47 protein-coding genes and 9 tRNA genes (1 of these 56 only partly in view) are annotated in these 46,064 nt (G+C 30.8%); 43 read left to right on the top strand and 13 right to left on the bottom strand.

The window, feature by feature from the left end; all coding sequences use genetic code 11:
• Positions 1-405: 405 nt before the first annotated feature.
• From gyrA to dnaA, 7 genes are all read right to left on the bottom strand, one after another.
• Positions 406-2,883 carry a DNA gyrase subunit A gene (gyrA, locus tag N4T77_RS13570; RefSeq protein ID WP_261672341.1) on the bottom strand — a complete coding sequence of 826 codons (2,478 nt, stop codon included), beginning with the start codon at positions 2,881-2,883 and terminating at the stop codon, positions 406-408.
• Positions 2,884-2,899: 16 nt separating this feature from the next.
• Positions 2,900-4,813: a DNA topoisomerase (ATP-hydrolyzing) subunit B gene (gene gyrB / locus N4T77_RS13565; RefSeq protein WP_261672340.1), complete on the bottom strand. Its 1,914-nt coding sequence runs from the start codon at positions 4,811-4,813 to the stop codon at positions 2,900-2,902.
• A 15-nt stretch (positions 4,814-4,828) separates the two neighbouring features.
• Positions 4,829-5,092: an extracellular matrix regulator RemB gene (remB, locus tag N4T77_RS13560; RefSeq protein WP_261672339.1), complete on the bottom strand. Its 264-nt coding sequence runs from the start codon at positions 5,090-5,092 to the stop codon at positions 4,829-4,831.
• 21 nt (positions 5,093-5,113) lie between these two features.
• Positions 5,114-6,205 carry a DNA replication/repair protein RecF gene (recF, locus tag N4T77_RS13555; RefSeq protein ID WP_261672338.1) on the bottom strand — a complete coding sequence of 364 codons (1,092 nt, stop codon included), beginning with the start codon at positions 6,203-6,205 and terminating at the stop codon, positions 5,114-5,116.
• 71 nt (positions 6,206-6,276) lie between these two features.
• Positions 6,277-6,483, bottom strand: a complete 207-nt coding sequence (yaaA, locus tag N4T77_RS13550; protein ID WP_261672337.1) for a S4 domain-containing protein YaaA — start codon at positions 6,481-6,483, stop codon at positions 6,277-6,279.
• Positions 6,484-6,507: 24 nt separating this feature from the next.
• Complete coding sequence (dnaN, locus tag N4T77_RS13545; protein WP_261672336.1) at positions 6,508-7,611, bottom strand: DNA polymerase III subunit beta; 1,104 nt, start codon at positions 7,609-7,611, stop codon at positions 6,508-6,510.
• Positions 7,612-7,871: 260 nt separating this feature from the next.
• Positions 7,872-9,221, bottom strand: a complete 1,350-nt coding sequence (dnaA, locus tag N4T77_RS13540) for a chromosomal replication initiator protein DnaA (RefSeq protein ID WP_261672335.1) — start codon at positions 9,219-9,221, stop codon at positions 7,872-7,874.
• Positions 9,222-9,817: 596 nt separating this feature from the next.
• Between dnaA and rpmH the strand changes: the two genes are divergently transcribed.
• The 13 genes from rpmH to N4T77_RS13475 all read left to right on the top strand — a co-directional run bounded on the left by rpmH (position 9,818) and on the right by N4T77_RS13475 (position 19,608).
• Positions 9,818-9,952, top strand: a complete 135-nt coding sequence (gene rpmH, locus N4T77_RS13535) for a 50S ribosomal protein L34 (protein ID WP_261672334.1) — start codon at positions 9,818-9,820, stop codon at positions 9,950-9,952.
• Between the two features lie 54 nt (positions 9,953-10,006).
• The gene (gene rnpA, locus N4T77_RS13530; protein ID WP_261672333.1) at positions 10,007-10,339 is read left to right on the top strand and encodes a ribonuclease P protein component; all 333 of its coding nucleotides are present in this window, start codon (positions 10,007-10,009) and stop codon (positions 10,337-10,339) included.
• On the top strand, positions 10,340-10,549 hold the full coding sequence (gene yidD, locus N4T77_RS13525) for a membrane protein insertion efficiency factor YidD (RefSeq protein WP_261672332.1): 210 nt from the start codon (positions 10,340-10,342) through the stop codon (positions 10,547-10,549).
• A 20-nt stretch (positions 10,550-10,569) separates the two neighbouring features.
• Complete coding sequence (gene yidC / locus N4T77_RS13520; protein ID WP_261672331.1) at positions 10,570-11,229, top strand: membrane protein insertase YidC; 660 nt, start codon at positions 10,570-10,572, stop codon at positions 11,227-11,229.
• 11 nt (positions 11,230-11,240) lie between these two features.
• Entirely contained in the window at positions 11,241-11,867 is a 627-nt protein-coding gene (gene jag / locus N4T77_RS13515) for an RNA-binding cell elongation regulator Jag/EloR (protein ID WP_261672330.1), read from the top strand.
• Between the two features lie 68 nt (positions 11,868-11,935).
• Positions 11,936-13,315 carry a tRNA uridine-5-carboxymethylaminomethyl(34) synthesis GTPase MnmE gene (mnmE, locus tag N4T77_RS13510; RefSeq protein WP_261672329.1) on the top strand — a complete coding sequence of 460 codons (1,380 nt, stop codon included), beginning with the start codon at positions 11,936-11,938 and terminating at the stop codon, positions 13,313-13,315.
• Positions 13,316-13,324: 9 nt separating this feature from the next.
• Complete coding sequence (mnmG, locus tag N4T77_RS13505) at positions 13,325-15,205, top strand: tRNA uridine-5-carboxymethylaminomethyl(34) synthesis enzyme MnmG (protein ID WP_261672328.1); 1,881 nt, start codon at positions 13,325-13,327, stop codon at positions 15,203-15,205.
• Between the two features lie 26 nt (positions 15,206-15,231).
• Positions 15,232-15,951, top strand: a complete 720-nt coding sequence (rsmG, locus tag N4T77_RS13500; RefSeq protein ID WP_261672327.1) for a 16S rRNA (guanine(527)-N(7))-methyltransferase RsmG — start codon at positions 15,232-15,234, stop codon at positions 15,949-15,951.
• Positions 15,952-16,075: 124 nt separating this feature from the next.
• Positions 16,076-16,852 carry a nucleoid occlusion protein gene (noc, locus tag N4T77_RS13495; RefSeq protein WP_261672326.1) on the top strand — a complete coding sequence of 259 codons (777 nt, stop codon included), beginning with the start codon at positions 16,076-16,078 and terminating at the stop codon, positions 16,850-16,852.
• Positions 16,853-17,077: 225 nt separating this feature from the next.
• A complete protein-coding gene (locus N4T77_RS13490) occupies positions 17,078-17,845 on the top strand; it encodes a ParA family protein (protein ID WP_261672325.1) in 768 nt (255 codons plus the stop codon).
• Positions 17,846-17,853: 8 nt separating this feature from the next.
• On the top strand, positions 17,854-18,714 hold the full coding sequence (locus N4T77_RS13485; protein ID WP_261672324.1) for a ParB/RepB/Spo0J family partition protein: 861 nt from the start codon (positions 17,854-17,856) through the stop codon (positions 18,712-18,714).
• Between the two features lie 69 nt (positions 18,715-18,783).
• Positions 18,784-19,290: a DUF4446 family protein gene (locus N4T77_RS13480; protein WP_261672323.1), complete on the top strand. Its 507-nt coding sequence runs from the start codon at positions 18,784-18,786 to the stop codon at positions 19,288-19,290.
• 63 nt (positions 19,291-19,353) lie between these two features.
• Positions 19,354-19,608 (top strand): YkuS family protein, encoded by a 255-nt coding sequence (locus N4T77_RS13475; RefSeq protein WP_261672322.1) that lies wholly within the window; start codon positions 19,354-19,356, stop codon positions 19,606-19,608.
• Between the two features lie 32 nt (positions 19,609-19,640).
• On the opposite strand, the gene yyaC is transcribed toward N4T77_RS13475, so the two are convergent.
• The 3 genes from yyaC to N4T77_RS13460 form a co-directional block, all read right to left on the bottom strand.
• Positions 19,641-20,243, bottom strand: a complete 603-nt coding sequence (gene yyaC, locus N4T77_RS13470) for a spore protease YyaC (protein WP_261672321.1) — start codon at positions 20,241-20,243, stop codon at positions 19,641-19,643.
• 153 nt (positions 20,244-20,396) lie between these two features.
• Positions 20,397-21,452: a sporulation integral membrane protein YtvI gene (gene ytvI, locus N4T77_RS13465; protein WP_261672320.1), complete on the bottom strand. Its 1,056-nt coding sequence runs from the start codon at positions 21,450-21,452 to the stop codon at positions 20,397-20,399.
• Positions 21,453-21,461: 9 nt separating this feature from the next.
• Complete coding sequence (locus tag N4T77_RS13460; protein ID WP_261672319.1) at positions 21,462-22,616, bottom strand: aminotransferase class V-fold PLP-dependent enzyme; 1,155 nt, start codon at positions 22,614-22,616, stop codon at positions 21,462-21,464.
• 324 nt (positions 22,617-22,940) lie between these two features.
• Here N4T77_RS13460 and N4T77_RS13455 point away from each other — a divergent pair, with 324 nt between their 5' ends.
• The 18 genes from N4T77_RS13455 (at position 22,941) to N4T77_RS13370 (ending at position 39,150) form a co-directional block, all read left to right on the top strand.
• Positions 22,941-23,192: a DUF3343 domain-containing protein gene (locus tag N4T77_RS13455; RefSeq protein WP_261672318.1), complete on the top strand. Its 252-nt coding sequence runs from the start codon at positions 22,941-22,943 to the stop codon at positions 23,190-23,192.
• 129 nt (positions 23,193-23,321) lie between these two features.
• Positions 23,322-24,194 carry a mechanosensitive ion channel family protein gene (locus N4T77_RS13450; protein ID WP_261672317.1) on the top strand — a complete coding sequence of 291 codons (873 nt, stop codon included), beginning with the start codon at positions 23,322-23,324 and terminating at the stop codon, positions 24,192-24,194.
• Between the two features lie 6 nt (positions 24,195-24,200).
• Positions 24,201-24,398 (top strand): DUF951 domain-containing protein, encoded by a 198-nt coding sequence (locus N4T77_RS13445; RefSeq protein WP_261672316.1) that lies wholly within the window; start codon positions 24,201-24,203, stop codon positions 24,396-24,398.
• Between the two features lie 97 nt (positions 24,399-24,495).
• Positions 24,496-24,783 carry a 30S ribosomal protein S6 gene (rpsF, locus tag N4T77_RS13440; protein WP_261672315.1) on the top strand — a complete coding sequence of 96 codons (288 nt, stop codon included), beginning with the start codon at positions 24,496-24,498 and terminating at the stop codon, positions 24,781-24,783.
• 12 nt (positions 24,784-24,795) lie between these two features.
• The gene (locus tag N4T77_RS13435; protein ID WP_261672314.1) at positions 24,796-25,242 is read left to right on the top strand and encodes a single-stranded DNA-binding protein; all 447 of its coding nucleotides are present in this window, start codon (positions 24,796-24,798) and stop codon (positions 25,240-25,242) included.
• 20 nt (positions 25,243-25,262) lie between these two features.
• Positions 25,263-25,517 (top strand): 30S ribosomal protein S18, encoded by a 255-nt coding sequence (gene rpsR, locus N4T77_RS13430; protein ID WP_261672313.1) that lies wholly within the window; start codon positions 25,263-25,265, stop codon positions 25,515-25,517.
• Between the two features lie 380 nt (positions 25,518-25,897).
• Positions 25,898-26,215 carry a MazG-like family protein gene (locus N4T77_RS13425; RefSeq protein ID WP_261672312.1) on the top strand — a complete coding sequence of 106 codons (318 nt, stop codon included), beginning with the start codon at positions 25,898-25,900 and terminating at the stop codon, positions 26,213-26,215.
• Between the two features lie 11 nt (positions 26,216-26,226).
• Positions 26,227-27,219 carry a YybS family protein gene (locus N4T77_RS13420; protein WP_261672311.1) on the top strand — a complete coding sequence of 331 codons (993 nt, stop codon included), beginning with the start codon at positions 26,227-26,229 and terminating at the stop codon, positions 27,217-27,219.
• A 15-nt stretch (positions 27,220-27,234) separates the two neighbouring features.
• Complete coding sequence (locus N4T77_RS13415; protein WP_261672310.1) at positions 27,235-29,220, top strand: DHH family phosphoesterase; 1,986 nt, start codon at positions 27,235-27,237, stop codon at positions 29,218-29,220.
• Positions 29,221-29,664: a 50S ribosomal protein L9 gene (rplI, locus tag N4T77_RS13410; RefSeq protein WP_261672309.1), complete on the top strand. Its 444-nt coding sequence runs from the start codon at positions 29,221-29,223 to the stop codon at positions 29,662-29,664.
• A 51-nt stretch (positions 29,665-29,715) separates the two neighbouring features.
• A complete protein-coding gene (gene lonC, locus N4T77_RS13405; protein ID WP_396125129.1) occupies positions 29,716-31,572 on the top strand; it encodes a Lon family ATP-dependent protease in 1,857 nt (618 codons plus the stop codon).
• Positions 31,573-31,599: 27 nt separating this feature from the next.
• Positions 31,600-32,934, top strand: a complete 1,335-nt coding sequence (locus N4T77_RS13400; protein ID WP_261672307.1) for a replicative DNA helicase — start codon at positions 31,600-31,602, stop codon at positions 32,932-32,934.
• A gap of 46 nt (positions 32,935-32,980) precedes the next feature.
• Positions 32,981-33,053 (top strand) — tRNA-Thr (locus tag N4T77_RS13395).
• Positions 33,054-33,293: 240 nt separating this feature from the next.
• The gene (locus N4T77_RS13390; protein ID WP_261672306.1) at positions 33,294-34,922 is read left to right on the top strand and encodes a response regulator; all 1,629 of its coding nucleotides are present in this window, start codon (positions 33,294-33,296) and stop codon (positions 34,920-34,922) included.
• A 51-nt stretch (positions 34,923-34,973) separates the two neighbouring features.
• The gene (locus N4T77_RS13385; protein ID WP_261672305.1) at positions 34,974-35,183 is read left to right on the top strand and encodes a DUF3006 domain-containing protein; all 210 of its coding nucleotides are present in this window, start codon (positions 34,974-34,976) and stop codon (positions 35,181-35,183) included.
• A gap of 297 nt (positions 35,184-35,480) precedes the next feature.
• Positions 35,481-36,848, top strand: a complete 1,368-nt coding sequence (locus tag N4T77_RS13380; RefSeq protein WP_261672304.1) for an NAD(P)/FAD-dependent oxidoreductase — start codon at positions 35,481-35,483, stop codon at positions 36,846-36,848.
• Between the two features lie 123 nt (positions 36,849-36,971).
• Positions 36,972-38,258 carry an adenylosuccinate synthase gene (locus N4T77_RS13375; RefSeq protein WP_261672303.1) on the top strand — a complete coding sequence of 429 codons (1,287 nt, stop codon included), beginning with the start codon at positions 36,972-36,974 and terminating at the stop codon, positions 38,256-38,258.
• A gap of 139 nt (positions 38,259-38,397) precedes the next feature.
• Positions 38,398-39,150, top strand: coding sequence for an acyl-[acyl-carrier-protein] thioesterase (locus N4T77_RS13370; protein WP_261672302.1), 753 nt, complete (start codon positions 38,398-38,400; stop codon positions 39,148-39,150).
• An 11-nt stretch (positions 39,151-39,161) separates the two neighbouring features.
• Here N4T77_RS13370 and N4T77_RS13365 read toward each other — a convergent pair whose 3' ends face one another.
• The gene (locus N4T77_RS13365) at positions 39,162-40,394 is read right to left on the bottom strand and encodes an NAD(P)/FAD-dependent oxidoreductase (RefSeq protein ID WP_261672301.1); all 1,233 of its coding nucleotides are present in this window, start codon (positions 40,392-40,394) and stop codon (positions 39,162-39,164) included.
• 236 nt (positions 40,395-40,630) lie between these two features.
• Here N4T77_RS13365 and N4T77_RS13360 point away from each other — a divergent pair, with 236 nt between their 5' ends.
• The 11 genes from N4T77_RS13360 to N4T77_RS13310 all read left to right on the top strand — a co-directional run bounded on the left by N4T77_RS13360 (position 40,631) and on the right by N4T77_RS13310 (position 43,471).
• Entirely contained in the window at positions 40,631-41,215 is a 585-nt protein-coding gene (locus N4T77_RS13360; protein ID WP_261672300.1) for a hypothetical protein, read from the top strand.
• 106 nt (positions 41,216-41,321) lie between these two features.
• Positions 41,322-41,702 (top strand): CoA-binding protein, encoded by a 381-nt coding sequence (locus tag N4T77_RS13355; protein WP_261672299.1) that lies wholly within the window; start codon positions 41,322-41,324, stop codon positions 41,700-41,702.
• Positions 41,703-41,772: 70 nt separating this feature from the next.
• A complete protein-coding gene (locus N4T77_RS13350) occupies positions 41,773-42,588 on the top strand; it encodes a pyruvate, water dikinase regulatory protein (protein WP_261672298.1) in 816 nt (271 codons plus the stop codon).
• A gap of 190 nt (positions 42,589-42,778) precedes the next feature.
• A tRNA-Glu gene (locus N4T77_RS13345) sits at positions 42,779-42,853 on the top strand.
• Between the two features lie 10 nt (positions 42,854-42,863).
• Positions 42,864-42,939: transfer RNA gene (locus N4T77_RS13340), tRNA-Val, on the top strand.
• A gap of 16 nt (positions 42,940-42,955) precedes the next feature.
• Positions 42,956-43,032, top strand: a tRNA-Asp gene (locus N4T77_RS13335).
• Positions 43,033-43,041: 9 nt separating this feature from the next.
• A tRNA-Thr gene (locus tag N4T77_RS13330) sits at positions 43,042-43,117 on the top strand.
• 14 nt (positions 43,118-43,131) lie between these two features.
• Positions 43,132-43,206 (top strand) — tRNA-Glu (locus N4T77_RS13325).
• A gap of 11 nt (positions 43,207-43,217) precedes the next feature.
• A tRNA-Val gene (locus N4T77_RS13320) sits at positions 43,218-43,293 on the top strand.
• 16 nt (positions 43,294-43,309) lie between these two features.
• Positions 43,310-43,386, top strand: a tRNA-Asp gene (locus tag N4T77_RS13315).
• 9 nt (positions 43,387-43,395) lie between these two features.
• Positions 43,396-43,471 (top strand) — tRNA-Thr (locus N4T77_RS13310).
• Between the two features lie 162 nt (positions 43,472-43,633).
• Here the strand turns inward: N4T77_RS13310 and N4T77_RS13305 are convergent.
• A complete protein-coding gene (locus tag N4T77_RS13305; RefSeq protein WP_261672297.1) occupies positions 43,634-44,623 on the bottom strand; it encodes an ATP-binding protein in 990 nt (329 codons plus the stop codon).
• Positions 44,616-45,620 carry a DnaD domain protein gene (locus N4T77_RS13300; RefSeq protein WP_261672296.1) on the bottom strand — a complete coding sequence of 335 codons (1,005 nt, stop codon included), beginning with the start codon at positions 45,618-45,620 and terminating at the stop codon, positions 44,616-44,618. Before N4T77_RS13300 ends, N4T77_RS13305 begins: the two co-directional genes overlap by 8 nt.
• A 233-nt stretch (positions 45,621-45,853) precedes the next feature.
• Between N4T77_RS13300 and N4T77_RS13295 the strand changes: the two genes are divergently transcribed.
• Positions 45,854-46,064: the 5' end (the start) of a M23 family metallopeptidase gene (locus tag N4T77_RS13295; RefSeq protein WP_261672295.1), read on the top strand. 731 nt of this gene lie beyond the right edge of the window; the window shows 211 of its 942 coding nt (coding positions 1-211); it begins with the start codon at positions 45,854-45,856; the stop codon falls past the right edge of the window.

The raw sequence follows: 46,064 nt of genomic DNA, 5'->3' as shown, positions 1-46,064 counted from the left end.
GAACTTTTTTAATATTACCATACAAGTTATTACTTGTCAATAATATTTTTTGGTTTAATCATCGTTTTTGATGACTTTTACATCTTAAAACTTAATTTTAATCTTGTCAATAATTTTCTAAGTAAAATTAAGTCTTTGTCCTGTTTGCTAAGGACAAGACATATTTTATCAAAAAATAAAATATATATATTAAGTTCAAACTTATTTTATATAACTTATCATTATATTTCTATTTGTATCTAAGCTTTACTCCATTTTTTATATATTGATACACCAGGAATAGTTTTACTTGTTATCAGCTATATCAATCCTTTTATTATAAAAAATAATAATTCCCTGTCTTTAGAAGAGACTTATTTGTCTTAATCAGACTTTAAGTCTTATCCTACAAACAGGGAATTATTATTATAGTTTATTTATATCATTTTCAACATCGCTATCTAATATTTCTTCAACTTCAACTGCATCTTCACAGTTAATTTTTGCGGTAGCTACAACTTTTTCATCCTCTTCTGTTTTCATCAACGTAACACCCATAGCGTTTCTGCTTGTTGTTGATATATCAGATACATTAAGTCTTATAGCAACATTACTACTGTTGATGAGCATCATCTCGTCTCCGTCTTTTACAACCCTTGCACCAACAATAGAACCTGTTTTTTCTGTTATCTTATAAGTTATTATTCCTTTTCCACCTCTTCTATGGGCAGTATATTCTGTTACTGGTGTTCTTTTTCCGAATCCATTTTCACTTATAACTAGAACATCATGATCCTCTTCCACGATATCCATAGTAACAGCTATGTCCCCTTCTCTTAGGGTTATACCTCTTACCCCAGTGGCGGTTCTTCCCATAGGCCTTACGTCTGTTTCATTAAATCTTATAGCGTAGCCATTTCTAGTGAATATAATTATTTCACTTTCTCCTGTGGTCATTCTAACACCTATAAGTTCATCTCCATCTTTTAGGTTTATTGCATTTATACCATTCTTTCTTGCTGAAGAATATTGGCTTACCTGAGTCTTCTTTACTAATCCTTCTTTTGTTCCCATTATGAAATAATTATTTTTATCCACTTCTTTAAAGGTTATAACTGCTTGTATTCGTTCCTCAGCTTCCATAGGTATTAAATTTATAAGATTGGTTCCCTTTGCAGTTCTTCCTGCCTCTGGTATTTCATATCCTTTTAACTTATAGACTCTTCCTTTGTTGGTAAAGAATAAAATAATGTTATGAGTAGAAGTAATAAACATGTGCTCTACAAAATCATCTTCTTTTGTAGCCATTGCCTGTATTCCCTTTCCCCCTCTTTTTTGAGCTGAATAGGTATCTGCAGCTATTCTCTTTATGTAGCCAGCATGAGTAAGGGTTATAACTACTTCTTGTTCTTGTATTAAATCCTCTATATTAATCTCATTGTCATTTTTCTGTATCTCTGTTTTTCTTTCGTCACCATATTTGATCTTTATTTCCATTAATTCTTCTTTTATTATTTTTAATACTAGCTCTTCTTTTTCTAGAACTTCTCTAAAATAAGTAACACTCTTCATCAATTCATTGTATTCATCTTCAATTTTTTCTCTTTCTAATCCCGTAAGTCTTTGTAATCTCATATCAAGTATGGCCTGAGCTTGTTTTTCAGATAAGTTAAACTTACTTATAAGTCCATTTCTAGCTTCTTCAGTATTTCTTGATGCTCTTATTAGGTTTATAACTTCGTCTATATGATCAAGTGCAATTCTTAACCCTTCTAAGATATGAGCACGAGCAAGGGCCTTATCTAGATCAAACTTAGTTCTTCTTCTTATAACTTCCTTTTGAAAATCTAAATAGTGAACAAGAACTTGTTTTAAATTTAAAACTTGAGGTTCATTATTTACTAAAGCAAGCATAATGATACCAAACGTATCTTGCATCTTAGTATGCTTATAAAGTTGATTTAGTACTATATTAGGATTTGCATCCCTTTTTAGTTCTATTACTATTCTCATACCATCTCTGTCTGATTCATCTCTTAAGTCTGATATACCTTCTATTCTTTTGTCTTTAACTAAGTCTGCTATATTTTCTATTAATCTTGCTTTATTAACCTGATAAGGTATCTCAGTTACGATAATTCTATGTCTTCCCTTTTCTTCTTCTATCTCAGCTCTTGCTCTTACAACAACTTTTCCTCTTCCAGTTTCATAAGCAGATCTAATTCCTGAAGTACCATGTATTATTCCTGAAGTTGGAAAGTCTGGTCCCTTAATTTCAGACATTAGATCTAAAATAGAACACTCTGGGTTATCAATTAGAATATTTATTCCATTTATAACTTCTGTTAAGTTATGTGGCGGTATATTAGTAGCCATACCTACTGCAATTCCCGCTGAACCATTAACAAGTAAGTTAGGAAATCTTGAAGGTACTACAGAAGGCTCTTGTTCTTCTCCATCAAAATTTGGAACAAAATCTACTGTATTTTTATTAATATCTCTTAACATTTCCAGTGTTATTTTATTCATTTTAGCCTCTGTATATCTCATTGCAGCGGCACTATCACCATCAACAGATCCAAAGTTTCCATGACCATTAATAAGTGTATATCTAATAGAGAAATCCTGTGCTAATCTAACTAATGCATCATAAACTGCTGTGTCTCCATGAGGATGATATTTACCCAACACGTCTCCAACAATTCTTGCGCACTTTCTAAATCCCTTTTCTGGAGTTAATCCAAGTTGATACATTGAATAAAGAATTCTTCTATGTACAGGCTTTAAACCATCTCTTACATCTGGTAATGCACGACCTACGATAACACTCATGGCATAGTCTATATAGCTTTTTTTCATTTCATGGCTTATCTCTATCGGTAAAACCTTTCCTTCATTAAACATCAATTACACCTCTTTATTATATATCTAGGTTTATAACTTTTTTCGCATTTTCTTGTATGAACTCTCTACGAGGCTCTACCTTGTCACCCATAAGTATAGTGAAAATTTCATCAGCTGCCATAGCATCATCTACTGTTACTTGAAGTAGAACTCTTTCTTCTGGATTCATAGTAGTATCCCAAAGCTGTGTGGCATCCATTTCTCCAAGACCTTTGTATCTTTGAATATTTGTATTATTATCTTTTCCGCCTACATCTTGAAGTAATTGCTCTAATTCTTTATCACTATATGCATAGTAATCTTTTTTATTTTTAGTAAGCTTATAAAGTGGTGGTTGAGCTACATATACATGTCCTTGGTCCACTAGTTCCTTCATATACCTATAAAAAAATGTAAGTAACAATGTTCTTATATGTGCACCATCTACATCTGCATCTGTCATTATAATTATTCTATCGTATCTTATTTTTTCTATATCAAAGTCTTTACCTATTCCTCCACCGAATGCTGTTATCATAGATCTTATTTCTTCATAGCCTAAAATCTTATCTAATCTTTGTTTTTCAACATTCATTATTTTACCACGAAGAGGTAATATAGCTTGAAATCTTCTATTTCTTCCCTGTTTAGCTGAACCACCTGCAGAATCTCCCTCTACCAAGTAGATTTCACATTCCTTAGGGTCCTTAGAAGAACAGTCTGCTAGCTTACCAGGTAAGGAGGTACTTTCTAATACAGATTTACGTCTTGTAAGCTCTCTTGCTTTTCTAGCTGCTTCTCTTGCTCTTGCTGCCATTAATCCTTTTTCAAGTATTGATTTAGCTATTTGAGGATTCTCTTCTAAGAAAGAACTTACTCCTTCACCAACTATGTTGTCAACTATTCCACGAACTTCGCTATTTCCAAGTTTAGTTTTAGTTTGACCTTCAAATTGAGGATCAATAAGTTTAACTGATACAACTGCAGTTAAACCTTCTCTAATATCTTCTCCAGATAAGTTTTTGTCACTTTCTTTTAATATTCCAAACTTTTTTGCGTAATCATTAAGAACCCGAGTTAGAGCCGATTTAAATCCGGATAGATGTGTTCCACCTTCTGCAGTGTCTATATTATTAGCAAAAGAGAATATATTTTCAATATATCCATCATTATACTGAATAGCAACCTCTACGCTGTAATCATCTTTCTTACCTTCTACATATATTGGTTCTTTTTGAATGGTTTCCTTGTTTCTATTTAGATACTCTACAAATGATTTTATGCCGCCCTCATAGTAAAAAACTTCTTTCTTGTCATTTCGTTCATCTGATAAAGTTATACTTATTCCTTTATTTAGAAAGGCAAGTTCTCTAAGCCTTTGAGCTAAAGTATCATAGTCATACTCTGTTTCCTCAAATATCTGAGTATCTGGCTTGAAATGAGTTTTTGTTCCATGTTCTTCAGTATTACCAACAGAATCTAGGTCTGTTACAGCTTTACCTCTATTGTAAACTTGTTTCCATATGTGTCCTTCTCTTTTAACTTCAACTTCACAAAGCTCAGACAAAGCATTTACAACTGAAGCTCCAACACCATGAAGTCCACCAGATACTTTATATCCTCCACCACCAAATTTTCCTCCAGCATGAAGTACTGTCATTATAACTTCTACAGTAGGCTTTTGCATCTTAGGATGTATTCCAACAGGCATTCCCCTTCCATCATCAACTACAGTTATGGAGTTATCTTCATGTATGTAAACATCTATATTTTCGCAAAAACCCGCCAATGCCTCATCTATACTGTTATCAACTATTTCGTATACTAAGTGATGAAGCCCTCTTGCATTTGTACTACCTATATACATTCCTGGCCTTTTTCTTACTGCTTCTAACCCTTCTAATACCTGTATCTGACTTTCATCATAAACTTCATTTTTATTTTCAGACATATTCATCCTCCTATCTTAAAGTTCGTAGTATAAAGTTTCTGATCTTTTGTTTAACGTGGATGAAGATATAGGCGATAAATAAATCTTACTCTTCTTATCAACTTCGGCGATAATAAAAGATTTAGGTTTATCTTTCGTAATTCTTTGAACAAATCCGTCCTCTTCTGCCATTCTTAAAAATTGAATAGTATCAGAACTATACATTGAAGTTTCAACATCAAATATACCGATTATATCTTTTATTGGTACAACTATATTTTCTCCTAAATGTAGGAACATAAAATAATCTCCTTTCAAACTCTAAACTTTGCTCACTATTCCATTTTTAACCATAAATAATTGTGCCTCGTCCTTTAAATAACTTTTTATATCTCCAATACCTGTACATGTTATAAAAGTTTGCACGTTCTTAATAGAACTTAATATATATTTTTGCCTATTCATATCAAGTTCAGATAATACATCATCAAGTAAAAGTACAGGATATTCCCCTGTAACATCTTTTATTATTTCCAAAGAGGCAAACTTAATAGTTAAAACAGATGTTCTTTGTTGCCCTTGTGAACCAAAGCTTCTTGTATCTACTCCATTTATACTTATATCAAAGTCATCTCTATGAGGTCCTAAAGAAGTAACTCTTTTTTCAATATCTTTTTTCCTATTTGCTGCAAAAAACTCTAATAGTTCTTCTTCTGCCTTATCCATGTTTTTTATGGACGTAACATACTTAAACTCTATATTCTCAGCACCGGTAGTTATATCACTATGTATTATTCTACCCTTTTCGCTTAGCTTTTTTACATATTGTTCTCTTAATTTGATAATAACTGCTCCATACTTAGAGAGTTGTTCATCATAGACCTGAAGCATATTTCCGCTATGTTCGTTCCATCTTTTTAATATAGCATTTCTCTCATTTAATGCCTTATTATATTGGACTAAGTTGAAATAATACTTTTTACTTAATTTGCACAACTCTATATCTAGAAATTTCCTCCTGTATAATGGAGATTCTTTAACTATTTTTAAGTCCTCTGGCGAAAACATTACCACATTAAAAACACCAATTAATTCCGAAATTTTATTCAACTTAATGGAATTTACATTAATGCCTTTTTTTCCTTCTTTAAATATTTTTATCTCTATTTTTTTATCAAGTCTTTCCTTTGCCACATATACTTTTATGTAAGCCTCTTTTCCATTCCAATTTATAAGTTCCTTATCCTTAGTTGTTCTAGGCGACTTTCCAATACTGCAATAATATATACTTTCTAGAATGTTTGTTTTTCCTTGGGCGTTATCGCCTATAAAAACATTTATACTTTTATTTAAATCGACACTTAACTCTTTGTAATTTCTAAAATTAGCAAGTTGTAAATACTTAATATACATAAAAACACCCAAATATAATTATATCACAATATATTTAATTAACAATTAACAATAAATCTTTACTCAGCAAACTACAAGATACTGTATATTTCTCCATCAAAATCAATAGTGTCACCACTCTTAAGTTTTTTACCTCTTCTAGTTTCAATTTCTCCATTTACTTTAACATGACCTTCTTGAATTAGCATTTTAGCCTCAGATCCTAATGATACAGCTCCAACCCATTTTAAGAATGAGTCTAATTTTATAAAATCTGTATTTATTTTTATTTCTTTCATCTTTCTATCTCCATTTATTTATATTTAACTATTTAATAGTCTTACAGGTAATACCAAATAAGTACAATTATTTATTTCTTTGTTTCTAATAACGCAAGGGCTTACACTACTAGAGAATTCCATAACAATCTCTTCTTCTTCCATAATTTTTAAAACATCTATAAGATATTTAGAATTAAATGCAATTTGAAGAGACTGACCTTGCAAAATTATATTTAATTCTTCTCTTACCATTCCCAATTGAGAATTAGATGTTATAATCATATTTTCTTCTTCCATGCTTAATTTAATAAGGTTTGTGTTACCATCCTTAGCCATTAATGATGCTCTTTCTATGCAATGTAATAAATCGCCTCTTTTTGCTATAACCTTAAGATTATATTCTTCAGGAATTATAGAATTATATCTTATAAACTCACCTTCTAAAAGTCTGGATATTATTTTAGTGTAACCTAGATTAAACAATATGTGGTTAGGTGTAAATGTTATATTTACATTTTCATCATCTTCTTCTAGTATCTTAGATACTTCACTTAAAGTTTTTCCTGGAATTACTGCACTTATGACATTATCCGTACTTAAATTTTCAGATCTTACAGCCAATCTATAACCATCAAGTGCTACTAAATTTAAATTATTATTATTGATTTCAAATAAAACGCCAGTAAGTATTGGCCTTGTTTCATCCTGTGCTGTTGCAAATATCGTACTTTTTATCATATTTCTCAGTATTCTTTGAGGTACAGAGAATATCATATTTTCATTAATACTTGGAAGTAACGGAAAGTCTTCTCCATTCATATGTATGAGAGTAAATCTAGACTTTTGGCATAATATTTCTATAGAATTATTCTCTATTGTGTTTATGCTGACTACATCATTAGGTAACTTTCTAATTATTTCACCAAATAATCTTGCATCAATAACTATATTTCCTTCTTCTATTATTTCAGCTTTTATTTTTGTTTCTATACTTAAATCTATATCTGAACCAATTAAAGTTATTTCATTATTCTTAGCTTTTATTAAAATTCCATTTAAAATAGGCATTGTAGATTTTCCTGTAACAGCTTTTTGGGCTGTGGATATACCTTCTTGTAATATTGATTTTTCACATGTGAACTTCATTATTTGTAGCCTCCTTATTCACAATAAATTTGATATAGTATTAGATTAGATAATTATTAACTATTAGTAGTAATAGTAGTAGGGCCTGTGATTATGTGGATAACCCATAAAGCTGTTGATACACTTAAATTTTGAGAAAAAATAATTGTGGATAAGTAAATCATAAAAAATTGACTTTATCCACATAAGTAAAAACAAAATAGATTATATTTCGTTATCCACAATGTATTATATAACTAATATAAACACATGTTAATAATTTATTTTTGGTTTATTCTTTTAGTAAGATCACTTACAGAATTTTGTAGACCTTCATCTACCTTTAGATTTTCAGATATTTTTTCGTAGGCATGTATTACTGTAGTGTGATCTCTTCCGCCAAACTCCTCTCCGATCTTAGGAAGAGACATATCTGTGAGTTTTCTGCATAGGTACATAGCTATTTGTCTTGGGAATGCTATATTTCTAGTTCTTCTTGAAGACTTTAAGTCATCTACTTTAAGACTAAAGTAATTTGCAACTACATCTTGAATTAAATCAATAGTTACTTGTTTAGATTGTTTACTAGATATTATGTCTTTTAGTGCCTCTGAAGCTAGATCTACACTTATTTCTTTATTAGTTAAAGAAGAAAATGCTACAATTCTTATTAAAGCACCTTCAAGTTCTCTAATATTGGCTTTAATCTTTGTAGCTATATAAACCATAACCTCATTCGGTATATTTAGGTTTTCTACGTCTGCTTTTTTCTTAAGGATAGCCATCCTGGTTTCAAAATCTGGTGGTTGAATATCTGCTATAAGTCCCCATTCAAATCTAGATCGCAATCTATCTTCAAGAGTAGGGATTTCTTTTGGTGGTCTATCGCTTGAAAGAATTATTTGTTTGTTAGCTTCGTGTAATGCATTAAAAGTATGGAAAAATTCTTCCTGAGTTCTTTCTTTACCACCAATAAATTGAACATCATCGATTAATAGAACATCTATGTTTCTATATTTATTTCTAAATTGCTCATTTTTATCATCCTTAATCGAATTTATCAGCTCATTTGTAAATTTCTCAGAGGAAACATACATAACTTTTGAGCTTGGGTTATTTTCTAGTATGTAATGCCCTATAGCATGCATTAAGTGGGTTTTTCCAAGACCAACTCCACCATATATGAATAGGGGATTATAAGCCTTTGCAGGGGCTTCTGCTACTGCTAAAGACGCTGCATGGGCAAATCTATTGCTATTGCCAATGACAAAAGAGTTAAAAGTATATTTCGGATTCAACATAGTAGACATTTCATCATTAACTATAATATTAGATTTTCTTTCTTTTTTTTGTTTCGGTTCATCGGATTCAACATCTTCTTCAGAAAGTATAGTAAATTGTACATTATACTTCTTTGATGTTATAAGTTTTAATGCATTAACTATTAAATCTTTGTATCTGCTATTAAGTATTCCACGAGTAAAATCATTTGGAACACCTAATTTTACGGTGTCATTTTCTATTGATATAGGATCTATACTTTTAATCCATGTGTTAAAACTTACTTCTGTAAGTTCACCTTTTATTATGTTTAGAGTCTTTTCCCATATTTCTTTTGGATGGGCATTCATCTTATATCCTCCAGTCTAGAATGATAAAAAATAAAAATTAACAGTATATAAACAAAATTATAAACACCATTATATTTTTTTGACAAATGTTCATTAAAATATTCACATGTTAATAAATTTGTTTACAATTTAAAATAAAAAAAGTTATCAACAAATTTGAAAAATAAAGTATTAACATCATAAATAGTGAATAGTCTCAGAAAATCAGTCAATAATATGAATAAAATACTAGTTTCAAGAGTAAATTGAACAAGTTATACACAAAGTTATCAACAGTTGTGGATAAGTAGTTAAAAATAAAAGTTATTCACAACTCTCTATTAATAATATCAAAACCTGACAACCTATTCAAGAAGTTATCCACAAAAAAAGTAATAAAAAATATTAACAGGTAAATTTTTATACCTTTTAGTTGTTACAGAATTTATATTGACATTGGAACTTCATGAATATATAATTTAATAGTAAAACCTTAAAAAGCCGGTATATGGCTTAAATACTTTAAATTAAGGAAGCTTAGTTTTCAGTAATTGTCCTCATAAACTTAAGTAATGTGGAGAGGTAAATATAACTTACTTAAAAGGGGGTGTAGCGACATGTGGATGACTTATCAACCAAAAAAGAAACAAAGAAAGAAAGAGCATGGATTCAGAAAGAGAATGAGTACTGCATCTGGAAGAAATGTTCTTAAGAGAAGAAGACAAAAAGGTAGAAAAAGATTAACAGCATAAGGGCCGCTTTTGTGGCCTTTTTCTGCAACTGCAGAAAAAAGGAGCAAAGTATAAATGAAAGAAACTAAAATAAGAAAGAATGCAGAATTTAGAGCTGTATATAGAAGGGGAAAGTCTTTTTCAAATAACCTATTAGTTCTATATATATATAAGAATAAAAAATCTATAAATAGAGTAGGAATATCAGTAAGTAAAAAAGTTGGTAAGAGCGTTGTAAGAAGTCGTGTTAAAAGGTTAATAAAAGAATGTTATAGGTTAAATAATAGCAATTTAAAATTAGGTTATGATTTGGTTTTTATAGCTAGGACAGCCGCAAGTGATAAAAGTTATAGTGAAATAGATAACGCTATTAAAAATATTTTTAAGAAGGCAGGCCTATATGGTTAAATGAAAGAATTTTTAGTTTTTTTGATTAGATTATATAGAAAATACATATCTCCTTTAAAAAGACCATGTTGTAGGTTTTATCCTACTTGTTCTCAATATGCTTTAGATTGTTTAGAAAAATATGGTGTTTTAAAAGGTGGATTTATGGCTATAAATAGAATATTAAGATGTAATCCTTTTAGTAAAGGTGGATATGATCCAGTTAAATAAATCGTCAGGAGGTTTATAATTTGCAGTATTTAAATAATGCATTTGTACAATTCTTTGAGTTCGTACACCAAGGTGTTTTTTCCTTATTTCCTAGTAAAAATGTTTCTTATGGTATAGCAATAATTTTAATGACACTTATAATTAGGCTTATACTACTTCCTTTAAATATAAAGCAAATGAAGTCTTCATTAGTTATGAACGAGCTGCAGCCAGAAACTAAAAAAATACAGGACAAATATAAAAGTGACCCGCAAAAAGCTCAGCAAGAAATTATGAAGATGTATAAAGAAAGAGGTGCAAATCCACTAAGTGGATGTTTGCCAATGCTTATACAATGGCCTATTTTCATAGCGCTTTATTATGTGTTTAACAATTTACATGGAATAAGTGGTGTTCATTTTCTATGGATAAAAGATTTAGCTAGCAGAGATATACTTCTGGCTATACTTTCAGGGGCTACTACATATTTCTCAGGAAAATTAATGATGCCTTCAGGCAACAGTGCTCAGGCAAAGCAATCAGCTACTATGAATATAAGTATGTCTATATTTATGATATTTATTAGTTGGAGCCTAAAATCAGCATTAGTATTGTACTGGGTAGTAAACAATTTAATACAGATAGCACAGACACTAGTTATGAAAAAAGTTGATATAAATAAAGGCTCTAGTAAAGCCTAGGGGGTGGTTTTATGAAGGTTATTGAAATGACCGGAAGAACTGTTGAAGAAGCCTTGAAAAATGCTCTCAATGAATTAAAGATTACAGAAGATAAAGTTGAAGTAGAGGTTTTAGATGCAGGAAATAAGGGATTTTTAAGCTTAATAGGGGCAAGACCAGCAAAAATAAGGGTAAAAGTTAAAAGAGACTATATATATGAAGCTAAGAACTTCATAAGAGATGTCTTAAATTCTATGGAAATTAAAGCTGAGATAAAAATAGAAGAGGAAGATAACATCATAAAAATATTTTTAACAGGTCCTGACATGGGAATACTTATAGGATATAGAGGAGAGACTTTAGATTCACTTCAATACCTCATAAGTCTTGTAATAAACAAGGGACATGATGGAGAATATAAAAGAGTAGTTTTGGACACTGAGAATTATAGGATAAAGAGAGAAGAAACACTAAAAAGATTGGCAAGAAGAATAGCTGATAAGGTTAGGAGAACTGGAAAATCTGTTAAGTTGGAGCCGATGAATCCTTATGAAAGAAGAGTAATTCATTCTGCCCTTCAAAATGATTTTTATGTAAAAACCTACAGTGAGGGCGACGAGCCTTTTAGAAGAGTCGTAGTGGATTTAAAGAAAGCCTAGTATTATGGCTTTCTTTTTGCTTTATTGTAAATAATATACGATATTAGATAGATAGAAGGAGTGGGAAAATGAAAGAATTTGATACAATAACGGCTATTGCTACTGTTTTAGGTGAAGGTGGTATATCAATTATAAGGGTTTCTGGACACAAGTCTTTAGAGATAGTAAATAATATGTTCAGAGGTAAAAATGGAGATACATTAATGGGTATAAAGCCATATACAATGAAATATGGCTTTATATTGGATACTGAAAGTGGAGATGTATTAGATGAGGTACTAGTAAGTTTTATGAAGGGACCTAGAAGTTTCACTGCAGAAGATACTGTTGAAATAAATTGTCATGGAGGAGTTGTTGCTACTAAAAGAATACTTGAGGAAGTAATTAGAAATGGAGCAAGACTTGCGGAACCAGGTGAGTTTACTAAAAGAGCCTTTTTAAATGGAAGAATTGATTTAAGTCAAGCAGAGGCAGTTATAGATATAATAAGAGCTAAAACTGAACTATCAATGAAATCAGCAGTGCAGCAATCAGGTGGTAGAGTTTCTAAAGAAATAAATGGTGTTAGGGGAAAACTATTAGAAATTATAGCACATATAGAGGCTACGGTAGATTATCCAGAAGATGATCTAGAAGAGATGACTTCAGAGAAGGTTTCTATACAATTAGATAATATATTACAGCAAATAAATAATATATTAAGTACAGCTGATGAAGGAAAAATAATTAGAGAAGGACTCAATACAGTTATAGTAGGTAAGCCTAATGTAGGAAAATCTTCTCTTTTGAACTCACTTCTTATGGAACAAAGGGCAATTGTCACTGACGTTCCAGGGACAACTAGAGATGTTATTGAAGAATATATAAATATAGAAGGAGTTCCTATAAAAATTATAGATACAGCAGGTATAAGAGAAACCAAGGATTTGGTAGAGAAGATAGGAGTAGAAAAATCTAAGGAAAAAATAAATGAAGCAGATTTAATTATACTTATGTTAGATTTAAGTAGAGAATTAGATGAAGAAGATAGAGAAATTATAGACAATATAAAAGATAAAAAGTATATTGTGTTATTAAATAAATCTGATTTAAATGGTAAAATAGATAAAGATGATCTTAAAGGGTTAAATTCACAATACGTAATACAAACTTCTGCTAAAACTGGTGAAGGGCTAGAAATGTTAAAAGATTGCATAAAGGAACTTTTCTTTAGGGGAGAAGTTAAGTCTAATGAAGTTATTATAACAAATACTAGACATAAAGAAGCATTAATTAAAGCAAGAGAGCATTGTATTCAAGGCTTAGAAGCATTGAGGAATACTTCAGCAATAGACCTAGCATCTATCGATATAAGAAATGCTTGGAGTAGCCTTGGTGAGATTACCGGTGAGACTTTAGAAGAAGATATAATAGATAAGATATTTTCAGAATTTTGTTTAGGAAAGTAGGTATATTTTATGGAGTATTTCGGTGGAGAATTTGATGTAATTGTAGTTGGTGCAGGGCATGCTGGTTGTGAAGCTGCCCTTGCTTCAGCAAGAATTGGGTGTAAGACTTTGTTTTGTACAATGAATTTAGACAGTATTGCCTTTATGCCATGTAATCCAAGTATAGGAGGAACTGCCAAAGGTCACTTGGTTCGAGAAATAGATGCTCTAGGTGGAGAAATGGGAATAAATATAGATAACACTTTCATTCAATCTAGGATGCTTAATACCTCAAAAGGTCCTGCAGTATATTCGCTAAGGGCACAAGCTGATAAAAATAAGTATTCAGCAAGAATGAAGAAGGTAGTTGAAAGTGAACCTAACCTATATTTAAGACAGTTAGAGGTAATTGACATTAGAACAGAAGGTGGCAAAGTCGTTGGTGTACTAACAAAGAATGGGGCTTACTTTAAGACTAAAAATGTAGTACTTGCAACAGGAACTTATCTAAAAGGAAAAGTAATTATAGGAGATGTGAGCTATAACTGTGGACCAAATGGATTTATGCCTTCTAATGATTTGTCACAGAGTTTGATAAATCTTGGTATTGAACTTAGAAGGTTTAAAACAGGAACTCCTGCGAGGGTTCATAGAAGAAGTGTAGATTTTTCAAAGATGATAGAGCAAAAAGGCGATGAAAAAATAGTTCCGTTTTCATTTATGAGTGAAAACATAGATAGGGAACAAATATCTTGTTATTTAACATATTCTACAGATGAAACCCTTAAAGTTATACAGGATAACATTCATAGATCGCCACTATATAATGGATCAATTAAATCAGTTGGACCAAGATATTGTCCTTCTATTGAAGATAAAGTAGTTAGATTTCCAGATAAAGAAAAACATCAGATATTTATTGAACCAGAAGGTGAGAATACAGAAGAACTTTATGTTGGAGGTGCATCTAGCTCTTTGCCAGAGGATGTTCAGCTTGAAATGTACAGAACAATAATTGGTCTTGAAAATGTAGAAATTGTAAGAACTGCCTATGCAATAGAATATGATAGTATAAATCCTCTTCAATTAAAGCCATCATTAGAGTTTAAACATATAGAAGGCTTATTTGGAGCTGGACAGTTAAATGGAACATCAGGATATGAAGAAGCAGCAGCTCAAGGAATCATTGCGGGAATAAATGCTGCTCTTAGGGTTAAAGAACAAGATCCGTTGGTTCTAAAAAGATCTGATGGATATATAGGAGTATTAATTGATGACTTGGTAACTAAAGGAACTGAGGAACCTTATAGAATGATGACATCACGCTCAGAGTACAGATTATTGCTAAGGCAAGATAATGCAGACTTAAGATTAACGGAAATGGGATATAAAGTTGGAAGCGTCAGCAAGGAAAGATATAAGAGATTTTTAGATAGAAAAAGCGCTATAGAACAAGAAATTGAAAGAATCAAAAATTTAAATATTACACCTAAAAAAGATGTGTTAGAGTTTTTAGCTACATTAGACTCATCAGAATTAAAAAAAGTGACCAGTTTTTATGAGCTTATTAAAAGACCAGAACTTGACTATTTTAATTTAGAACCACTAGATAAAGATAGACCAGAACTTACCTTTGATGTGAAAGAGCAGGTAAACATTATAGCAAAATATGAAGGGTATATAAACAAACAGCTTGAACAAATTGAACAGTTTAAAAAGTTTGAAACAAAACTAATACCACAGAGTATTGACTATAATGAGGTAAAGGGACTTAGAATAGAGGCTATTCAAAAATTAGGTAAAATAAGACCTATTAGCGTAGGGCAGGCTTCTAGAATTTCAGGTGTTTCACCTGCTGATATATCAGTATTGTTAATCTATCTTGAACGTGAGTATAGAGAAAAAAAGTAAAATATAAATAGAATGGAGAATAGACTATGGATTATTTCCAAATTATGAATTCTGCATGTTTAGATGTACAGTTAGACTTTAATGAGGATATGTATAATAAGTTTATGCAGTACAAAGATATGATTAAGGAATGGAATGAAAAGATAAATCTTACCGCTATAACAGAAGATGAACAAATGGTAAAAAAGCATTTTATTGATTCTATAAAAATTTTTAAATTTTCTCCTTTAAGAGAGGCTAAAAGTATAATTGATATAGGTACAGGAGCTGGTTTTCCTGGTATACCTATTAAGCTAGTAAAACCAGATGTAGATATGACACTTTTAGATTCATTAAATAAAAGAATTATTTTCTTAAATGAAGTTATAAATAAGTTAGAGTTGAAGGAAATAAAAACAATTCATGGAAGAGCTGAAGATTTTTCAAGAAAAATAGAATACAGGCAGTCTATTGATGTCGTCGTATCTAGAGCTGTTGCTAATCTTGCTGTTCTAAGTGAACTGTGTATACCTTATGTAAAGATTGGTGGATATTTTGTAGCTATGAAAGGACCATCAGTAGAAGAAGAAATTAAAGAAGGAAAATCAGCTGTCTCTATACTTGGTGGTAAAATAGAAGATATAATAGAAATAGAGATAGAAGACAGTAACTTAAATCACAACCTAGTGGTAATAAGAAAAGTAAAAGAAACTCCTAAAGCTTACCCTAGAAAAGCAGGGACAGCCACAAAAAAGCCGCTAAAGTAGATTAATATTTAATAATAAAGGCAATTGTAGTAATTTGTCGTACAAAAATTATAAAAAATAGAAGGATTTTATAAAAGAATAGAGAAATGTTAATAATAGGAAAGCACAAGAGGGATGGTTAAGTATGCAAAAGAATATTAGTTATGTGTCTGTAGATTTAATTTTGCCTAATGTATATCAACCTAGAAAGTATTTTGATGAAGAGGCATTGGAAGAGTTATCCCAATCAATAAATACATATGGTATAATTCAACCTTTATCTGTTAGGAGATTAGGTGAAAATAGATATGAATTAGTGGCAGGTGAGAGAAGACTTAGGGCTGCCAAAAAGGCAGGTTTAGAAGAAGTACCAGTTATTGTAGTTGATATTACGGACAGTGAATCTGCAGCAATAGCACTTCTAGAAAACCTACAAAGAGAGAACTTGAACTTTCTAGAGGAGGCTGAGGCTTATTATAATTTAATAAGGGATCATTCCTATACTCAAGAAAAATTAGCACAGCTTATAGGAAAAAAACAATCTACTATTGCAAATAAGATAAGATTGTTAAAGCTAGAACACAAAATTAGGATAATGCTATTAGAAAGCAATTTAACGGAACGACATGCTAGAGCATTACTTAAGTTACCTGATGAAAAACTGCAGGAAAAAGTTCTGAAGGTTGTGATCAAGAGAAATCTAAATGTAAAAGCAACTGAGGATCTTATAGAAAAAGAGTTAAGTAAAATAGAAAAACAAAAAGGCATTGTAACTAAAAAGAAAATTAAAGGAATATTTTCACCAAAAGTTTATATAAATACTGTTAAACAGGTTTTTGACAAATATGGACTTAATGCAGAATATAAATCAAAGGACCTGGATGATAAAATTGAAATCACTATAACTATACCAAAAAAATAGAATGTTTCACGTGAAACATTTTATCCCATAATTACTTTCAAATATTTTATTTTATTAATTTATCTCATTTTTATTTAGTTCTTAGGCAAATGCTTAAGAACTTTTTTTATAAATTAAAACTATCAGCAGAATTTTAAGAAAATCCGTATTTAGGGACTTTTAATATTTTTAATAAGAATATATAATTAAAATTAGATACCGAATTTTTGAAGGGTGGTGAATTTTATGAAGGTAATATCAATATTTAACCAAAAAGGAGGAGTAGGAAAAACTACTACCAGCATAAATCTAGGTTCTTATTTAGCTATGCAAGGGTATAAGGTATTAAATATAGATATAGATCCTCAGGGCAATACAACAAGTGGTCTTGGTTTTGATAAAAAAAGTATCAATTTATCTGTATATGATTTATTAACTTCAGATATAAGTATAGAGGAAGTTATTAAAAAATCTGAGCTAGTTGATAACTTTTTTATAGTTCCATCTACAATGGAACTAGCAGGTGCAGAAGTTGAACTTATAGGTAAGTCTAATAGGGAGAACATACTAAAAAGTAAAATAAGTAAGATTCAAGAAAAATTTGATTTTATATTTTTGGATTGTCCTCCTTCATTAGGGTTACTTACAATTAATGCACTTACATCATCGGATAGCGTATTGATACCAATTCAATGTGAATTTTATGCTCTAGAAGGTGTAGGACAACTTATGAACACTATTCAACTTGTTAAAAAGTCATTAAACAAAGAACTTCAAATTGAAGGTGTAATAATGAGCATGTATGATGGAAGAACTAAGTTGTCAAATGAAGTTGTTTCAGAAGTTAAAAAGTATTTTAAGGATAGTGTATATAATACAACAATTCCTAGAAATATAAGATTAGCAGAGTCTCCAAGTTTTGGATTACCAATAATGCTCTATGATGATAAGTGCAAAGGGGCAGAAGCATATGAAAATTTAGCACAGGAGTTTCTAGAAAGACAGAAGGAGTGAAAGTTACATTGAATAAAAGATTTGGACTAGGAAAAGGTCTGGGAGCTTTAATACCTGATGAAAGACTAGAGGAAAATGCAGTTGATGAAAATAGCGGAGTAAGTGTTATTAATATAAATTTAATAAAGGCAAATGGAGACCAGCCCAGAAAAAGTTTCGATGAAGAAAAAATACTTCAGCTGTCTGAATCAATAAAAGAACATGGGATAATACAACCTATTATCTTGAAAAAAGGAAGTAACACTTACACTATAGTTGCTGGAGAAAGAAGATGGAGAGCTGCTAAAATTGCAGGAATTAAAGAAGTTCCAGCAATAATAATGGATCTATCAGATAAAGAAATACTTGAAATATCATTAATTGAAAATATCCAAAGGCAAGATTTGAATCCAATTGAAGAAGCAATTGCTTTTAGAAAACTAATTGAAGATTTTAACTTAACACAGGAGCAATTAAGTAATAGAATTGGTAAGTCAAGAACAGCAATAACTAACTGTTTAAGATTACTTAATTTGGATAACAGAGTCCAGGATTATTTAATAGATGGGGTAATAACAGAAGGTCATGGAAGAACTCTTTTAGCTATAGAAGATCAAGAAAAGCAGTATAAATTAGCTCAAACTATTATAGATGAAGGGTTAAGTGTACGAGAAACAGAAAGGCTTATAAAGAGTATAAACTCAGATAAAGAGAAGAAAAAAACAAAAACTAAGGAAGAAAACCCATATTATTTAGATATAAGGGATAGGTTGGAGAGTTTATTTGGAACAAAAGTAAAATTAGAAGATAAAAAAAGCAAGGGAAGAATTGAGATAGAATATTATTCAGAAGAAGACCTTCAAAGAATATTGGATATTTTACATATATAAAATTTAAGGTTTAATTATTTATATTGCAGTTTTTGTTTCACGTGAAACATTAATGGAAGGAGAAAACTTATGGAAATCATCATGAAGGTACTAGAAAATTTTGAAGGTTATATTATACTTGGGTTAACTATAAGCATAATAATATTGCTGATTATTCTTATCACTACATTAAAGTCTTTGAATAGACTTGAAAACAAATATAGAAAATTTATGAGAGGCGTAGATAATAAAAACCTAGAGGAATTAGTTACTGGATATCTAGATAAGATTGATAAGTCAGGAGAGGAAGTTGAACATATAAGAAAATTATATGAAAGCTTAAATTCAAGATTAAAGTCTTGTTTGCAAAAAGTTTCAGTAGTAAGATATAGAGCATTCGAAGATGTAGGCAGCGATTTGAGTTTCTCAATTGCTTTACTTGATGAAAATAATGATGGAGTTATTATTACGGGGATATATGGAAGAAATGAAAGTACAACTTATGCTAAACCTGTAGATAGGGGAATATCTAGATATGACTTATCTGAAGAAGAGAAGCAAGTTTTACAAGATTGTGTGACTAGAGTTTTAAGTTAATTAGATATGTAAGAATAAAAAACCTCCTTTGTGGGAATATTATCCCACAAAGGAGGTTTTTTTATGAAAATATATGTTTCCGATGATTTATGCTATATAAAAGAGCAATTAAAAAATAGAGGATATAGTGTTACTAATGAAAGTAGCAATATTATATGTGATGCAATAATATGCAACCTAAAAAGTGGCGGATTAACAAATATAAATATTAACAATAGTATAAAAAGAGAAGGAACCTTGATTATTGACTCTGGAAGTAAGAGTGTTGAAGAAATAGAGTACATACTTAATAATAGGACTTATAGCAATTTGTTATGATATCTAACTTTACTTTATGTAATTCATCTTTATTAGGCTTCAATATTTTCTGCTAATTTATTTTCGATAATACTAGTAGATTTTCTGCCTCCTATAGTTTTAATGATAGAATGATACAAGCCTTTAGCAATCGTTTCAGCTAGTTCCATTACTGTAAATAATCTTGTGTTTTGGAGAACCATAAATTCCATAGCACCAGATATGTTTACAATACCAGTTATACTTAAATCTCCAACCTTAGGTAAATCCTTATTCATAGCAGAGCCAGGAGATAGGGGTTTTCCTTCAACAATAATTTTTCCTACATTTTGCAGACTACCTAAACAGGCATCAATTGCTATAATAAATGGATTAATATGTTTTGTTTTAATTTCATCTAGGACTTGGGAGAGGTTCTTAGCGTGAACAGGATTTTCTAGATTACCATATAAGTAAATCTTATCTCTTATTAGAAATTTTAGTTTATCACCTACTAATGGACCTAAACTATCACCGGTAGATCTATCAGTGCCAATACACAGTACTATAATAGGTCGTCCGGATTTTATAATAGGACATATTTCATTGCTCAGTGTATCTCTTAGTAAAAAAATTGATTTTTTAGATGATGGATCTATTATTAATTTATTCAACATAAAACATAACCTCCTATATTATGAATTTTAACCATATAGAGGCTATTTATACACTAATTATAAGGGTGTAAATAAAAAATATAAACATGTAGGATAGATTTAAAAAGCACCATAGCGCTTCTTTTGTATATTTGAAGCGTTATAGTGCTTTAATTATAGTATATCTACTTTCTTTAATATGTTATAGAATACAACTAGAAACATACAGAAAAATATACCTGACAGACCATTAGCTTTAAGACCTATAAACAGGGCAGCTAAAGCAGCAACTGGATGAATTCCTAGTGAAGATGATACAATTTTTGGTTCTATTACTTGTCTTATAACTGATACTAGTATGTAGGAAATTATAATTCCAAATGCAGTAACATAACTTTTAATGAAGAAAAAGTAAATAACTGCAAGAGGTATATAAACAGCACCTATTCCGAGTATAGGCAAGATATCAGCAATAGCACAAATAATACTTAGTATAACTGCATATTTCACTTTAAAAATGGAAAATACAATTAAAGTTTCTATAAAGGTAATTCCTATTATGAGAAGGTAAGACAAAAGATAGTTACCGAGCATTCTTTTCGTTTCTGAATAAATATAAGGTATTTTACTAGATTTATTATTTTTTACTATGTCTAAAAGTTTATTTTCAGAAGAAGTCATATCCTTTGTAAAAAAGTATGTTGTAAGCAGTGTAAATAGTATAACCATTAGTATATATGGAATCGCAGCCAAGATACCTATTAATGTAGTTACAATTTTACCAGTTACTTGTACTGTAATATTGGATAATCTGGTAATGGAGCTAGAAAAAGTTTTTTCTATAGTACTAACAATGTATGGATCAAGGTTTATAAAATATTTTCTAACCTTATCTAAGTATCCGTATATATCATTAGAATTTTTTGAAACATACAACTGAGTATTTTTACCCAGTTGTATAGCTTCTTGAGTTATTGTTGTTATTCCTAAAGATAAAAGTAATATTATAATTGTAAAGAAGGTAAAGGTTGTTATAAGCGAAGCAATAGAGGGCTTAACCTTGAATCTTTTACAAATAAATTCAGTAGGCTTTTTTATAATTAAGGCACATATTAAAGCTAGTACAAAAGGAAGAGTATAATTCAATGTGCTAAAGAAACCTAAAAAGACTAATGTGTATACTAAAAAGAACAAAAATAATCTATCAATTTTATCTATAAGGCAGTGCATTAAACGTAATCACATCCTTTTTAGAATAGAGTTAACTGCATATAAAGCATAGTCTATATCCTTTTTATCATTAAATGGACCTATACTAAATCTCAATGTTCCAACAGGGAAAGTTCCAATAGTCTGATGTGCTAAAGGGGAACAGTGGAGACCAGTTCTTGCCATTATTCCGAACTCCCTATCTAGAATAAATCCTAATTCAGCATTATTAATTTTGCTTGAATTAATAGAAATTGTAGGTGTCCTTAAGGATGCATCTCTAAATCCATAAATTTCAACAGAATCTATACTAGAAAGTCCATCAATAAATTGTTGGCAAAGTTCCATTTCTCTCTCTTTTATGGCAGACACACCTTCATTCATTATATATTTAATTCCAGCAAGTAGACCAGAAATTCCAGGAGCATTTAATGTGCCGCTTTCAAATTTATCAGGAAGGAAATCTGGTTGAATAGTGCTTTGAGAAATACTACCAGTGCCTCCTTCGATGAATGGAGAAGCTTCTTTATTTAGGTCATCATCTATTAGGAAACCACCTATCCCCTGTGGACCTAGAAGACTTTTATGACCTGTAAAAGCTAGAGCATTGCAATTAAGTTTTGAAAAATCTACAGGGATAGCACCAGCACTTTGGGCTGAGTCTATTACAAAATATATATTGTGAGCTTTGCATATTTTTCCTATCTCTTCTAGAGGTTGAATTGTACCTATTACATTTGAAGCGTGATTTAATACTACTAATTTTGTATTTGGTTTTATAGCTTTTTTAAATTCATCAACATTTATTAGACCATCCTTTGAACACTGAAGTATGTCAACTTCTATATTCTTTGTTTCCTTAAGTGAAAAAAGAGGTCGTATAACTGAATTATGTTCTACAGATGAAGTAATTATATGCCATCCATCTTTCACTATACTCTTTAATATTATATTTAAAGATTGAGTTATATTAGATGTAAAAATTACATTTTCTAGAGAATTAAAATTAAATAAACTCATTAAAGCTTCTCTGCAATTGAATATAATTCTGTCTCCTTCCAATGCATTAGCATAGCCACCTCTGCCAGGGTTTGCACCTATATTCTTCATGTAGTTGTAAACAGAGGTGTAAACTTCCTCTGGCTTTGGATAAGTAGTAGCAGAGTTATCTAAATAAACCTTCATAATTATTCCTCCTTAGTCAGTAATATATACTTAAGTAAAACCATGATAAATAGTTTACATAATATCAAGGTTTTAATTTTTTATTAAGTATTTAATGCAAGTAGCTTTATTAATATTATTTCTGTTATAATATAATATAATTATTCACATATAACAGTACACTTTTATTAATGTAATATATTGTTATAAATTTATATGCTATTAATTCAGCATATAATGTGTAAATATATATATAATTATAAACTAAACAGTCATAGTTGTACATGAACAAAAGGTAAATTTTAGGAAGGGGGAAGGTTCGGATACCCGAGCCTAGTTAAGATTATGGAGAATTACTACATTTTAACATTCCAAAACACTCTTGGTGCTATTAATGGAGAAAGCATTTTAAAAGAAAGAAACATAAAAATTGAGATTATGCCTACGCCAACGTCAATTACAAAGAGTTGTGGTATAAGTATAAAAGTTGGCACTGATTATATAGATCAGATTAAGGAATTAATCAAAGGAAGTAAGATAAATATAAAAAATATTTACCTTAAGGATAGTGGTGAATACAAGGTAATAGAACTATAGCAATTAAACTAAAGAAAATAAATATACATTAAAGATATTATATAAATTGCAATGATGCCTTATAGGTTTCATATTGTAGTAATCATATAACATTTTTCATGTTTAAATAAGATATTATGGAGGAATAGCATGATCAGCCTAGCTTCTTTGTTTAATTTTAATGTGGACAGTGACAGTATACAGGTTGGTAGTTATATCATAGAAAGACGAGATGTATACAATTCCTTATCCACTATAATTAAAATATTAATTATTTTAATTATTATGTATTCAGCTATTAAAATTGGAAATAAGCTCATAGAGAGATATGTTTCAAAACAGCAAAATTTTAGATTTTCTTTAGATGAGAAAAAGGCTAAAACCATTGGTGCTATTTTAAAAAGTGTACTAAGATATTCTGTTTACTTTATTGGTGTTTTAAGTGTAATTGAAACAGGATTTGGTAGAATTGGGCTAACCTTTGCTGGAATTGGTGGTGTAGCAATTGGTTTCGGTTCACAAAGTCTTGTAAAGGACATAATTAACGGTTTTTTTATATTATTCGAAGATCAATTTGCAGTAGGTGATTATATTCATATAGATGATAAAGGTGGAATAGTTGAGAGTTTAGAACTTAGGGTAACTAAAATAAGAGATTTTAATGGGGATTTACACATAATTCCTAATGGTTTGATAACAAAGGTGACAAATCATTCTAGAGGTAATATAAGAATACAGGTAGATATAGACATATCCTATGATGAGGATGTAGATAAAGCTATAGAGATTATTTCAAAGCTTTGCGATAGATTTAAGAATGAAAATGAAAATGTTGAGGAAGGACCGTCAGTTTTAGGAGTACAAGGTTTTAAAGAAGGCGGGGTTACCATTAGAATTGCTGGTAAGGCAAAACCAATGACTCAATGGGATACAGAAATGAAACTTAGAAAAGAGATTAGAGAGACTTTAAAAAGTGAGAATATAAATATACATTATCCAAAGGTGAAATTCGTAAAGGAGTGATGGGTCGTGTTAAATACCTTTTATCTCGGAGATGTAGTTGAGATGAAAAAGGAACATCCCTGTGGAAGTAAAAATTGGGAAATTATAAGACTTGGTGCAGATATAAAGATAAAGTGCTGTGGCTGCAATAGAATAGTTATGTTACCGAGAAGTAAATTCCAAAAAGACGTAAAAAAAATCGTGAAACAAAATATTCCTCAATAAAAATATTGATTTCTTTTCCAAAAAGTGATAAAATACAGAGATGTAGTCCCTGCTGTGTAAAACACAGCCGTTAGTCCAAGGGGAGGAGGTGAATCTAATGAGAAAATATGAAACTATATTCATATTACACCCATCATTAGACGAGGAGGCTTTTAAAGCTAACGTTGAAAAGTTTAAGGGCGTAATAGAAAATGGTGGAGGAGTAATAGAAAACGTTGATGTTTGGGGTAAGAGAAAGCTTGCTTACGAAATAAACAAAATCAATGAAGGTTATTACACTCTAGTAAATTTCTCTGCTAATCCTGAATTACCAAAAGAGTTAGACAGAGTATTCAGAATATCAGATGCTGTTGTAAGACACATAATAGTTAAGAATGAACAATAGGTGGTGTTTTAATTGAATAAGGTTGTTTTAATTGGAAGATTAACCAAGGATCCTGAGTTAAAATTTACTCCAGGAACTGGAGCAGCTGTTGCCACCTTTACTATTGCCGTTGATAGAAGATTCTCTAAAGACGGACAAAGAGAAGCCGACTTTATTCCTATAGTAGTATGGGGAAAGCAGGCAGAATCTACAGCTAATTATATGAGTAAAGGAAAGCTTATAGGTATTAGTGGTAGAATTCAAACAAGAAGTTATGATGCCAAAGACGGTACTAAAAGATACGTTACTGAAGTTATTGCAGAGGAGGTCCAATTCCTTGAATGGGGAAATGGAAATAGACCTGCAGGATCATCTTTTAACGTAAATAATTCTGATGAATTTGGAAGAACTCAAGGTTTTAACGAAGAAGCATATGGACAGGATATAACTCCGGTAGATGATGGAGATATCCCATTCTAATAAGGTAAGGAGGGAAAAGCATGGCAAATAGAGAAGGCGGAAGAAGAAACTCAGCAAAAATGAGAAGAGCAAAAAGAAAAGTTTGTGCTTTCTGTATGGATAAAGCTGAATTTATAGATTATAAAGATATAAATAAATTAAGAAAATATGTTACTGAAAAAGGAAAGATACTTCCAAGAAGAATTTCTGGTAACTGTGCTAAGCATCAAAGATCACTTACTGATGCAATAAAAAGAGCTAGAAACATAGCTTTACTACCATTCACAACAGAGTAAATTATAAGTACTGTAGATTTAATGTATTCTACAGTACTTTTTTTCTATGCTATTATATATTTAATTTTCATAGTTTGTGTAGTGATAGTTTAACAGCTATTTAAATTTATAAATATGACAATAAAGAATTAAAATTATGTTTGAAAAGAATAGATTAATGTCAATAATCAGAAATGAAAGGTTTTTTATGTTATGTTAAAGATCTCTTAGTGTATACACATTTACCAAAGTTACTAAATTATTTTATAATATACTTTAGTATTACATAGGAATTTATGTATAATAGGATTATACATAAATTGATGTATGGTTGTATAATCATATATTTTACAAAAATGTAATAATAAAATATAATTAGAAATTAAAAGGGGTTGTTTCGAATGAGGAGAGATGATTTTAACATAATGTATAATGTGAAAATGATAGAAGAGTTAAAAGCAGAACTTATCTGTTTAATTGGAGATTTTTTCAAACTACTAACAAGAGGAAGTAATGTAGCACAAGAATCTATACTAGATTGTATTTCCGGGGCAATAATGATTTTATATTTATTAGGTGATAGGCTTGGATACTCAAATGCAGCAGTAGATGAAAATATGAAGAAGAAATTAAGACTTGGAATATTAGAGGAAGATAAGATAGAAAGGGATGGAAAGGACTTAAGTAAACTATATAATCATCTCAAAGAAAGAGAATAACGGAGGTAGCAATGCAGAATAGAATTTATAATACTAGAGCAGTTATAGAAGCAGGATTAATATCAGCTCTTGTAGTAGTTATTATGTTATTAAATGTTTATGTACCTATTTTCTCAACACTAGGTACATTTATATTGCCAGTTCCTATAACAGTACTTTATATAAGACATAATCATAAGGTAACAATTGGAGCTGTTGTAGTAAGTGCAATACTTATAGGTATGCTCTATAACCCTTTATCAGCTTTAACATCTTCTATTTTATTTGGGGCAACGGGAGTAACCTTAGGGTATTGTATAAAGTCAAATAAAAAAGTTAGTACTACTATAGTATTATTAGCAGCTGTGTTAGCCATGGCTATAACTATAAACTTCACTATATATGCTAACTTTATAGACAAAACAGGCGTTATTGGTTTTATAAATAGAAACATCAAACTAATGCAGGAATCTTTTAGCATGAGTAAAGAGATATATAGCAAAATGGGAGTATCTAGTGAACAATTTGCACCGATAGAAAAGTCTTTTGAACTTATTACAACTGATTTTATTTTGAAGCTTATACCGGCTTTTCTAGTTATAGGATCATTTACTTTGGCGTATATTAATTACTTTATAACAAAATCAATATTAAAGAGATTAAAATATAACGTAAGAGAAGGAAATTCCTTTAGTACAATATATATTAATACAAGAATTGGGACTATAGTAGTTCTATTTTTAATAGTAGGATTACTACTTGGTAAGAGAAATATTGCTGCAGGTGAGTATATTACAAACTCATCACAAGTTATATTTCAACTAATGCTCTTATTAGATGGTGCATCTTTAGCTATATATTATTTTAGAAATAGGTTTAATATGTCAAAGGCAGTAATACTTTTAATATTAATTTTTACTGTTTCATCTCAGATTTCGATGATTTATGTATATGCTGGATTGGCTGATATGTTGTTTGACTTCAGAAAGCTTGACCCATATAGAAGAAAGCCTATAGAAGAGTAATTGGAGGCTTATTGAATGGATGATAAATACAATTATTTCATAACAAGTAATAAGATGTATATGATAATTATAGCTATTTTTATTGTTGTACTAATAATTTATGGTCATACAACTATAGGTATGGTATCTATAAGTTTATATGCATTACTTGTGGCTTATAATATAAGAAATACTAAGGTCAGAAAAAACGAATGGAAAAAATTTATAGAGGATTTTTCATCTAAGCTTGATAATGCTACAAGAACTACTCTTTTAAAATTACCATTTCCATTGATAATAGTAGGTGCCGAGGGTGATATACTTTGGTATAATCAAAACCTCTCATCAGTACTAAAAGGAGAAGATATATTAAATAAAAATATACGAGGCATGATAAAAGAATTTAACTTGAAGCAAGCATTAGAAGGTAAGGAAAACTTATTTAGATATGCTAGGGTTAAGGGAAGATATTATCATATATACACAAATGTGGTAGATACATATGAAGATCCTAAGGACAAAATAGTTCTTTTATATTTTTATGATGTTACAGATATGTTTCAGATAGTTGAGGCAATAGATGCAAATAAAGAAACAGTAATGCTTATAGAAGTTGATAACTTTGACGATGTTGTAAAGACTTTGGAAGAAGATAAAAGACCTTTAATAATTGCAGAAATAGAAAGAACTATAAGTATGTATGCCCAAAGTGTAAATGCCATGATTAGGAAATATGATGAAAATAAGTATATACTATCAATTCAAAATAAGTATATTGAAAAAGAGATGGAAAGAAAGTTTGATATACTAGATAATATAAGAGAAATAAATATGGGAAATACTTTGGCAGTGACTTTAAGTATAGGGGTAGGGAGAGGTGGAGAAACACCTTTAATAAATGAGAACTATGCTGTTTCAGCTAAGGAATTAGCACTTGGTAGAGGCGGAGACCAGGCAATTGTTAAGAATGGAGAAAAGCTTCTGTTTTATGGTGGAAAAACTAAGGAAGTGGAAAAAAGAACTAAAGTTAGAGCTAGAGTTATAGCCCATGCGTTAGTGGATTTAATAAATGAAAGTAACAGAGTTTTTATAATGGGGCACATAAATCCTGACATAGATTGCCTAGGAGCAGCTGTTGGACTTTATAGGGCAGTAAAATTGTTAGGGAAGGAAGGCTTTATAATATTTGATCCAACAAATAATAGTGTAAGGCCTATACTAGAAAAGATTAAAAATGAAGATGATTATGAGGGAGTATTTATAAATAGTAAAGAATGTATTGAGAATTCAGATGAAAATAGTATACTTATATTAGTAGACGTGCATAGTAGAGGATATGTCCAAAACATTAATGTAGTAGATAAATTTAAGAAAATAGTTATTGTAGATCATCATAGAAAGTCGGCAGATTTTATAGAAGGAGCTTTGTTAAGTTATATAGAACCATATGCATCTTCAACATCTGAATTAGTTACTGAAATGCTTCAGTACATGGTGGAAAAACCAAAGGTTAAGATTATAGAGGCAGAAGCACTTCTTGCAGGAATATTTGTTGATACTAAAAATTTCTGTTTTAAAACAGGAGTGAGAACTTTCGAAGCTGCTTCTTTCCTAAGAAGACTTGGAGCAGATACCATAGATGTGAAAAGGTTTTTTGCAGATGATTTAGAGAATTATTTGAAAAGATCTGAGATTATTAGGTCAGTAAAGGTATTTAATAACATTGCTATAGCAATATGTCCAGAGGAAATAGAAGATACTGTATTAGCTGCACAAGCGGCGGATGAGCTGCTAAATATTACAGGTATTCAAGCGTCTTTTGTTTTTGTTAAAATAAAAGAAGAAGTTTTTATTAGTGGAAGATCGCTTGGTGATGTAAATGTACAGCTTATACTTGAATCCTTAGGTGGAGGAGGGCATATGACTATGGCAGGGGCAAAACTCAAATATGTTACAGTAGATGAAGCTTTATTAAAGCTAAAGGATGCCATAGGCAAATATATCAGGGAAGGTGAAGAGTAAATGAAGGTTATATTATTAAAAGACGTAAAATCACTAGGAAAAAAAGGAGATATAGTAAATAGTTCAGATGGATATGCAAGAAATTATCTATTTCCAAGAGGACTTGCACAGGAAGCTACAGATTCAAATCTTCATATCTTAAATAATAAAAAGGAAGCAGAGAGAAGACAAAAGCTTGCTGAAATAGAAGCAGCTCAAAAACTTGCTGAAAGCTTAAAAGGAAAAGAAATAAAGCTTACTGTAAAGTCAGGTGAGAATGGAAGACTATTTGGTTCGATAACTGCTAAGGACATAGCAGACGAATTAAATAAGAAGCTTAATTTGAAGATTGATAAGAAAAAGATTGTAGTAGATACAATAAGACAACTGGGTAGTTATGATGTAGAGGTTAAATTATATCCTGAAATCTCCACAAAGGTTAAAGTGGTGATTGGAGAAAATTAAGGGGGAAACTGTGTGAAGTCACAATTTGTAGATGAGCTAGAACAAGAAATAATGAATACAATACCTATAGATACTCAAGTAAATGTTTTATATGAAATTCTGAATAAAGTAATAGATGAAGGAACTGTAAGAGCAAGGACAGTAAAGTTTAAATTGCAAGGCTATATAAAAAGTAAAGATATATTTAAAAGAATATATGCCTTAAATAAGATTATAAGTGATGGTAAGGGCCTAAAGTCAATCCCAGATGAGTCAAACGTATATGAAGCTTTAGAAGATACTAATATTTGGATTTCAGAACTTTTAGCTAAAAAATATGTTAAGAATAAAATAGAGACAGAAGTTGAAAAGAACATAATGGAAAAGCAAGATAGGTATATGGATGAAGTTAGGTTAAGTATTTTAAAGAAACAAAAGGGACCAGAAAATGCGAAAACCTTAAAGAAATATGCTGAATTAGAGGTTTTAGATTCTAAAAAGCTAAACAAAAGCATCCAAGGTCTTTTAAGACCAGAGTCTTTTTCTGAAATTGTTGGACAGGAAAGAGCAATAAAATCAATTTTATCAAAAATAGCTTCACCATATCCACAACATATAATATTATATGGACCTCCAGGAGTAGGAAAAACAACGGCAGCAAGACTTGCATTAGAAGAAATTAAGAAATTAAAACATACTCCCTTTAAGAAAGATGCTAAGTTTATAGAGGTTGATGGAACTACATTAAGATGGGATCCAAGAGAGATAACAAATCCATTATTAGGATCAGTACACGACCCAATATACCAAGGAACTAAAAGAGATTTAGCTGAAACAGGAGTTCCAGAACCAAAACTTGGACTTGTTACGGAAGCTCATGGAGGGGTTCTTTTTATTGATGAAATTGGTGAATTAGATGAAATGTTGCAAAATAAGTTATTAAAGGTGTTAGAAGATAAAAGAGTTGAGTTTTCATCTTCATATTACGATCCAGATGATGACAATACTCCAAAGTATATTAAGTATCTTTTTGAAAATGGAGCACCGGCAGATTTTATACTTATTGGTGCTACGACAAGAGAACCAAGTGAAATTAATCCAGCTTTAAGGTCAAGATGTACAGAAGTTTATTTTGAGCCCCTAACTTCAAAGGATATACAACAAATAGTAGAAAATGCAGCTGAAAAGCTTAATATAGAATTAGATAATGGAGTCTCAGAACTTATAAGTAGATATACTATAGAAGGAAGAAAAGCAGTTAATATTTTGTCAGATGTTTATGGTTATGTACTTTATAATAGAGATGGTTCAGTATTAGAAGATAAGATAAAAGTAACAATTGAAGATTTGAAACAAGTTATATCTATAGGTAGACTTGTTCCTTTTGAGGTAGTTAACACAGAGGCAAGATATGATGTTGGACATATATATGGATTAGGGGTAAGCGGATATATAGGTTCTACTTTAGAAATTGAGGCTGCAGTTTTTGAAGCAAAGGAAAAGGGAAGAGGCATAGTAAGATTTAACGATACTGCCGGAAGTATGGCAAAGGATTCAGTATTTAATGCTGCTTCTGTCATAAGAAAAATAACTAATAAAGATATAAGTGATTACGATATACATGTAAATATAGTTGGTGGGGGAAGAATTGATGGTCCTTCTGCTGGAGCAGCTATTACAGTATGTATTATAAGTGCTCTTTTAGATAAACCATTAAGACAAGATGTAGCTGTAACTGGTGAAATATCATTAAGAGGTAAAGTAAAGCCAGTTGGAGGTATATTCGAGAAGGTATATGGAGCAAGACGAAAGGGTATTAATTTAGTAATTATACCTGATGATAATTCAAAGGAAATCCCACAAGGGCTTGATGATATTGATGTTAAAGTAGTTAAGGACATAGAGGAGCTAATGGCATTGGTGTTTTAGAGTCATTACTAAGGAGAGAGAGAACGGATGGATACACCTCTTAGAAGTATGCCGCAGAGTATAGAGGCAGAACAAAGTGTAATAGGGTCAATGCTTGTAGACAAAACTTCCATAGCAGAAGCTATGGAAGTTTTACAAACTGAAGACTTTTATAAAGATGCACATAAAGTTATTTTTAGTGCAATATTAGATTTATATCAGAAAGACACAGCTGTAGATATAATAACCCTTACGGAAAATCTCAAATCTAAGGGTCAGTTGGAGTCGGCTGGGGGATTAACATATATAAGTGAACTAAGTGGATCAGTAGTTTCTACGGCAAATATTCATTCATATATAAATATAGTAAAAGATAAGGCCGTACTTAGAAAACTTATAAGGTCATCTACTAAAATAATAGAGGAAAGTTATAGTAGTCAAGATGATGTCTTAGGCGTTGTTGATTTAGCTGAGAAGGAAATATTTAATATTTCCAACAATAGAAGTACATCAGATTTTGAACCTATGAATGCTGTTCTTGAAAGAGGCTTTTTAGAAATAGAAAGATTATTTAACAATAAAGGACAAACGACAGGAGTTCCTTCTGGGTTCAGAGAACTTGATGCAAAAACTTCTGGTTTTCAAAAAGGAGATATGGTGCTAATTGCAGCAAGACCTTCAATGGGAAAAACAACTTTTGCTTTAAATATTGCAGAATATGCTGCTTTAAGAGAGGGAAAAAGCGTAGCAATTTTTTCCCTAGAAATGTCTAAGGAGCAGCTTGCATATAAATTATTATGCTCACAGGCCCATGTAGATATGCTAAAGCTTAGAACAGGTAACCTTGATGATAAAGACTGGGAGAATATAGCCAAAGCATCAGGGCCACTAGCTGCTGCTAAGATATTTATAGATGACACAGCAGGTATAACTGTAATGGAAATGAGATCTAAGTGTAGAAGATTAAAAATGGAGCATGGAATAGATTTAATACTTATTGACTATCTTCAGCTTATGTCAGGTGGTAAAGGCTCTGAAAGTAGACAACAAGAGGTATCAGAGATATCAAGATCTATTAAAGCTATAGCTAAGGAAATGCAGTGCCCTGTTGTTGCTTTATCTCAGTTATCTCGTGCTCCTGAGCAAAGAACTGATCATAGGCCAATGCTGTCAGACCTCAGAGAATCTGGGTCTATAGAGCAGGACGCAGACTTAGTTATGTTTTTGTATAGAGATGAATATTATAATAAGGAAACAGAAGAAAAGAATGTAGGAGAATGTATAATTGCAAAGCAAAGAAACGGTCCTACTGGTACAGTAAAACTAGCTTGGCTTGGCCAATTTAGTAAGTTTGGTAATCTTGATGTTATACACCAAGAATAATATAAATAAAAAACTTATATAATATTAGTATGAGTTTCTATAGTATGCTCCTATAGCTCAGTTGGTAGAGTAGCTGATTCGTAACCAGCGGGCCACAGGTTCAAGTCCTGCTAGGAGCATTACAAAAAATACCAAGGTTCTTATAACCTTGGTATTTTTATTTATAGTGATATAGAAATTTGTATGATTTTGTAATACACATAATGGAAAATTGATTATTATTTCTCATATATACAAAAATGTGTTGAATTTTTTTTCTCATATATTATAATTAAAAACAATAGGGTTAAAATATTTAATAATTTATTATTTATTTAAGATTCAGATAAATATTCTATCAGTAGTTAGGGGGAATAGGTTTGTTAAGCGAATCTAATGAAAATAATGGGGAATTGAATTTAAGTAATTATAATTTTAATTATGAGGATATATTTGAACTTTTACCATACCCTATTGCAATGTTAGATAGGGTAAATAATATTTGTAAGTTAAATGGTAGGGCAAAGGATACATTTGATATTTTAAGTTTAGAGGAAAATCTAGAAGATATTATGGTTAAGTTTTCTAGGCAGGAAAATAAAGAAAATTTAAGTTCAGAAAATGTTTTTGAGAAGAATATAACAACAAAAATAGGTATAAGACATTTTGAAATTAGGATTACCCCAATACTTGACACAAACAACTTACTACAGGGGAATATAATTATGCTGAATGATCTTACTGAAAGAAAGCTGTTAGAAGATAGACTGAGGAAAGAAAAGAATGATGCAGAAAGTAATAATTTGAATAGAAGTAAGTTTCTTATTAATGTTAGCCATGAAATAAGAACAGCTATTAGTGGAATAATCGGAATGACTGATTTAACACTAATGACAGCTTTAAATTCAGAACAGAAAGAAAATCTTAATTTAGTAAAGATGAGTAGTTCTAGATTACTCAACATTGTAAACAGCATAATGGAATTTTCGAAAATACAACTAGAAAAAGTAAAAATAGAGAATATTGAGTTTAATTTTAAAGACCTAATTACTGAGATTGTGAAAGTTAAAAGCCAAAAAGCCTTGGAGCATAAATTAGATTTTAAGTTTAGCCTAGATGATACTATTCCAGAAACGCTTACTGGCGATCCTGGTAAGATAAAACAAGTATTGGACAATCTTATCGACAATGCTATAGAATTTACAAAAGAGGGTATGGTATCCTTAGCTATTGAAAAGGAAGATTCTATTGGTGACAAAGTAAACTTGAAGATATCTGTAAAAGATACTGGAATAGGCATAGATAAAAAAGATATACCTAAAATATTTAAGAATATTGGTCAAATACACCAAAAGAATTATATTAAGAAAAATAAAGGAACAGGATTAGGGCTTTCTATTTGCAAAGGTCTTGTAGAATTGATGGGCGGAAAAATAGAGGTAAAAAGTAAGAAGGATGTAGGAACAACATTTACATTCAGCATAGCTTTAGTTAAGGGGAAGAGATTTAATTCAATAAATATTGTAGATAGAAATAGTGGAACTGGAAAGAAGAAAAGAAAATTAAGTATTTTAGTAGTTGAAGATGACAAGGCAAGCCAAATGGTTATGTATAATCTATTAAAAAAATACGGACATACATGTGATGTAGCAAACAATGGTCAAGAAGCCGTAGAAATGGCACAAAATAAGAAATATGATTTAGTGCTAATGGACATACAAATGCCAATAATGGATGGAATACAAGCCACAAAATTAATAAGAAAATCTGAAGAAAATAAGGATAAACATATTCCAATTATAGCGTTAACAGCTTATGCGCTAAAAGGAGATAGGGAAAAGCTTATTGATGCTGGAATGGATGATTATATATCTAAACCTTTTAATGTAGAGGAATTACTTAAGACTGTATACAATATGGTAAAAGATGATGGTAATAATAACATTTTAATTAGCAATACCAAAATTAATAATATAGATGGAAGCCCTTTATTATTATATCTTTTATAATAGTATGCTGCTTATAATATTAAAAAACAGCTAATAAGGAGAGATTGTACTATGATTGGAATTATTGATAGATTTGAAGGATACTTTGCTATTATAGAATTAGAAGATAAGAGTACAATTAGTATAGAAAGAAATAAGATCCCGGAAGAAGCAAAGGAAGGTTATGTATTAAATATTGATAAAACAATAACTATAAATCTAGAAGAAACAAAAAAAAGAACTAAATATATAAGTAATTTGACTGATGATATGTGGAAATAAATTATACCAGCTGGACTATGGAATCCAGCTGGATTTTATTTTAATTATAAGAAATTAGAAGCTTTAATATTTATATTATGGTCAAAAAACTAAACAAAGCATAGGAATTGCGAACTTTAAAATTGATTACTCATTAAATATTCGTATTTTTATTGACTATAATAGTTACTTTTGATACCATTAGAGAGTAAAGAATTCATTAAGAAATTTAAAATTTAATTTTATAGTAATAATTTAGCTGCTCGAATAGTATAATAAAATGTTCGCCTTTTATAACATTTGCATAGGAGGGTATTTATGAAATACGATATAATTATTGTTGGTGCAGGGGCTAGTGGAATTTTCACTGCCTATGAATTGGTAAAGGTAAATCCTAATATGAAAATATTAATGATTGAGAAAGGTCATAGTTTAGAAAAAAGAGTATGTCCTATAGATGGAAAAAAGATAAAGGCTTGCATACACTGTTCTGTATGTAACATCATGAATGGATACGGAGGGGCTGGAAGTTTATCTGATGGTAAATATAATATAACAAATAACTTTGGTGGAGAACTTTACAAGTATGTAGGAAAAGATGAAGCCATAAATCTAATGAATTATGTTGATGAAGTTCTATGTGAGATGGGTGGAGCAGAGGCTAAGCTTTATTCTACTGCTAATTCAGAACTAAAAAGTAAGGCTTTACAACATGATTTACATCTTTTGGATGCTAAGGTAAGGCATTTAGGCACAGACAGAAATTTAGTTATATTATCTAACATATATAAGTTTCTAAAAGACAAGGTGGAAATGTTATTTGACACAGAAGTTTTAGATATTGATAAGTCAGAAGAACAATTTTCAGTTATTACAAACAGAGAGACTTTTACTTCTGATAAATTAGTGTTAGCAACTGGTCGTTCAGGTTCTAAGTGGATTTCAAAAGTCTGTGATAAAATGGGAATAAGAACAGAAAGCAATAGAGTTGATATAGGAGTCCGTGTAGAATTACCAGCAGAAATTTTTGAGCATATAACTAAAGAGGTTTATGAGAGCAAAATTGTATATAAAACAAAAAAATATAATGATATGGTAAGAACATTCTGTATGAATCCTCATGGAGAGGTAGTAAATGAAAATACTAATGGTATAATAACTGTAAATGGACATAGTTATTCTGATCCAAAACTTCATACAGGAAATACAAACTTTGCACTTCTGGTATCTAATCATTTCACTGAGCCGTTTAGGGATAGCAATGAGTATGGAGAATCTATTGCGAGACTAAGTAATATGCTTGGTGGAGGCGTATTAGTTCAAAGGTTTGGAGACTTAGTAAATGGAAGAAGAACTAATGAACGTAGAATGGCTAAGAGTTTTACAATACCAACATTAAAAGCTACTCCAGGGGATTTAAGTCTTGTAATTCCTAAGAGACAGCTAGATGATATTATAGAAATGATATATGCCCTTAACAACATAGCCCCAGGCACAGCAAATGAAGATACACTATTATATGGAGTAGAAGTGAAGTTTTACAACTCAAAAGTAGAAGTTGATACAAACCTAGAGACAAGTGTTAAAGGATTATATGCATTAGGGGATGGGTCAGGAGTTACACATTCGCTATCACAAGCATCTGCAAGCGGAGTTTACTTAGCGAGAGTTCTTGCAAAAATCTAGAAAATACTATTAACATTAACTGATATAGGTTAAACTATATTTATATACTTACAATTAATAGTCTAATTGAAGTTTTAATCTATGTTACTGTAACAGACAGATAATAAAGAGGAGGAAATTTTTATGTCAGCATTTATTGTATTAGGAGCACAATGGGGCGATGAAGGAAAAGGAAAAATGACAGATTATCTTGCAGAAGACGCCGATGTAGTTGTTAGATTTCAAGGAGGTAACAATGCAGGGCATACTGTTGAAGTTGGAGATAAACAGTATAAGCTTCATCTAATTCCTTCAGGAATATTATATAGAGATAAGTTAAACGTAATAGGTAATGGGGTTGTTGTTGACCCTAAAGCTCTATTTGATGAAATAGATTATTTAAAAAATGCAGGAGTTGATGTTACTCCAGAAAATTTAATAATAAGTGATAGAGCACACCTTATAATGCCTTATCATAAGATTCTTGATGGAATCAAAGAAAAGGCAAGAGGAAAAAATGATATAGGTACAACAGGTAAAGGAATAGGTCCTTGTTATACAGATAAGATGGAGAGAAGTGGCATAAGAGTTTGTGACCTTATGCATAAGGATGTTTTTGAAGAGAAGCTAAGAGAAAATATTGAAGTTAAAAGCTCTATAATTACTAAAGTTTTTAACGGAGAGTCTTTAAGCTTTGAAGAGATGTATAATGAATACTTAGGTTATGCTGAAAGAATGAAACCTTTTGTAAGAGATATTTCTGTTGAAGTATATGATAAAATTAAATCAGGAAAAAACGTATTGTTTGAAGGTGCTCAAGGAACACTTTTAGATATAGACTACGGAACATATCCTTACGTAACATCATCAAATACTATTGCCGGTGGAGTTTCTAATGGAGTAGGTATAGGACCTACTATGATAACTAGTGCTGTAGGTATAGCTAAGGCTTATACAACTAGAGTAGGAAAAGGACCGTTTCCTACAGAATTATTAGAGGAAACTGGTGAATGGTTAAGAGAAAAAGGACACGAATATGGAGTAACTACAGGAAGAGCAAGAAGATGTGGTTGGCTTGATCTTGTAATACTAAAGAGTGCTGCTAGAATTTCAGGGCTTACAAGCTTCGCTGTAACTAAAATTGATACTTTAGCAGGAATGGAAAAAATAAAGGTATGTACTGGATACAGATTTGATGGAAAAATTATAGACTATGTTCCTGCAAGTCTTGAAGACTTAGCAAAATGTGAGCCTATTTATGAGGAATTTGATGGTTGGGATGAAAGTATAGCTGATGCTAGAAGTTATGAAGAGCTTCCTGAAAACGCAAAAAAATACTTGAATAAAATTGAGAATTTCACTGATACTAAGGTATCAATAGTCTCAGTAGGACCAAGAAGAGATCAAACTATAAAAGTTAAGGATATATAGACAATAAACCATAAGTGTAAAACTTACATTACACTTATGGTTTATTTTTGTTGACTTACATTAATTGGGTGGTTTGGAATATTAATTTTATAGTGTTATAATATAATTTATAAAAGTAAATGATAAGGAGTGGATTAGTTTGACAGAGATGGTTACAGAAAAGGAATATGATATTCAATACTATGAAATAGATTATAAGAGAAGACTGCTGATAACAAGCCTAATGAATTATTTAGGCGATATAGCCACAAGGCAATCCGAGGAATTAGGGGTTGGAATAGACTACCTAAGAGATCAGGGAATAGCTTGGGTGCTCTATAAGTGGAGTATCGATATAGATAGGTATCCTGTATATGGTGAAAAGATTAAAGTAAGAACTAAACCATACTCCTTTAAAAAGTTTTATGCCTATAGGATATTTGAAATCTTAGATTTGAATGGAAATATAATAGCTAGGGCAAATTCAGTATGGTTTTTGATAGATATAGAAAAGAGGAAAGCTATAAGGGTAACAGAAGACATGTATAAGGCCTATGGAATTAGTAAAGAGAAAAGTGATATATTAGATATAAAAAAATTAAAATGTCCAGAAAAAATACACAGTGAAAAAAGCTTTAATGTAAGATATAGTGATATAGACACTAATAGGCATGTAAATAACGTAAAGTATGTAGATTGGGCTATAGAGACTGTACCACTAGATGTGGTTACTAATTATTCTATAAAGGGTATAAATATAACATACCAAAAGGAAACTACATATGGAGCTGTAGTGAAGGTATTTACAGAAATAAGAGAGGAAGAGAATAGGTATATTTGTTTACATAAGATAGTAGATGAGAATGATATAGAGCTAACTGTATTAGAAACAAATTGGGAAAGAGAAAATTAGTGCTGCTCAGATTAACTCTCAGCAGCACTTTTTCCAGCTATAAAACCAGAGCTCCACGCCCATTGAAGATTGAATCCACCACAATCTCCATCTACGTCTAATATTTCTCCTGCTAAGTATAAGTTCTTAACTATGGTAGACTCTAAAGTAATTGAGTCAACTTCATTTGTATTTATCCCTCCAGCAGTTACCTGTGAATTTTTAAAGGAATTAGTATCATATACAACAAAGTTCCAATTTTTAAGAAGTTTAAATATATTTTGTTTTTCCTTCCATGTCAATTCGTAACATGGCTTATGAATATTTTCAACAGATGCTTCCTTTAAGAGAATAGGTATAACTTTTTTATTTATTATGCCTATAAATGAATCAGCAATACTTCTATAGCTAAATACTCCCCAGTGATTTTCTAAAAACTCTACTAATTCTTTATTATCCAAGTCCGGCATCATATCAATAGAAAGAGATATAGTTTTATGATTATACAGTAAATAAGAAGCTTGGCGGCTTAATTGAAGTATAGGAGGACCAGATATTCCATAGTCAGTAAATAATATTTCTCCAAATTCTTTTCGTTTTGATACTCCATCAACAATTATTTCTGCAAAACCATTGAATTTTACTCCTGATAAAGCTTTAAGATGATTATATTTTAATTTAAGTTGAACAAGAGCAGGAATAGGATGTATTATGCTATGTCCTAAGTTTTCCGCTAAACTAAAACCAGAGCCATCAGATCCAGTATTTGGCAATGATTTACCACCACAACACAATATTAATTTTTTGCATTCATAAGAATCCTCAGAATTGGTAGTTAATCTAAAGCCATTAGGAGTTTTTCTTATGTCCTTTACTTTTGAATTTATATAAATAGGAATAGCTCGATCTTCTATGGCCAGTCTAAATATATCGAGAACTGAGGAAGCTTGAAGGGAAAGAGGATACATTTTATCTCCATCTATTGTAGTCAAAGGAAGACCTAGGGAGTAAAAAAATTCTATAGTATCCTCCAGCGTAAATTTATTTAAAACATTTTGAAAAAAGTTACAGTTTTCGCTGTGATATCTAGAAGCACAAATATTTTTATTTGTAATATTACATCTTCCATTTCCAGTTGTTAATATCTTATTTCCTATTCTACTAGTACCTTCTAATATAGCAATATCTTTTCCTACATTCTTTGCAGTAATTGCTGCCATAATACCTGAGGCACCACCGCCTACTATTATTATTTCATGAAACAAAGATAACAGCTCCTCGTAATTATTTTTTATTAAATATATGAATAGTTATACCATATAAAGTTTTATCACTCAATAGTTATATGAATAAACAGGCCAAATAAATCTATATAAAATTTAATTAAGTAGCACTTTTTTCATATTCTAAAGGACGGATTAATTTTAAGCCAGTGGGTTAATTTATATTATTATTATATAGTATAAATTCATATAATAAACATTGTTAGGAGTGAGAATTTATGAAAGTTAAAATATCAAAAAATGGAGTAGATACCCCAAAAGGAGAGTTCAAAGTTTTAGGCATAAATTATGACTTCGTTATGGTTGAGGCTAAAGATGGCAGAAGAGTATTTAGAACAAATGAAGTAAAGATAATTCCAGAAGACAACAGTGAGAGTATATTTGCTTACTATAAGGATCTTTTAAAAATAAAATTTGATAATGGAATGACAATGAATTTTTATGCGGAATTTATTAATTTTTTGGAAGATATTGTTGGCAAAAAAATAGAGAATATAGGAGTCCTTGAAGATAAATATGGATTTATTAAAAAAGGAATTTGGGAAAAAAAGTTGTTTGTTACAATAAATAAGGCTAGAGCTTTTAAGATAAATGTTATAGGCCAGAAATACTCAGATGATTTTAGATTCACAATTAAAGAGGTAAGTTTAAGTGATTTTATGGATCAATGCAGTCTGGAAATAAGTAATTTAAAAAGTGATATTAAGGAAAAGAGAATATTAATGAATATGTATAATAAGGCCATGAAAGATATGTTATACAGTGGTTTAAATAATAATAAAACTATCTTCCTCAAGAATTAAGAAAAGAAGTTTTTTATATTTAAGTTAAACTTAGTGTATAATAAAATATATATTATTTAACCAAAACTTAAAGTTTTTATAATAAAATTAAAGGGGAGAGATGTTAATGGAAGCTAGAGCATTACTGAACTATGAAAATTGGGTAGTAGTTGGAGATGTATTAAATAGTACAAAATATGCATATAAGATACTTAGTTCATTAAAGGAATCAAACTTTAATGTATCTGGGGTTAATCCTAGGGACAATAGTGGAAACGTATACAAAGACTTAAAAGAAGTACCTTACAAAATAGATGTTATAGACTTATGCATAAACCCTATAACTGGTTTAAAAATAGTAGAAAGTGCTATAGAATTAGGGATAAATAAGATTCTAATTCAGCCAGGAGCTGAAAGTAATGATATACTTATGCTATGCAGAGAGAAGGGCATATCAGCAATACAGGGATGTGCTCTTATAGAGCTTTCTAATTATAAAAGTAGATAAATGGTACTTACCAAAAGATAAGTGAAAGGTTTAGTCATTACTTACCATACAGGTAGATGGGGGGATACTAATGTTAAAAATATATGCTGTATCAGATTCTATAGGTGAAACTGCAGAACAGGTAGCAAAGGCTACACTGAGCCAATTTTGTGAAAAAATTGAGTTTCAGAGGGTACCTTATATTAAAAGTTTTGAAGACGTTAATGAGTTTATAAATAGTCTTGAAGATACAAAAAACATTATGATAATATCTACTATAGTCTTAGTAGATGTTAGAGAATTTTTAGTTCAAAGATGTATAGAAAGTGGAATTCATATAACAAATGTATTAGGGCCTTGTATAAGCATGGCTTCAAAAATTTTAAATAAGATACCAGATTATAGGCCAGGAGCTGTATGGGGCGTAGACTCAGAGTATTTTAAAAAGATAGAAGCAATGGAGTTTGCTATTAGATATGATGACAGTAAGGATCACTCAGGTATAAAGCATGCTGATGTTATTTTAATAGGGCTTTCAAGAACATCAAAAACACCTATTTGTATGTATCTTGCTAATAAAGGAATTAAGGCGCTTAACATACCGATTATGCCTGAGATTCCCATACCCGAGGCTTTATATGAAATAGACAGAAAAAAAGTAGTTGGTTTAACAATAGATCCTATGCAGCTTATAGAAATAAGAAGACATAGACTGGATAAGTTTTCATCAGTATCAAAGGAAATACAATATGCTAATGCAGAAAGAGTACTACAGGAGTTAGAATTTGCTGATAGGCTTATGAAAAAATTAAGTTGTAAAACTATAGATGTAACAAAAAGGGCAATAGAAGATACTGCGCTGATAATAATGGAGCATATAGGTTATATGGGAACTAAGTCATATTAAGATGTTTTTACACTATAAAATTTAAGGTGCTTAAAGCCTTGTATTTCAAGGCTTTAAACAATAATAGTAAAAAAAATATCAAAAATAATAAAAAAATATATAAAAATGTGTTGACACTTTGCTGAATATCTTGTATTATGTTTTATGTCAGGTCAGTTAATGCAAGACAGAGAAACAACAAATTGACTAAGGCCCCTTGGTCAAGCGGTCAAGACACCACCCTTTCACGGTGGTAACAGGGGTTCGATTCCCCTAGGGGTCACCATAAAAAATGTGGGCGCATAGCTCAGCTGGGAGAGCACCTGCCTTACAAGCAGGGGGTCACAGGTTCGATCCCTGTTGTGCCCACCACAAAAAAACAAATTATGGCCCAGTGGCTCAGTTGGTTAGAGTGCCGGCCTGTCACGCCGGAGGTCGAGGGTTCGAGTCCCTTCTGGGTCGCCATAAAAATTTGCTGGCATAGCTCAGCAGGTAGAGCAACTGACTTGTAATCAGTAGGTCGCGAGTTCGATTCTTGCTGCCAGCACCATGTATATTAAGCATGGCCCCTTGGTCAAGCGGTCAAGACACCACCCTTTCACGGTGGTAACAGGGGTTCGATTCCCCTAGGGGTCACCATAAAAAAATGTGGGCGCATAGCTCAGCTGGGAGAGCACCTGCCTTACAAGCAGGGGGTCACAGGTTCGATCCCTGTTGTGCCCACCACAAAAAAACAAATTATGGCCCAGTGGCTCAGTTGGTTAGAGTGCCGGCCTGTCACGCCGGAGGTCGAGGGTTCGAGTCCCTTCTGGGTCGCCATAAAAATTTGCTGGCATAGCTCAGCAGGTAGAGCAACTGACTTGTAATCAGTAGGTCGCGAGTTCGATTCTTGCTGCCAGCACCAAAACTGCACAATATTAATTGTGCAGTTTTTGCTTTATAAAAATATATATTTACTATATAGTTAAGCTAAAATAGTAAAAGCACTATCAACATTAGATGAGATAGTGCTTTTACTACTTTAGCTTAAAACAGATTTTACTATATACAGTTCCTAGATTAACTTTTAATATTTCTTGTTTTTTATATTTTGATAAATTCTTATATCTTCTCCTAAAAATTTACACAAAGTAAATTCGCCCAATAGTCTTGATGAAATTCTTTCAGAATATAATTTTAAGATTTCTTCCAAATTACAATTTGTAGAAACAAGCATTTTATTTCCTTTTAGTAATCTTCGATTTAATAGATTAAATAATTCTGTTTTGGAAAAATCAGTAATTTGCTCAGAACCTAAATCATCAATAATCAATAAGTCGCAGTTTATAAGTAGATCTTCTAGCCCTGTATCATTATCAAATCTTACACGTCTTAAGTCTTGAATTAAAGAATCTGCGGTCCTATAAACAACTAAGAATCCCCTATCTAAAATTTCCTTAGCAATGCAGTTTGATAAGAAGGATTTACCTGTTCCTGGGTTTCCGTAGAATAGAAGGTTTTCATTAGAAGAAGAAAAGTTCTCTATAAACCTCCAGGACACATTATAAACTATTTCTTCAATATTTTTTCTAGGACTTATGTGTTCATTCTCATTTCTTCTAGAGGAATAAAGTTCAAAGTTAAAGTTGTCAAAGTTACTTTTCCTTAGTATAGTTTTTAATTCAGAGTTATCATAATACAACTCTACAAGCTTTTGTTTATAACAGGTACATTTTTTAGTTTCAATAAAGCCTGTATCCTTACATTTAGTACATCTATAATTCATTTCTAAATAATCTATTGGATAATGGTTACTTACTAGAAGTTCAGACTTTTTTACTCTAAGGTCTACAATTTTTTCCTTTATGCCTTTCAGGTACTCATCCTTATTTTTTAAGTTACTATTTAGTATGCTGATAGACAGATGGACAGAGAGTTTGCCTATTTCTCTTTCTAATTCTAAAACCTGCGGAAGTTTTTTGTTTATTTCCTCCCGTCTGGATTTTAATGAGTTTTCTTCTGCAGTTCTTATAGATTCATATATCTTCATAATATTAGAGTGGTAGCCTTTAATCATTTTTATCCCATCCTAACAATTTTTTCTCTAAATCGTCGAAGTCATAGTCTCTATGCTTAAAGTTATTAAATGTGCTATTTGCAGCTTTATTGTAATTATTGTTTTTAAATGAGCTGCTATTGTTATTAGTGCGATTAGCCTTTTTTACATCCTTTTTATCAACATCTTCAACTGTTGTGATCTTATCTTTATACCAACTTCCCAAAATTCCGTCAATATACTTAAAGTCCGCTTTATTTATTCTTTGAAAGCATATATCACAGGCTTTAAATATCAATTCTAAAGGGAAACCATAGGAGTTAATCCATTTATCTAACATTTCTTCTTGAGGTTTCATTATTTCAGCGTCTTTTATACCTAGATAATTTAGTATTTTTCTGATTTTAACCCATTTATCCTCATGTTTTTTTATAAAACTTTGAGCATCATCTACTGTTTTGATTTTAGAATCAAACCAGGCAATAGCTATTTTTTCAATGTACCTACAATCAGTTTTTCCTTTTGAAGCACAGTATTGAATTAAAAGAAGTATAATCTCAGGCGAGAAATCAAAGTCTTTTAGCCATCCTATGTACATAGTCATTTCTTTTGAGGAAAGGGGTCTACCAAGAAGTTTTTCTATATCTTGAAGCATATCTTTAGTTGAATTTTTATTTAGTTCTTCTAGTAAATTTATATTTTCACCCTTATCTTCGGGGACATCAGTTAAGTCTAAGAATTCTATATTGTAATTCCCCATATTATCAATGGCGACCATTCTAATGATGTTTTGCTCATTCCAATAATTCCATGCATTTACTACGTCAGTTTCTAGAAGATGAAGCACTCCTGCCATAATCTGAGAACTTACCCCTAACTCACCAGAAACACAATATTTTAGCCCCAGAAGGTACACTTTAACGAACTCTCCTCGGGCTTTTGGCATAAATTTATCTATAAAAATATTACTTACTGGAGTATAATTTGAACTCCTACTTTTAAAAACAAAAGTACTCATATTTTTAAAACCTACCTTCAATTAAGTTTAGCTATTTAAAATAGTTACTATTAAGTAATTATATCAAAATAAAAAAAGTATAACAATGAAAAAACCCCTTTTAATTATGTATATTTTTTACAGTAAGGGAAAAAATAAAAAAGTGACTGTAAAGTGTAACTATATGGAAGGGATTGATTAATTTGTTATGGAAACACAAAGCTAAAATTGCATCAATAATTTTAGCTATTATTATGACTACTGCTGTAACTCTACAATATATATATTATAACAGGCCATACGCCTATGAGGTGTATATAAATAATAAACATTTGGCTTACATAAAAAATAAACAAGATTTTTATGATGTGAAAAATGGAATTGAAAAGGAAATAGAAAAAAGATACGGAAAGTTTCATTTTAATGATCAGATAAACTTTAAAAATGTGTTATGGATAAGTGATT

It is taken from the genome of Clostridium sp. CX1, from assembly GCF_025398335.1.
GTDB classification, from domain to species: domain Bacteria; phylum Bacillota; class Clostridia; order Clostridiales; family Clostridiaceae; genus Clostridium_AM; species Clostridium_AM tanneri.
Note: the sequence above shows the minus strand (reverse complement) of the source record. Positions and strands in the feature narration are given on the sequence as shown.

Coding starts and splice junctions, on each gene's coding strand:
- gyrA (WP_261672341.1), bottom strand. CDS start 2,883: ATGTTTAATGAAGGAAAGGTTTTACCGATAGAGATAAGCCATGAAATG.
- gyrB (WP_261672340.1), bottom strand. CDS start 4,813: ATGTCTGAAAATAAAAATGAAGTTTATGATGAAAGTCAGATACAGGTA.
- remB (WP_261672339.1), bottom strand. CDS start 5,092: ATGTTCCTACATTTAGGAGAAAATATAGTTGTACCAATAAAAGATATA.
- recF (WP_261672338.1), bottom strand. CDS start 6,205: ATGTATATTAAGTATTTACAACTTGCTAATTTTAGAAATTACAAAGAG.
- yaaA (WP_261672337.1), bottom strand. CDS start 6,483: ATGAAAGAAATAAAAATAAATACAGATTTTATAAAATTAGACTCATTC.
- dnaN (WP_261672336.1), bottom strand. CDS start 7,611: ATGAAGTTCACATGTGAAAAATCAATATTACAAGAAGGTATATCCACA.
- dnaA (WP_261672335.1), bottom strand. CDS start 9,221: ATGAATGCCCATCCAAAAGAAATATGGGAAAAGACTCTAAACATAATA.
- rpmH (WP_261672334.1), top strand. CDS start 9,818: ATGTGGATGACTTATCAACCAAAAAAGAAACAAAGAAAGAAAGAGCAT.
- rnpA (WP_261672333.1), top strand. CDS start 10,007: ATGAAAGAAACTAAAATAAGAAAGAATGCAGAATTTAGAGCTGTATAT.
- yidD (WP_261672332.1), top strand. CDS start 10,340: ATGAAAGAATTTTTAGTTTTTTTGATTAGATTATATAGAAAATACATA.
- jag (WP_261672330.1), top strand. CDS start 11,241: ATGAAGGTTATTGAAATGACCGGAAGAACTGTTGAAGAAGCCTTGAAA.
- mnmE (WP_261672329.1), top strand. CDS start 11,936: ATGAAAGAATTTGATACAATAACGGCTATTGCTACTGTTTTAGGTGAA.
- mnmG (WP_261672328.1), top strand. CDS start 13,325: ATGGAGTATTTCGGTGGAGAATTTGATGTAATTGTAGTTGGTGCAGGG.
- rsmG (WP_261672327.1), top strand. CDS start 15,232: ATGGATTATTTCCAAATTATGAATTCTGCATGTTTAGATGTACAGTTA.
- noc (WP_261672326.1), top strand. CDS start 16,076: ATGCAAAAGAATATTAGTTATGTGTCTGTAGATTTAATTTTGCCTAAT.
- N4T77_RS13490 (WP_261672325.1), top strand. CDS start 17,078: ATGAAGGTAATATCAATATTTAACCAAAAAGGAGGAGTAGGAAAAACT.
- N4T77_RS13480 (WP_261672323.1), top strand. CDS start 18,784: ATGGAAATCATCATGAAGGTACTAGAAAATTTTGAAGGTTATATTATA.
- N4T77_RS13475 (WP_261672322.1), top strand. CDS start 19,354: ATGAAAATATATGTTTCCGATGATTTATGCTATATAAAAGAGCAATTA.
- yyaC (WP_261672321.1), bottom strand. CDS start 20,243: ATGTTGAATAAATTAATAATAGATCCATCATCTAAAAAATCAATTTTT.
- ytvI (WP_261672320.1), bottom strand. CDS start 21,452: ATGCACTGCCTTATAGATAAAATTGATAGATTATTTTTGTTCTTTTTA.
- N4T77_RS13460 (WP_261672319.1), bottom strand. CDS start 22,616: ATGAAGGTTTATTTAGATAACTCTGCTACTACTTATCCAAAGCCAGAG.
- N4T77_RS13455 (WP_261672318.1), top strand. CDS start 22,941: ATGGAGAATTACTACATTTTAACATTCCAAAACACTCTTGGTGCTATT.
- N4T77_RS13450 (WP_261672317.1), top strand. CDS start 23,322: ATGATCAGCCTAGCTTCTTTGTTTAATTTTAATGTGGACAGTGACAGT.
- rpsF (WP_261672315.1), top strand. CDS start 24,496: ATGAGAAAATATGAAACTATATTCATATTACACCCATCATTAGACGAG.
- rpsR (WP_261672313.1), top strand. CDS start 25,263: ATGGCAAATAGAGAAGGCGGAAGAAGAAACTCAGCAAAAATGAGAAGA.
- N4T77_RS13425 (WP_261672312.1), top strand. CDS start 25,898: ATGAGGAGAGATGATTTTAACATAATGTATAATGTGAAAATGATAGAA.
- N4T77_RS13420 (WP_261672311.1), top strand. CDS start 26,227: ATGCAGAATAGAATTTATAATACTAGAGCAGTTATAGAAGCAGGATTA.
- N4T77_RS13415 (WP_261672310.1), top strand. CDS start 27,235: ATGGATGATAAATACAATTATTTCATAACAAGTAATAAGATGTATATG.
- rplI (WP_261672309.1), top strand. CDS start 29,221: ATGAAGGTTATATTATTAAAAGACGTAAAATCACTAGGAAAAAAAGGA.
- lonC (WP_396125129.1), top strand. CDS start 29,716: ATGAATACAATACCTATAGATACTCAAGTAAATGTTTTATATGAAATT.
- N4T77_RS13400 (WP_261672307.1), top strand. CDS start 31,600: ATGGATACACCTCTTAGAAGTATGCCGCAGAGTATAGAGGCAGAACAA.
- N4T77_RS13385 (WP_261672305.1), top strand. CDS start 34,974: ATGATTGGAATTATTGATAGATTTGAAGGATACTTTGCTATTATAGAA.
- N4T77_RS13380 (WP_261672304.1), top strand. CDS start 35,481: ATGAAATACGATATAATTATTGTTGGTGCAGGGGCTAGTGGAATTTTC.
- N4T77_RS13375 (WP_261672303.1), top strand. CDS start 36,972: ATGTCAGCATTTATTGTATTAGGAGCACAATGGGGCGATGAAGGAAAA.
- N4T77_RS13360 (WP_261672300.1), top strand. CDS start 40,631: ATGAAAGTTAAAATATCAAAAAATGGAGTAGATACCCCAAAAGGAGAG.
- N4T77_RS13355 (WP_261672299.1), top strand. CDS start 41,322: ATGGAAGCTAGAGCATTACTGAACTATGAAAATTGGGTAGTAGTTGGA.
- N4T77_RS13350 (WP_261672298.1), top strand. CDS start 41,773: ATGTTAAAAATATATGCTGTATCAGATTCTATAGGTGAAACTGCAGAA.
- N4T77_RS13305 (WP_261672297.1), bottom strand. CDS start 44,623: ATGATTAAAGGCTACCACTCTAATATTATGAAGATATATGAATCTATA.
- N4T77_RS13300 (WP_261672296.1), bottom strand. CDS start 45,620: ATGAGTACTTTTGTTTTTAAAAGTAGGAGTTCAAATTATACTCCAGTA.